The following is a 57,671-nucleotide window of genomic DNA, read 5'->3' on the forward strand; positions in this document are numbered from 1 at the left end:
GGACCGGCAACCCCTACGGTCGCGTCCTGCACTTCGGTATCCGTGAGCACGCGATGGCCGCGATCCTCAACGGCATCGTCCTGCACGGCAACACCCGCCCCTTCGGTGGCACCTTCCTGATCTTCAGCGACTACATGCGCCCGGCCGTTCGGCTTGCAGCGCTCATGAAGGCGCCGTCGATCTTCGTCTGGACCCACGACTCGGTCGCCCTCGGTGAGGACGGACCGACCCACCAGCCGATCGAGCAGCTTGCCTCCCTCCGTGCCATCCCCGGGCTCGATGTGGTGCGCCCCGGCGACGCCAACGAGGTGTCCTGGGCCTGGAAGACGATCCTCGAGCGTCGCAACGGCCCGGCCGGCATCGTGCTGACCCGTCAGAACATCCCCGTGTTCGAGCGTGGCGAAGGGGACGCCAGCGGCGAGACCTTCGCCTCGGCCAAGAACGTCGCCAAGGGCGCGTACGTGCTCGCCGAGGCCCCGAACGGCACGCCCGACGTGATCCTCATCGCCACCGGTTCCGAGGTGCAGCTGGCCGTCAACGCACGCGAGGCCCTCAAGGCGGATGGCGTCAACGCCCGCGTCGTGTCGGTGCCGAGCCTCGAGTGGTTCGAGGAGCAGTCCGCCGAATACCGGGAGGCAGTTCTGCCCAGGGCGATCACCGCCCGGGTATCGGTTGAGGCCGGAATTGCGTTGACCTGGAACAAGTACGTCGGCGACCGCGGCCGCAGCGTCTCGATCGAGCACTTCGGTGCGTCGGCCGACTACAAGACCCTGTTCCGCGAATTCGGCATCACCACGGAGGCTGTTGTCGCCGCCGCCAAAGAATCCCTCGCCGCGCTCTAAGCGCGACACCTATAAGCGCAGCATTCAAGGAGATTTGATTTTCATGACAGAAACTACCCCCACCGCCGCCCTGTCCGCCGCGGGCGTCAGCATCTGGCTCGACGACCTGTCGCGTCAGCGCATCCAGTCCGGCGGGCTGAAGACCCTCATCGCAGAGAAGAACGTCGTCGGCGTCACCACCAACCCGACGATCTTCGCCGGTGCGCTCAGCAAGGGCGAGGCCTATGCCTCCCAGGTGGCCACGCTGGCCGCCGCCGGAACCAATGTGACCGACGCGGTCTTCGAGATCACCACCGACGACGTCGCGGCAGCCTGCGACATCTTCCGCCCGATCTACGACACCACCAACGGTTTCGACGGCCGCGTCTCGATCGAGGTCGAGCCCGGTTTCGCCCACGACGCCGAGAAGACCCTCGCCCAGGCGCAGCAGCTGTGGAACAAGGTCAACCGCCCCAACGCGATGATCAAGATCCCGGCAACCATCGAGGGCCTGGACGCCATCACCGAGACCATCGCACTGGGCATCAGTGTCAACGTCACCCTGATCTTCAGCCTCGAGCGGTACCGCGCGGTCATCAACGCGTACCTCAGCGGCCTCGAGAAGGCCAAGGCGGCCGGCATCGACCTGTCGACGATCCACTCGGTGGCGTCCTTCTTCGTGTCGCGGGTCGACACCGAGATCGACAAGCGCCTCGCGGCCGTCGGCACCGACGAAGCCCTTGCCCTGCAGAGCAAGGCCGGCGTCGCCAACGCCCAGCTCGCGTACCAGGTCTTCGAGCAGGCCTTCACCTCCGAGCGTGCGGCGAGCCTGATCGCCGCCGGTGCCAACAAGCAGCGCCCGCTGTGGGCATCCACCGGTGTCAAGTCGGCCGACCTGCCCGACACCCTGTACGTGACCGAGCTGGTTGCGCCCGAGGTTGTCAACACCATGCCGGAGAAGACCCTCGAGGCCACCTTCGACCACGGCGTGATCGTCGAGGGCGCCGTCACGGGCGCGTACGACGAGGCAAACGCCGTGCTCGACGCGATCGCCGCCCAGGGTGTCTCCTACGACGACGTCACCCGGGTGCTCGAAGAGGAGGGCGTTTCGAAGTTCATCATCTCCTGGAACGAACTTCTGGACACCGTGACGGCTGCGCTCGAGTCGGCCAAGTGAGTTTCCAGATCTCGGTGAGCGGTGCGGCGGCGCAGGCCGTCCGCACCGTGGTTCCCACTCTGGTCGCCGACCTCGTTGCCTCCGGCATCACGTCGCTCGACCCCGCGCTGTGGGGCCCCGAGGCGGAGGTGGAGGCCGGCCAGCGTCTCGGTTGGACCGAGTCAGTGGCCACCTCCCGTCCCCTCGTCGCCGAGATCTTCGCCCTTCGTGAGGAACTGCTCACGAAGGGCGTCACCCGCATCGTTCTGGCCGGCATGGGTGGCTCGTCGCTCGCACCGGAGGTCATCACGCTCACCAGCGGCGTCGACCTGACGGTGCTCGACTCGACCGACCCCGACCAGGTGCGGGCGGCATTGGCCGACCGCCTCGAGTCGACCGCCCTGGTGGTGTCGTCGAAGTCGGGCGGCACCGTGGAGACCGACAGCCAGCGCCGCGCGTTCGAACGCGCCTTCAGGGACAGCGGCATCGACCCCGTCGAGCGCATCATCGTGGTCACCGACCCCGGCTCGTCGCTCGAGGCCTCCGCCATTCAGGCCGGCTACCGGGTCTTCAACGCCGACCCGACAGTGGGCGGCCGGTTCTCGGCGCTGACCGCGTTCGGTCTCGTGCCGTCCGGTCTGGCCGGGGTGGACATCGGGCAGCTTCTCGACGAGGCCGACGCCGTATCCCTCGCCCTGGCCGTCGACTCGGAGGACAACCCCGGTCTGATCCTGGGCGCGGCCATGGCATCCAGCACGCCACGCCGGGACAAGCTGGCCATCGTCGCCGACGGCACCCACATCGTGGGTTTCGCCGATTGGGCCGAACAGCTCATCGCTGAATCCACGGGCAAGATCGGCACCGGCATCCTGCCTGTCGTGCTCGAGAGTGACGCGCCCGAGCTCGCCACGGTGCTGCCCGACCTGCAGGTCCTGCGGGTTGTGGCGGATGCCGGCGGTGACGTCTTCGCCGACCATGACGGTGCCGACGAGATCCGCGTCAGCGGAACCCTCGGCGCACAGTTCCTGGTCTGGGAGTACGCGACCGTCGTCGCCGGCCGGCTGCTCGGGATCAACCCGTTCGACCAGCCCGACGTCGAATCGGCCAAGATCGCCACCCGCGGGCTGCTCGACTCCCGCCCGGAGCCCGAGCCTGCCGCCTTCATAGCCGACGGCATCGAGGTCCGTGGTACGCCCCACGTCATCGGAGCGGCCAGCGACCTGGCCGGCGCGGTGGACGCGTTGCTCGAGGAGCTCGGCCCGGATGGGTACGTGGCCGTCCAGGCCTACGCCGACCGGTTGGCCCTCCCCCAGCTCGCCGAGCTGCGCGGACTGCTCGCGACGTTGTCCAAGCGTCCGGTCACGTTCGGTTGGGGCCCCCGATTTCTGCATTCCACCGGACAGTTCCACAAGGGTGGCACCCCCACCGGAGTGTTCCTGCAGATTCTCAGCACCCCCGCTGAGGACCTTGAGATCCCGGACCGCCCGTTCACCTTCGGTGAGCTCATCCAGGCTCAGGCCGCCGGCGACGCCAGCGTCCTCGCCCAGCACGGTCGCCCCGTCCTCACCCTCACGTTGACCGACCCGGCTGCGAACCTCAGTACCCTGTTCAACGCAGTCCGCTAAGTCCCGCCGCCCTCGTCTTCACACTTTTATCCTCTAAGGAGCTGCATGTCCCCGGTGGAAATCACCCCGGAGTTCAATCCGTTGCGTTCACCCTCCGATTACCGCCTGAACCGGATCGCGGGGCCCTCCAGCCTCGTCATCTTCGGCGTAACCGGAGACCTGTCGCGGAAGAAACTCATGCCCGCGGTCTACGACCTCGCCAACCGCGGTCTGTTGCCGCCCGGTTTCGCACTCGTCGGGTTCGCCCGGCGGGATTGGGATAACCAGGACTTCATGCAGGTCGTCCACGACTCGGTGAAGGAGTACGCCCGCACCGAGTTCCACGAGGACGTCTGGGCCCAGCTGGCCGAGGGCATCCGGTTCGTGCCGGGAACCTTCGACGACGACGCCGCGTTCGAACTCCTCAAGGACACCATCGAGGAGCTCGACCGTGAACGCGGAACCATGGGCAACCATGCGTTCTACCTGTCGATCCCGCCCAAGGCCTTTCCCCAGGTCACCGAGCAGCTGCGACGCTCCGGTCTCGCGGAGCAGAAGGACGGTCAGTGGCGCCGTGTCGTGATCGAGAAGCCGTTCGGCAGCGACCTGAAGACGGCCCGCGAGCTCAACGACGTCGTCGAGTCGGTCTTCCCGGCTGACTCGGTGTTCCGCATCGACCACTACCTCGGCAAGGAAACGGTGCAGAACATCTTGGCGCTGCGCTTCGCCAACCAACTGTACGAACCGATCTGGAACGCCAACTACGTCGACCACGTGCAGATCACCATGGCTGAGGACATCGGCGTCGGCGGACGGGCCGGGTACTACGACGGTATCGGCGCCGCCCGCGATGTGATCCAGAACCACCTCCTGCAGCTCCTCGCGCTCACCGCCATGGAGGAGCCCATCTCCTTCGACGCGGCGGACCTCCGCACCGAGAAGGAGAAGGTGCTCGCCTCGGTGCGCCTCCCCGAGGACCTCGCCACGGGCACCGCCCGCGGTCAGTACGCCGGTGGCTGGCAGGGCGGCGAGAAGATCCTCGGCTTCCTCGAGGAAGACGGGATGAACCCGGAGTCACTCACCGAGACCTACGCGGCGCTCCGCCTGGAGATCGACACGCGGCGCTGGTCCGGGGTGCCGTTCTACCTCCGCGCCGGCAAGCGGCTGGGCCGCAGGGTCACCGAGATCGCGGTGGTCTTCAAGCGTGCTCCCCAGTACCTGTTCGAAAAGAGCCAGACGGCCGCGCTGGGCGAGAATGCCCTGGTCATCAGGGTTCAGCCCGACGAGGGTGTCACGATCCGGTTCGGTTCCAAGGTGCCAGGCGTCGGCATGCAGGTACGCGATGTGACCATGGACTTCGGTTATGGCCACGCGTTCACCGAGGCGAGCCCCGAGGCCTACGAGCGTTTGATCCTTGACGTCCTGCTGGGCGACCCGCCGCTCTTCCCCCGCCACGAGGAGGTCGAGCTATCCTGGAAGATTCTCGACCCGATCGAGGAATTCTGGACCACCCAAGGTCAGCCGGAACAGTACCGACCCGGAACCTGGGGGCCCGCATCAGCCGACGAACTGCTGTCACGAGACGGCCGGAACTGGAGACGCCCATGATCGTGGATCTGCCGGACACCACTACCGCGAAGATCTCCAAGGCGCTCGTGCGCATCCGGGAGGAGGGCGGCGCTGTCGCCCTTGGCCGGGTGCTCACGCTCATCATCGCCGCCGAACTCGGCCACGAAGAAGAGGCCATCGAGGCCGCGAATGACGCGTCTCGGGAGCACCCGATGCGGGTCATCGTGCTCTCCACCCAGGCCGAGGGCACCGCCGCGCGGGACCCGAGGGTGGATGCCGAGATCCGGGTCGGCGGCGACGCCGGCGCGAGTGAGGTCATTGTGCTGCGCGCCTACGGTGACGCCGCCAGCGACCCGGAGAGCCTGGTGACCGGCCTGTTGCTGCCGGATGCCCCCGTCGTGGCCTGGTGGCCCGGTGAGTCGCCCGAGGTGCCTGCCGAGTCCCCTCTGGGCCGCATTGCCTACCGGCGCATCACCGACGCGTCGGCGCAGCCCGACCCGCAAGCCGCCCTCAGCCGGATCTGCTCCACCTACCGGCCCGGCGACACCGACTTCGCCTGGACCAGGCTGACCCTGTGGCGCGCTCAGCTGGCCGCGGTGCTGGACCAGCCCCCCTACGAACCCATCACCGCGGTATCCGTCAGCGGCGCGCTCGATTCCCCCTCCACCACGCTCCTGGCCGCCTGGCTACAGCTGCAGCTGCAGGTCCCGGTGGACTACGAACTCACCTCGGGTCAGAATTCGAACGGCATCCGTGGTGTGCACCTGACGCGGGCCTCCGGGGTGATCTCCCTTGAACGGGAGGTTCCCGGCATCGCGACGCTCACCCAGTCGGGTCAGCCCGTGCAGGACCTGACGCTCAAGCGCCGCAGCCTGCGTGATTGCCTGAGCGACGAATTGCGCCGCCTCGACCCCGACGAACTGTACGGCGAGGTCATCACCCGTGGGCTCCCGCAACTGGCGGGTCCCACCGAAACGACCGGAGATCACTCATGACGCACGACAGGCGTGTCCTGGTCCACGACGACAAGGCGGCCCTCATCGCCTCGGTCGCGACACGGTTCATCACCAAGATGGCCGACATACTGCACGAGCAGGGCCACGCCCATGTGGTCCTGACCGGTGGAACCGTCGGCACCGGTGTTCTCGAAGCGATCAACGCCTCCCCCGACCGTGACACTGTCGACTGGGCCAAGATCGACTTCTGGTGGGGCGACGAGCGCTGGGTTCCCCGCGCGCACGCCGACCGCAACGAGGTGCAAGCGCGCGCGGCGCTGCTGGACCACATCGACATCCCCGGAGCGAACGTGCACTCGTTCCCGGCGTCCGATGAAGGCCTCGAGCTCGACGCTGCTGCTGACCGCTATGCAGCCGAGCTGAAGTCCAAGGCCGCACCGGACTCCCTGGTGCCGCAGTTCGACGTGACCTTCCTCGGCGTCGGTCCCGACGGCCACATCGCGTCGTTGTTCCCGCACATGCAGGGCATCAGGGAGAACGACCTGACCGTCATCGCCGTGCTGAACTCGCCTAAGCCGCCGCCGGAGCGCCTGAGCCTCACCCGCTGGGTGCTCAACTCGTCCGAGCGGATTTGGCTTGTCGTCTCCGGCCCGGACAAGGCCTCTGCCCTCGGCCTGGCCCTGGCCGGCGCGAGTCGCGATGAGGTACCCGTCGCGGGCATCCGCGGCCGTCACTACACGGACTTCTTCGTCGACGGCGAGGCCGCCGCCGAGGTTCCGGAGAACCTGATCGCGTCGCCGCAGTAGTGTTCAAGCACTGATCTGACGCCGTCCACAGGCACGAAGAAGCGCATCGGTTCCTCGGAACCGATGCGCTTCTTCTGTTGCTGCGAGTGTGTTGGTGCGAGTGAGCCCTAGTTGGTGGCGCTGAGCTTGCCGCGACGCACCCGGAGCTGCTGGAGCGCCTCCTCCAGGAGGGACTCCGCTTCCTCTTCGGTGCGGCGTTCCTTCACATACGCGAGGTGGGTCTTGTACGGTTCGAGCTTGACGACCGACGGCGGGTTTTCCTTGTCGCGACCGGCGGGCAGACCCGACGACGGGCAGTCGATGGTGTCGGGGATCTCTTCGTCCGGCAGGTTCGCGGCGAAGTACCGAACAGTCTCGTTACCGAGGGCGTCCCAGTAGGACACGCGGATGCGATCGGCGTGAAAACCGCGGTCCTGCTCGCCCATGGGGCCGGCTCCGACTCGCGAGCCGCGAATTGCGCTTCCACCAGATGCCATTGTGTTCCTCCGCTGTTAAAACTGTTCGGCGTGTTCGGGTTGTACTGCTGCGTCCCGGTCCCGCCGTGGGTGACCGGGTCGCGGTGTTCGTCGCGAGCGGGGTGCTGCGACCTATGCGTCAGCCGGACCGCCCTCCCGGGCGCGCCGGCTTGGCTACGGTTAAGCGCCGGTATCGAATTTGGTGATCAGGCCCAGCACGACGATGCAGGAAATCCACAGCACGGCCAAGATGATGGTAATACGGTTGAGGTTCCGTTCGGCAACGCCGGACGCGCCGAGATTCGAGGTGACGCCACCGCCGAACATGTCGGATAGACCCCCACCGCGCCCCTTGTGGAGCAAAATGAGCATGGTGAGCAGGAGGCTCGTGATACCGAGCAAAACCTGCAATACAACCTGGAGAATCTCCACGCGAAACCTTTCACAAAACGATGGGCGCTAGAGCTCCACCAAGACCACTGGCAATTATAGCCTGACGGCAAACGAAACCCGCCGCACCCCCCGCAAGGGGTACGACGGGTACTCGCTACAGTCCGACGTGCTTCTGGAAGCGGACGATGCTGGAGAACTCGGTGATGTCCAGGCTCGCGCCTCCCACCAATGCTCCGTCAACGTTCGGCTCCTTCATGAAACCGGCGATGTTGACGCCCTTGACCGAACCTCCGTAGAGGATCCGGGTCTTGTCGGCGACATCCTGGCCCAGAACCTCGGCCAGGGTCAGTCGCAGCTGGGCCGCGACCTGCTCGGCCTGGTCGGGCGTCGCCGCCTGGCCGGAGCCGATGGCCCAGACCGGCTCGTACGCCACGACGATGTCCGCTGCGTTCTCGACTCCGGCCAGCGCGGCCTTCAGCTGAGCGACCGGGACGGCGCTGGGGCCGTGCAGTTCCAGGTCCGCGGCGGTTTCGCCGACGCAGATGATCGGAACCAGGTTGTGCTTCAACGCGGCGGTCACCTTGGCGGCGACAACCTCGTCGGTCTCGTTGTGCAGGGTACGTCGCTCGGAGTGACCGATGAGGACGTACTGGCATTCGAGGGCGGCCAGGAACGCGGCCGAAATCTCACCGGTGTACGCGCCGGACTCCTGCGTGGAGACATCCTGCCCGCCGTAGGCCAGCGGCAGCTTGTCGGCCGTCACGAGCGTCTGGACGCTGCGCAGGTCGGTGAAGGGCGGGAACACGGCGACCTCGGTGGAGGTGAAGTCGTGGCCGGCGTCCTTGAGGCTCCAGGCCAGCTTCTGCACGAAGGCGATGGCCTGGAGGTGGTCCAGGTTCATCTTCCAGTTGCCTGCAATCAGGGGAACACGCGTGTTTACTGCCATCCGAGGACCTCCAGTCCTGGCAGTCGCTTACCCTCGAGGAACTCGAGGCTGGCGCCACCGCCGGTAGAAATATGACCGAACTGGTCATCATTGAAACCAAGGATGCGCACTGCGGCGGCGGAGTCTCCTCCGCCGACGACGCTGAGCCCATTGACCTCGGTGAGTGCGGCGGCAACCGTGCGGGTGCCGTCAGCGAACGGTGCCAGTTCGAACACGCCCATCGGGCCATTCCAGAACACGGTCTTGGACTCGCGGATGACGGCAGCGAATGCGGCTGCGGTGTCCGGTCCGATGTCCAGGCCCAGTCCGGCAGCGCCGAACGGGGTGTCCTCGATCTGATCGGCCGGCGTCGTGACGTACTCCGCGTCGGAACCGAACTTGGAGGCAACCACGATGTCGGTCGGCAGGACGATCTTCACGCCGAGCCGGTCGGCCTCGGCGAGGTAACCGCGTACGGTCTCGATCTGGTCGACCTCGAGCAAGCTGGCGCCGACCTTGTGGCCCTGGGCCGCGAGGAAGGTGAACAGCATGCCGCCGCCGATCAGGAGCGAGTTCACCCGCGGAAGCAGGTGTCCGATCACGCCGAGCTTGTCCGACACCTTCGAGCCGCCGAGGATCACCGTGTACGGCGCCTCGGGCTTCTCGGTGAGGCGGTCGAGCACGTCGAGCTCCGTGGCGATGAGCAGACCGGCCGCGCTCGGCAGGATCTGGGCCAGGTCGAAGACGCTGGCCTGCTTGCGGTGGACGACACCGAAGCCGTCGGAGACGAGGGCGTCGCCGAGGGTCGCGAGCTCGGTGGCGAAAGCCACCCGCTCGGCTTCGACCTTGCTGGTCTCCCCCGCGTTGAAGCGGAGGTTCTCCAGCACGACGATGTCGCCATCCGTCAGGGCCGCGACGGCGGCCTGGGCGGATTCGCCGACGGTGTCGGCGGCGAAGGCAACCGGGGAACCGATCAGTTCAGCCAGGCGTGCCGCAACCGGCGCGAGGCTGTACTTGAGGTTGACCTGGCCGTCGGGGCGCCCGAGGTGAGAAACGATCACCAGACGGGCGCCCTGTTCGACCAAGGCCTTGAGGGTGGGCAGGGACGCCCGCACGCGGCCATCGTCGGTGATCTGGCCGTCTTTCAACGGAACGTTCAGATCACACCGAACGATGACGCGCTTGCCGTGGAGCGATCCCAGCGATTCGATAGTGCGAAGCGTCACTGCGTGTCCCCTAGTTAGAGACGCTCGGCGACGAACTCGGTGAGGTCAACCATGCGGTTGGAGTAGCCCCACTCGTTGTCGTACCAGGAGGACAGCTTGACCTGGTCGCCCAGGACGCGCAGCAGGCCGGCGTCGAAGATCGAGGAGTGCGGGTCGGTGACGATGTCGCTGGAGACGATCTCATCCTCGGTGTACATCAGGATGCCCTTGAGGGGGCCCTCTGCTGCTGCCTTGTAGGCGGCCTTGATGGCCTCGACCGTGACCGGCTTCTCGGCGACGACGGTGAGGTCGGTGATGGAGCCGGTGGGCACGGGTACGCGCAGGGCGAAGCCGTCAAGCTTGCCGGCGAGCTCGGGGAGGACGATGCCCAGGGCCTTGGCGGCACCGGTCGAGGTCGGGATGATGTTGACGGCGGCGGCGCGGGCGCGACGCAGGTCGCTGTGCGGGCCATCCTGCAGGTTCTGGTCTGCGGTGTACGCGTGGATGGTGGTCATCAGGCCGCTCTTGATGCCGAAGTTGTCGTTGAAGACCTTGGCCAGCGGTGCGAGGCAGTTCGTGGTGCAGGAGGCGTTGGAGATGATGTCGAACTTCGCGGAGTCGTAGGTCTCCTCGTTGACGCCCATGACGATCGTCGCAACGTCGCCGGTGGCGGGAGCGGAGACGATGACCTTCTTGGCACCGGCGGTGATGTGCTTGCGCGCATCGTCGGCCTTGGTGAAGCGACCGGTCGACTCGATCACGATGTCGACGCCCAGGGCGCCCCAGGGGAGGTTGGCCGGGTCGCGCTCGGCGAGAACCTTGATCGGCTTGCCGTTGACGAGGATGGAGTCGCCCTCGACGGAGACGGTGGCGTCCAGACGGCCCGTGATGGAGTCGTATTTGAGGAGGTGGGCCAGCGTCTTGGTGTCGGTGAGGTCGTTGACGGCGACGATCTCGATGTCGCTGCCCTGGGCCAGTGCGGCGCGCAGGTAGTTGCGGCCAATGCGGCCAAATCCGTTAATGCCAATCTTTACAGACAAAATGACTCCTGTTATTGATGACGCGTGTGGCGCCGGGTGGTGGGAAGGAAAAAACTGAAAGTGTGTGTGGTGGCGCTAGGAGAGCAGCAGAAGACCGTTGGTCTTCTCCCTGGCGGCGACGAAGCGCGCCTGGACGTTCTCCCAGTCGACGATGTTCCAGAACGCCTTGACATAGTCGGCGCGCACGTTCTGATAGTCGAGGTAGTACGCGTGCTCCCAAACATCGAGCATCAGGACCGGGACGGTGCCGGCCGCGAAGTTGGCCTGCTGGTCGAAGAACTGCTGGATGATCAGGCGCTGTCCGATCGAATCCCAGGCGAGGACCGACCATCCGGACCCCTGTACGCCCATCGCTGTCGCAGCGAAGTGGGCCTGGAACTTGTCGAAGGACCCGAAGAAGTCGTCGATCGCGCTGGCGAGTTCACCTACGGGCTTGTCGCCGCCGTTCGGCGACATGTTGGTCCAGAAGATTGAGTGGTTGACGTGACCGCCGAGGTTGAACGCGAGGTCTTTTTCGAGCTTGTTGACGTAGCCGAGACTGCCTGAGTCGCGAGCCTCCGCCAGCTGGGCGATGGCGGTGTTGGCGCCGGTCACGTAGGCCTGGTGGTGCTTGCTGTGGTGGAGTTCCATGATGGTGCCGCTGATACTCGGCGCGAGCGCAGAGTAGTCGTAAGCCAGTTCAGGCAGGGTGTATTCGGCCATAGCTCGTATCTCCTCATTGTGTGGCAGCGGCGGGATTTCTCTCGTCATCTGCACTGTAAGTGACCTTTTTAGTCTACTCAGGTGAATAGGGGACGTTAGTCCCCTCTTCCCCCCTGTGGGGGCCGCCCGCGCAGGGCCGGACGAGCCGCCGGCGGGGTCTCAGACGTCGTCGAGATCAGCCGGCAGGTTCGCGTCGGTGCCGGGGATCCCCAGGTCGACGGCCTTCTTGTCGGCCATGGCCAGGAGGCGGCGAATCCGCCCGGCGACGGCGTCCTTGGTCATGGGCGGATCGGCGTGATGGCCGAGCTCGTCGAGGCTGGAGTCCCGGAAGGACAGGCGCAGCTCCCCCGCGTAGCGGAGGTGTTCGGGGATGTCGTCGCCGAGGATCTCCATCGCCCGGTCGACGCGCGCGCAGGCTGCGACGGCGGCCTGAGCGGAGCGGCGCAGGTTCGCGTCGTCGAAGTTGACCAGCCGGTTGGCGGTTGCCCTGACCTCGCGGCGTTGGCGCAGCGCCTCCCAGTTGAGCACGGTCTCCGCGGCACCCATCTGCACCAGCATCTGGCCGATGGCGTCGCCGTCACGGATGACAACCCGGTGGACGCCGCGTACCTCGCGGGCTTTCGCCACGATGCCCAGCCGGCCGGCGGCACCGACGATGGCCATGGCGGCTTCGTTCCCGGGGCAGACGACTTCGAGGGCCGCGGAGCGACCCGGGTCGGTCAGCGAGCCGGCGGCGAGGAACGCACCTCGCCAGACGGCGGCGATCTCTTCCTTGGACCCGGTGGTCAGGCGGTTGGGCAGGCCGCGGATGGGACGCCGCCTGGCGTCGAGCAGGCCCGTCTGCCTGGCCAGCGTTTCGCCGCCATCGAGAACCCGCACGAGGTAGTGGTTGGTGCGGCGGAGCCCGGAGGCCGTGATCACGGACACGTCGCTGCGGACGCCGTACAGTTCGGCGAGGTCCTTGCGCACCCGGCGGGCCAGCAGGGGGGTATCGAGTTCCGACTCGATGGCGATCCGTCCGGAGATCATGTGCAGACCGCCGGAGAACCGCAGGATCGTCGCCAGTTCGGCCGCGCGAACCGTGGTCTTCGAAACCTCGACGCGGGCTAGTTCATCTTTGACGTCGATGGTGAGTGCCAATCGTCATTCCATTCTGTTGTTCGAGGCCGGCCGTCACGGTGGACGGCAGGTCCTGTTGTTATTCTCGTCCGAGGTCGCGGTGCTTGAGGCTCACTGCGACGCCGGGAAATTCTTGGAGCAGGCCGGCCAGTTCCCTGGCCATCGCTACCGAACGGTGCTTGCCGCCGGTGCAGCCGATGGCAATGGTGGCATGACGCTTGTTCTCGCGCTGGTACCCGGCGAGCACCGGACCGACGGCGGCGGCGTAGGCGTTGATGAACTCCCGTGCCCCCTCCTGGCCCAGAACATACTCGCTGACCTCGGGGTCAAGACCGGTATGCGGCCGGAGCTCGGGAACCCAGAACGGGTTGGGCAGGAACCGGGCGTCGGCGACCATGTCGACGTCGGTGGGAAGTCCGTACTTGAACCCGAAGCTCATCACGGTCAGGTGCAGCCCGGCCGCGTTCTCCGCGGCGAACCGTTCGGTGATCGTGGTGGCGAGCTGGTGGATGTTGAGGTCTGACGTGTCGATGACGATGTCGCAGGATTCCCGCACCACCGCCAACCGGGTGCGTTCGGCGGAGATACCGTCGAGGATCGTGCCCTCGCCCTGCAGCGGGTGCGGGCGCCTGACGGCTTCGAAACGGCGCACGAGCACGTCGTCACGCGCTTCGAGGAAGATCACGCGAACCTGGGTGCCACTGCGCAAGGCCTGGACGAGTTCCTGGAAGTCGCCGAAGAAGTCCCGGCCGCGGATGTCGACGACGGCCGCGATCTTGGGCAGGCTGGTGCCGGCCCGTCCCACGAGTTCGACCAGAGGGCGGAGCATCTGCGGCGGCAGGTTGTCCACGACGTACCAGCCGAGGTCTTCCAGGGCATTCGCCACGGTGGACCGTCCGGCGCCGGACATGCCCGTAACGATGAGCATCTCCTGCTTCTCGGTCTCGGTACTCATGCTGGATTGCGCCTTCGGTCGAAGTTGGTGAATGTCCAGCCTACCGACCGGGGCGCGGGTTCAGGCGCGCAGGTGCCGGTGGATGCCCTCGGCGAGGGCAGGTCCGATGCCGCGGATCTCGGCGATCGAGTCGACGGAGGCCTCCCTGAGCCGGGCGACGGACCCGAAGTGGGTCAGCAGCACCTTGATGCGGGACGGGCCCAAACCCGGTATCTCACCCAGGACCGTGTTGATGTCCCGTTTGCGCCGGGCACGCTGGTGCGTGATGGCGAATCGGTGCGCTTCGTCGCGGATGCGCTGGATCAGGAACAGAGCGTCGCTGTTGCGGGGAAGGATCACCGGGTAGTCCGAATCGGGCAGCCAGATCTCCTCCAGGCGTTTGGCGATACCGCAGAGAGTGATCCCCTCGACGCCGGACTCACGCAGCGCCCTGGCGGCGGCGGCGACCTGGGGTTGGCCGCCGTCCACGATGAGCAGGTTCGGTTGGTAGCGGAACTTCTTCCGCTTCGCGCTGACTTCGGCAGAATCGGCGATATCGATGGTGCCGGCCGGGGCGTCGGGGACCGACTCCACGGTGACCATGAGGTCGGCTGGCTTCGGGTCAACCGGATCGGCTGGTTGGTCGACCGCGATCACGCCGCCTGTGGGCAGCGCCTCCGGAGTGGCGTCATCCGGTGCGAGGTACGCCAGCCGCCTGGTGAGCACCCGGTACAGGGAGTCGGTGTCGTCGGTGGACTCCGGCACACCGAAGCGGCGGTACTCGTCTTTCCGGGGCAGCCCGTCTTCGAAGACCACCATCGACGCGACGATGTTGGTTCCGCCGAGGTGGGACACGTCGTAACACTCCATCCGGAGCGGCGCGGAGTCCATGCCCAGCGCCTCCTGGAGGTCCTCCAGCGCTTTCGACCTGGCCACGAAGTCGGAGCTGCGCCGGGTCTTGTACAGCATCAGCGCCTGCTTGGCGTTCTGCGTGGCCGTGACCAGCAGCGCAGCCTTCTCCCCGCGCTGGGCGGCGACGAGCCGCACCTTGCGATGTGCGATCTCCCCAAGCCAGCCCTCGAGGGCATCGGCGTCGTCCGGGAGCTCGGGCAAAACGATCTCCCGGGGCGGCACGGCGTCGCCGGTGTACGCGGTCTGCATGATCGAGTCGATCAATTCGCTGATGCTCAGGTCGAGTTCCTTGTCGACGACCCAGCCGCGCACACCGCGGATACGGCCGCCGCGCACGATGAACAGCTGAACGGCCGCGGCGAGCTCGTCCTGTTCGATCGCGAACAGGTCGATGTCCACGTTGTCCCGCAGCACCACCGCGCTCTTCTCCAGCACGGCGTTGAGCGCCTTCACTTGGTCGCGGCGCCTGGCGGCGGTCTCGTAGTCTTGGGCGAGCGCAGCCTCCTTCATCTGGGCGGTGAGGCTGTTGATGAGCTTGCGGTCCTGACTGCCCATGAAGCTCACGAACTCGTTGACGGTCTTGCGGTGCTCCTCGATGCCGACCTTGCCCGAGCACGGTCCGAAGCACCGGCCGATCTGGCCGGCGAAGCAGGGTTTACCTGATTGCATGGCGCGCTTGTAGTTGGCGTTGTTGCACGTGCGGATCGGGAAGGCCTTGAGCATCAGGTCGATGGTCTCGTGCACCGCCCAGACCTTGGGGTACGGGCCGAAGTAGCGGGCGCCCTTGATGCCGGTGGTGCGGGTCACCAGGGCCCGGGGTGCCTCATCCGCCAGGGTCACGGCGAGGTACGGGTAGGACTTGTCGTCCTTGAACTGCACATTGAACGGCGGGTCGAACTCGTTGATCCAGGTCCACTCCAGCTGCAGCGCCTCGACCTCGGTGCCGACCGTCGTCCATTCGACGCTGGTCGCCGTCGTCACCATCCGCCGGGTGCGCTCGTGCAGGCTGCTCAGCGGGGCGAAGTAATTGCTCAGCCGGGCGCGGAGGTTCTTGGCCTTGCCCACGTAGAGCACCCGGCGGGAGGCGTCACGAAACCTGTACACACCCGGTTCGGTGGGGATCTCCCCCGGCTTGGGGCGATAGCTCAACGCATCAGACATGTTCTTCCTCGGCCTACCGCGCGGCGAGGACCTCCTTCAGGAACGTACCGGTGTGACTCTTCTTCACGGATGCGACGTGCTCCGGCGTGCCGGTGGCGAGTACCTTGCCGCCGCCTGAGCCGCCCTCGGGCCCCAGATCGATGACCCAGTCGGCGGACTTGATCACGTCGAGGTTGTGCTCGATCACGATGACAGTGTTGCCCTTGTCGACGAGGCTGTTGAGCACCAGCAGGAGCTTGCGCACGTCTTCGAAGTGCAGGCCGGTGGTCGGCTCGTCGAGCACGTAGACGCTCCGGCCGTTGGAGCGGCGCTGCAGTTCGGTGGCCAATTTCACCCGCTGGGCTTCTCCGCCGGAGAGCGTCGTGGCGCTCTGGCCCAGGCGCACGTAGCCGAGTCCCACCTCGACGAGGGTCTTCAGGAACCGGTGGATGGACGAGATGGGTTCGAAGAACTCGGCGGCCTCGCTGATCGGCATGTCGAGCACCTCGGCGATGTTCTTGCCCTTGTAGTGCACGGTGAGGGTGTCGCGGTTGTACCGCGCTCCCCCGCAGACCTCGCAGGCCACGTACACGTCGGGCAGGAAGTTCATCTCGATCTTGATGGTGCCGTCGCCGGAGCAGGCTTCGCAGCGGCCGCCCTTGACGTTGAAGCTGAACCGGCCGGGCAGGTAGCCACGTGCCTTCGCCTCCATGGTCTCGGCGAACAGGGTGCGGATCTTGTCGAACACCCCGGTGTAGGTGGCCGGGTTCGAGCGCGGCGTGCGGCCGATCGGCGCCTGGTCGACGTGGATGACCTTGTCGAGCTGGTCGAGGCCGGTGACCTTGGTGTGCCGGCCTGGCAGCTTCCGGGCGCCGTTGAGCCGGTTGGCCAGGACCCGGTAGAGCACGTCGTTGACCAGGGAGGACTTGCCGGATCCGCTCACACCCGTGACGGCGGTGAACACGCCGAGCGGGAACTTGACGGTGACCTTCTTGAGGTTGTTCGCCTCGGCGCCGACAACGGTGATCTCCCGTTCGGGGTCGAGCGCCCGCCGTGTCGTCGGCGTGGCGATCGACTTGCGGCCCGAGAGGTAGTCGCTGGTGAGCGAGTCGGTGTTGGTGAGCAGGTCGGCGTAGGAGCCCGAGTGCACGACGTGGCCGCCGTTGACGCCGGCGCCGGGTCCGATGTCGACCACCCAGTCCGCGGTCTTGATGGTGTCCTCGTCGTGTTCGACGACGATGAGGGTGTTGCCCAGGTCGCGGAGGGCAACGAGGGTCTGGATGAGGCGCCGGTTGTCGCGCTGGTGCAGGCCGATGCTGGGCTCGTCGAGCACGTAGAGCACCCCGGTGAGCCCCGAGCCGATCTGGGTGGCCAGGCGGATGCGCTGGGCCTCGCCGCCGGACAGGGTGCCGGCCGCGCGGGCCAGGCTGAGGTAGTTCAGGCCGACCTGGAGCAGGAAGTCCAGGCGCACCTTGATCTCGCGCAGCACCTGGGCGGCGATGGTCTTCTCACGCTCGGTCAGGTCGAGCTTGTCCATGAACTGGCGGGCATCCGTGAGGCTCAGCCGGCAGATGTCGGCGATGCTCTTCTCGTGCACCAGAACGGCGAGCACCTCGGGCTTGAGCCTGGTGCCGTCGCAGACGGGGCAGTCCACCTCGCGCAGGTATTCTCCCCAGCGCTGCCGCTGGGAATCCGTCTCGGCCTGCAGGAACTGGCGCTCGATGTAGGGCACCACTCCCTCGAAGCCGGAGGTGTAGCTCATCTCCCGGCCGTAGCGGTTCTTCCACTTGACCTTGACCTCGAAGTTGTCGCCCCGCATGACCGCGGTGCGCACCTCTTCGCTGAGTTTCTTCCACGGCGTGGTGAGCTTGAACTTGAGGTCGCGGGCGAGGCCGTCCAGCAGCTTCTCGTAGTACTGGAAGAGGCCCTTGCCCTGGGTGGTCCAGGGCAGCACGACGCCCTCGGCGATACTGAGGTCGGGATCGCCGAGCAGCAGGTCCTCGTCGACCGACATGCGCGTGCCGAGGCCGGAGCACTCGGGGCAGGCGCCGAACGGCGCGTTGAAGGAGAACGTGCGCGGTTCGATCTCGGTCAGCTGCACGGGGTGGTTGTTCGGGCAGGAGAGCTTCTCGGAGTAGCTCTGCCAGGCGTCGTCACCGGTGAGGTCGACGTAGTTGACCTGGACGAGGCCGTCGGTGAGCTTGAGCGCCGTCTCCAGGGAGTCGGTGAGGCGGCTGAGCAGATCCGGACCGGCGACCAGACGGTCGACGACGACGGAGATGTCGTGCTTGACCTGCTTCTTCAGGATCGGCGGTTCGTTCAGCTGGATCTGGGTGCCGTCGACCATGGCGCGGGAGTAGCCGGATGCGGCGAGTTCCTTGAACAGGTCGACGAACTCGCCCTTCTTCTGCGAGACGATCGGGCTGAGGATCTGGTACCGGACTCCGGTCTCCATTTCCATCAGCTGGTCGGCGATCTGCTGCACGGTCTGCGACTGGATGATCTCGCCGCAGATCGCGCAGTGCGGCACGCCGATGCGGGCCCAGAGCAGGCGCATGTAGTCGTAGATCTCGGTGATGGTGCCCACCGTCGACCGCGGGTTGCGGTTGGTGGACTTCTGGTCGATCGACACTGCGGGGCTCAAACCCTCGATGAAGTCGACGTCGGGACGGTCGACCTGGCCGAGGAACTGGCGGGCGTATGCCGACAGGGACTCGACGTAGCGCCGCTGGCCCTCGGCGAAGATGGTATCGAAGGCGAGCGATGACTTGCCCGACCCGGATAGACCAGTGAACACCACGAGCGAATCGCGCGGGATGTCCAGGTTGACGTTGTGCAGGTTATGCACGCGAGCACCACGGACGCTGAGTTGAGAGCCGTGCTCTACCTCTGAAATTGACACCATTCGAGTCTATGCAGTGCCACCGACACTCCAGTGCCACGGGTGGCCTCTGGCGGGCGCCGACAGCGAACGCGGGGCCGCAGCCAGGTCGGCGGCGGCCCCGTGGGTACGCCTAGGCCAGGTGGCCGGCTTTCTCCATCTGGCGTAACTCCCGTTTGAGTTCGGACACCTCGTCGCGCAGTCGGCCGGCCAGCTCGAATTTGAGTTCGCCGGCGGCTTCGAGCATCTGCGCGTTGAGGTCGGCGATGATCGATTCGAGGTCGTTTGCGCCGTTGGCGGCCAGGCCCTTCCGGATCGACGGGGTGGGGCTGCGCCGACGGGCGTCCCGGCCGGCGAGCAGCTCGGCGGTGTCGGCCTCCTCGCGGGCGAGGACATCGGTGATGTCGGCGATGCGTTTCCGCAGCGGGGTGGGATCGATGCCGTGCAGGGTGTTGTACTCCACCTGCTTCTCCCGCCGCCGGTCGGTCTCGTCGATGGCCCTGGCCATCGAGTCGGTGATCCGGTCGGCGTACATGTGCACCTCACCGGACACGTTGCGGGCGGCACGGCCGATGGTCTGGATCAGGGACGTCGACGACCGCAGGAAGCCCTCCTTGTCGGCGTCGAGGATGGCGACCAGGGACACCTCGGGCAGGTCAAGGCCCTCCCGGAGCAGGTTGATGCCCACCAGTACGTCGTACAGTCCCTGCCGGAGTTCGGTGAGCAGTTCGACGCGGCGCAGGGTGTCGACGTCCGAGTGCAGGTAGCGCACCCGGACACCCGCCTCGGTGAGGAAGTCGGTGAGTTCCTCGGCCATCTTCTTCGTCAGGGTGGTGACCAGCACCCGTTCGTTCAGTTCGACCCGCAGCCGGATCTGCTCGAGGAGGTCGTCGATCTGGCCCGCGGAGGGCTTCACGACGATCTGCGGGTCGACCAGGCCGGTGGGGCGGATGATCTGTTCGACGACGCCGTCGGCGATGCCCATTTCGTACTTGCCCGGCGTGGCCGACAGATACACCGTCTGGCCGACGCGGCCCTTGAACTCGTTCCACTTGAGCGGGCGGTTGTCCAACGCGCTGGGCAGCCGGAAACCGTGCTCGACGAGGGTGCGCTTCCGCGAGGAGTCCCCCTCGTACATGGCGCCGATCTGCGGAACCGTCACGTGGGACTCGTCGATGACCACGAGGAAGTCGTCGGGGAAGTAGTCCAGCAGACAGTGTCCGGGCTCGCCGGCGCTTCGTCCGTCGATGTGCCTGGAGTAGTTCTCGATGCCGGAGCAGAAGCCGATCTGCTCCATCATCTCCAGGTCGAAGGTGGTGCGCATCCGCAGGCGCTGTGCTTCGAGGAGCTTGCCCTCGCGTTCGAGCTGGCCGAGCCGCTCGGCCAATTCCTCCTGGATGGTCACCATGGCCCGCTGCATCACGTCGGTCGAGGCCACGTAGTGGGAGCCGGGGAAGACCGAGACGGCGTCGAGCTTGCGCACGACGTCGCCGGTGAGCGGATGCAGGCTGTAGAGCGCCTCGATCTCGTCGCCGAACATTTCGATGCGGATGGCGAGCTCTTCGTACATCGGGATGATCTCGATGGTGTCGCCGCGCACCCTGAAGTGGCCGCGGGAGAAGTCGACGTCGTTGCGCTGGTACTGCATGGCCACGAACCGGCGGATCAGCCAGTCTCTGTCCACCTTCTGCCCCACCTGCAGCGCGACCATGGCCTCCAGGTAGCCTTCCGGGGTGCCCAGACCGTAGATGCAGGAGACCGTGGAGACGACGATGACGTCGCGCCGGCTGAGCAGGGAGTTGGTGGTGGAGTGCCGCAGCCGTTCAACCTCCTCGTTGATCGACGAGTCCTTCTCGATGAAGGTGTCGGTCTGGGGTACGTACGCCTCCGGCTGGTAGTAGTCGTAGTAGGAGACGAAGTACTCGACGGCGTTGTTGGGCATCAGTTCGCGGAACTCGTTCACGAGTTGAGCGGCCAGGGTCTTGTTGTGTGCGAGCACCAGGGTGGGCCGTTGCACCTGTTCGATCAGCCACGCGGTCGTGGCGGACTTGCCGGTGCCGGTGGCTCCGAGCAGAACGATGTCGGTTTCACCGGCGTTGATGCGACCGGCCAGCTCGGCGATCGCACCGGGCTGGTCGCCGCTGGGCGTGTACTCGCTCACGACCTCGAAGGGGTGAACGGCGCGGGTGGGTTCCATTACTCCAGTCTAAGGAGCGCCACCGACACCGGCGTCGGAGTGCGCGAAGCTGTGGTGCGAGCTGACACTCTGATCCCACAGCAGGTCCACTTGGGCGATGGTCTCCTCCAGGGACCCCATCGCGTCGATGACGACGTCGGCGACGGCGAGACGATCCGCGTCCGCGGCCTGGGAGCTGATCCGCTTGCGCGCATCAGCCTCCACCATCCCGCGCAGCTCCACCATCCGGCGCACCCGGGTTTCGGCATCGGCGTGGACGACCACGATGAGGTCGAACGGGTGGCCCACGGATGCTTCGACGAGCAGGGGGACGTCGTAGACGATGACGACGTGCGGGTTGTCGAGTTGGGCCGCGGCGATGGCCTGGGCGGAGAGGGCCCGGACCGCGGGGTGCACCACGTTGTTGAGCACACTGAGCGCTGTCGCGTCTCCGAATACGATCGACCCCAGCTGCGCGCGGTTGAGGCTGCCGTCCGCTGCGATGACCTCAGGACCGAAGATCTCGGCGATGTGCGCCAGCGCCTCCGTGCCGGGGGCGACGGCGGCTCGCGCAAGTTGGTCGGCATCGATCACCACGGCTCCGTGCTCCGCGAAGCGCTTGGCCACGGTGCTTTTCCCCGATGCGATCCCGCCGGTCAACCCAATCAAGTACACGTCTCCATGCTAACGGGTGGGGCTTGGGGTGCGGTGAGAACACCGTTTCATCTGCGGATCTGCTGGTTGCGCAGGTTAACGACACCAGGCCGAACCCCGAAGGGTCCGGCCTGGTGTTGCCCGTGCCGAAGCGGGGCGGGTGTAGCTAGTTGTTGCTGCTGAGCTTCTCGCGCAGGGCGGCAAGCGCCTCGTCGTCAGCGAGGGTACCGGCTCCGGCAGCCTCACTGGTGAACGAGTTGCCAGCGGCGGACGCGACGTCGCCGGGGGCGATGATCTCGTCGTTCGCGGATGCGACCTGCTTCTTGTGAGCTTCCCAACGAGCCTGGGCTGCAGCGTAGTCCTGCTCCCACTTCTCGCGCTGGGTCTCGAAGCCTTCGCGCCACTCGTTGGTCTCCGGGTCGAAGCCCTCGGGGTACTTGTAGTTGCCCTGGTCGTCGTACTCGGTGAGCATTCCGTAGAGTGCCGGGTCGAACTCGGTGCCCTCGGGGTCGACACCGTCGTTGGCCTGCTTGAGGCTCAGCGAGATGCGGCGACGCTCGAGGTCGATGTCGATGACCTTGACGAACACCTCGTCGCCGACCGAGACAACCTGCTCGGCGAGCTCAACGTGCTTGCCGGACAGCTCGGAGATGTGCACCAGGCCCTCGATGCCCTCTGCCACGCGAACGAACGCGCCGAAGGGGACGAGCTTGGTGACCTTACCCGGTGCAACCTGGCCGATGGCGTGGGTGCGGGCGAATACCTGCCACGGGTCTTCCTGCGTTGCCTTGAGCGACAGGGAAACGCGCTCGCGGTCCAGGTCGACCTCGAGGATCTCGACGGTGACTTCCTGACCGACCTCGACGACCTCGCTGGCGTGCTCGATGTGCTTCCAGCTGAGCTCGGAGACGTGAACCAGACCGTCAACGCCACCCAGGTCGACGAACGCACCGAAGTTGACGATCGACGAGACGACGCCCTTGCGGACCTGTCCCTTCTGGAGGTTGTTGAGGAAGGTGGTGCGGCTCTCAGACTGGGTCTGCTCGAGCAGCGCACGACGCGACAGAACAACGTTGTTGCGGTTCTTGTCGAGTTCGAGGATCTTGGCCTCGATCTCCTGGCCCAGGTACGGGGTCAGGTCGCGAACGCGGCGGAGCTCGATGAGCGATGCCGGCAGGAAGCCGCGCAGGCCGATGTCGACGATGAGCCCGCCCTTGACGACCTCGATGACCGAACCGGTGACAACACCATCGGATTCCTTGATCTTCTCAACGTCGCCCCATGCACGCTCGTACTGAGCGCGCTTCTTGGACAGGATGAGACGGCCTTCTTTGTCTTCCTTCTGAAGAACGAGGGCCTCGACCAGGTCGCCGACCTTGACAACCTCGGAAGGGTCAACGTCGTGCTTGATGGAGAGTTCGCGGGAGGGGATGACACCCTCGGTCTTGTAGCCGACGTCGAGGAGAACCTCGTCGCGGTCGATCTTCACAACGGTGCCCTCGATGAGGTCTCCGTCGTTGAAGAATTTCAGAGTCTTTTCGACCGCGGCAAGGAAGTCTTCAGCAGATCCGATGTCGTTGATGGCGACCTGCTTGGGTGCCCGTTCGGTCGTTGCGATTGTCATGTAGTAGTTGCTCCAGGATGGACATATTCGGGCCAGAAGGGAGGGACGTGCGATTCTTGGTGATTTCCGCGACTGGCAGCGGCTAATTCGTCACAGGCGTGACAGTAAAGCTTAGCTGTTTCCGGGTGCCCCGGGCAACCCGTCTGACTGCGCGTATCGCGGCCGTTTGGGCAGACGGTCGGGTCAGCCCTGCAGCGCCGTTCGGAGGGTGTCGAGGCCGACCCCGCCGAGGTCGAGGGCCCGGCGGTGGAACTCCTTGATGTTGAACGCCGCACCCTCTGAGGCCTTGGCCTCGTCGCGCAGCTGCTCCCAGATGCGCTGGCCGACCTTGTAGGACGGCGCCTGGCCGGGCCAGCCGAGGTAGCGGTTGACCTCGAATTTGACGAAGCCCTCGTTCATGTTCACGTTCTTGGCCAGGAAGTCGAAGGCGTAGTCGGCAGTCCATGTCTGTGATCCGTCCGGCACCTTCTTGCCCAGGTGCACACCGATGTCCAGCACCACCCTGGCCGCGCGCATCCGCTGACCGTCGAGCATGCCGAGCCGGTCGGCCGGGTCGTCCAGGTAGCCGAGCTGCTCCATCAGCCGTTCGGCGTACAGCGCCCAGCCCTCGGCATGGCCGGAGGTGCCGGCCAGCTGCCGGCGCCAGGTGTTCAGCTTGGCCCGGTTGTACACCGCCTGGCCCACCTGCAGGTGGTGCCCGGGCACACCCTCGTGGTAGACGGTCGTGAGTTCTCGCCAGGTGTCGAACTCGGTCACGCCGACGGGAACCGACCACCACATCCGGCCCGGCCGGGAGAAGTCGTCGGTGGGGCCGGTGTAGTAGATACCGCCCTCCTGAGTGGGCGCGATCATGCACTCGAGGCGGCGGATCTCGTCGGGGATGTCGAACTGGGTCTCCCCCAGCTCGGCGACGGCCCGGTCGCTGGTCTCCTGCATCCACCGCTGCAGCGCGTCGGTGCCGTGCAGCTTGCGGGCGGGGTCGGTGTCGAGGAATTCGATGGCCTCGAGCACGGTGGCACCGGGTTTGATCTGCCTGGCCACGGCCTCCTGCTCGTCCACCATGCGCGCGAGTTCCTGGATGCCCCACTCGTAGGTCTCGTCGAGGTCGATGCTCGCACCGAGGAAGCGGCGGGAACTGAGCGCATAGAGTTCCCGGCCGATGGCGTCCTGCTCCGTGGCGCGCGGAGCGAGGTCGTCGGCGAGGAAACCCGCCAGTGTGGCGTATGCGGCGGTGGCCTTGCGGGCGCCGGCGGAGAGGTCGTTGGCCAGGGAGGCCGGCAGCGAACCGTTTTCCAGTGCCGCCTCGGCGACGAACTGGTTGAAGAAGCCGTCGTTCGCCGCATTGCGCCTGGCCTGGCCGAGCACCTCGATGACCTGGCGGCGGGCGGGCGTGACGCCCTGGTCGATGCCGAGCCGCAGGGTCTCGATGTAGCCGGTCACGGCGTCGGGCACGGCCTGCAGCCGGGCGGAGATGTTGGTCCAGTCGGCGACGGTGCCGGTGGGCATCAGGTCGAAGACCTCACGGATGGCCTGGGCCGGCGACGCGATCACGTTCAGGTCACGCAGCTGCAGCTGCGCCGCCGAGCTCTGGAGGTCGAGGGCGAGGGTGCTGCGGAGGTCCGTGACGGTGACCTCGTCGATCGCATCGACGGGGGCGGTGGCGTCCAGGGCGCCGATGGCGGCCGTGGTCGCCTGGATGTACCGGGCGTGGCCGTCCGGTGAGTAGTCGGCGAACCCGGAGCCGTCCCGTGAACGGCCGATGTAGGTGCCGACAGTCGGGTCAAGTTCAACGAGGGTGTCGACCCACTGTTCGGCGATCTGGTCGACGGGAGTGGGCGTCCGCTGTTCGTTCAGAGTCATGCACCGAGCCTAGGACATGCCCCCGATCAGTGGGCGGCGTCGTCCCAGTTGGCGCCGCGGCCGACCTGCACGTCCAGCGGCACGAGCAGCTCGGCGGCCGACTCCATGCGGGAGGTGACCACGGTCTTCAACGCGTCCCATTCGCCAGGTGCCACGTCGAAGATCAGTTCGTCGTGCACCTGCAGCAGCATCCGGCTGGCCAGGTCCTGCTCGCGCAGGTCGACGGCGATGTTGTTCATCGCGATCTTCATCAGGTCGGCGGCCGAGCCCTGGATGGGCGCGTTCAGCGCGGCTCGTTCGGCGTTGTCGCGCAGCACCCGGTTGGGGCTGTTCAGCTCGGGGAACGGCCGGCGGCGCCCGAAGATCGTGGTGGTGTAGCCGTCCATCTTGGCCTGCTCGACCACACGGCGCAGGTAGTCCCGCACGGCGCCGAACCTGGCGAAGTAGTCGGTGATCAGTTGCTTGGCCTCGCGGGACTCGATCCGGAGCTGGCGGGACAGGCCGAAGGCGCTCAGCCCGTAGGCAAGCCCGTACGACATGGCCTTGACCTTGTTGCGCATCTCGCCGGTGACGTCTTCGGGGGCGACACCGAACACCCGGGCGCCGACGAAGCGGTGCAGGTCCTCCCCCGCGTTGAACGCCTCGATCAGGCCGGCGTCCTCGGACAGGTGCGCCATGATGCGCATTTCGATCTGGGAGTAGTCCGCGGTCAGCAGGCATTCAGCGTCGGCGCCGGCGTGGAAGGCGGCCCGGATGCGGCGGCCTTCCCCGGTGCGCACCGGGATGTTCTGCAGGTTGGGATCGTTGGAGGAGATCCGGCCGGTCGCCGTGCCGATCTGCACGTAGGTGGTGTGGATGCGGCCGGTGTCGTCGATGGCCTTGTCCAGGGTCTCCACGATCTGGCGGAGTTTGGTGGCGTCCCGGTGCTTGAGCAGCAGGTCGAGGAACGGGTGCGGGTTGCTGGCCTGCAGGTCGGCCAGGGCGCCGGCATCCGTGGTGAACCCGGTCTTGTTCGCGCGGGTGCGCGGCATGCCGAGTTGGTCGAAGAGCACCTCCTGCAGTTGCTTGGGCGAACCGAGGTTCACCTCGCGGCCGATTTCGGCGTAGGCACTGGCCGCGAGCTCGGCGGCGGAGTCGCCGAGCTGGGTGGACAGGGCCGCGAGTTCGTCATGGGACACGGCGACGCCGGCGAGCTCCATGTCGGCCAGGGTCATCAGGGTGGGCATCTCGAGGTCGGACAGCACGTTCAGCGACCCGCTGTCGAGCAGGCCGACCAGGGTGGCGGCGAGGCGGACCGTGTACCAGGAATCGACGGCCACGCCGCCGGCCTGGGTCTCGTCCGGCACCAGCTGGTTCGGGTCGACGACCGGCAGGGTCTCGTCCAGGTAGCGCTTGACCAGGTCGGCGAGGGTCTTGTCGGGGCCGCCGGGCCGCAGCAGCCAGCCGGCGATGAGAGTGTCGACGGCCAGTCCGGCCAGTGACAGACCGGCCCGGGTGAGGGCCTTCACCTGCGGCTTGGCGTCGTGCATGATCTTGGGGCTGGGGCCGGCGAGCCAGTCCTCCACCGGCCGGTAGTCGGCCCGGTTCGGCTGCCAGGCGACCGTGGCGGTCTCGGTGCTGGTGGCCAGACCGAACCCGATGGGCAGGCCGCCCTGTACCTCGACGGTGACGGAGATCGGCGTGCCTGCGCGGGTCACCCGGTCCAGCCAGGTGGCCAGTTCCTCGTCGAGCAGTTCGCGTTCAACGGGTGCCTTGGCCGCGGCGGGAGCCTCGGGGGCGGGAACGGCGGCAGCCGGAATGGCGTCGACACCGTTGCCGTTCCCGGCCTCGATCTTGATCACCCGGTCGAGCAGGGTGCGGAATTCCAGTCGTCCGAACACGTCGCGCACGGCGTCCTCGTCGATGGGGCCGCGGGCCAGGTCCTCCAGTTCGACGGGGAGGTCGAGATCGGTCACGAGCCGGTTGAGCCGGCGGTTGCGGATGGCGTTCTCCTTCTGCTCGCGCAGGTTGGCGCCGACAACGCCGGTGATCTCGTCGGCGTGTTCGAGGATCGCGTCCAGGCTGCCGAACCGCTCCAGCCACTTGACCGCGGTCTTCTCGCCGACCTTGCTGATGCCGATCAGGTTGTCGCTGGTCTCCCCCACCAGCGCGGCGATGTCGGGGTACTGGGCCGGGGCGATGCCGTACTTCTCGCGCACCTTCGCGGGGTCGTACCTGGTCAATGCCGAGACGCCCTGGCTGGCCGGGTAGAGCAACGTCACCGTGTCGTTGACGAGCTGGATGGTGTCGCGGTCGCCGGACACGACGTACACGTCGTAGCCCGCCTCCGTGCCGCGCACGGACAGGGTCGCGAGGATGTCGTCGGCCTCGTAGTCGTCTTTGGTGAGGGTGGTGATGTTCATGGCTTTGAGGGCCTCCTGCAGGAGCGGCACCTGGCCCTTGAACTCGGAGGGCGTGATGGCGCGTGTGCCCTTGTACTCGGGGTAGTCCCTGGTACGGAACGAGTACCGGGAGATGTCGAAGGCCACCGCGATGTGGGTGGGCTTCTCGTTGCGCAGCAGGCTCAGCAGCATCGACAGGAAGCCGTGGATGGCATTCGTGTGCTGACCGTCCCTGGTCTGGAAGCTGTCGACGGGGAGGGCATGAAATGCCCGGTAGGCCAGCGAGTGGCCGTCGATGATCATCAGGGTAGGCTTTTTGGATTCCGACACGGACCCAGCCTACAAGCCGTATCCCGGCGTGGCTGAGCCAGGACTCAGAGGGTGGTTATGACCGCACGCGACATGCCCGAAAACGGCACAGACTATCTGGCCTGGACGAAGGCGCGCGGCGCCGGTGACCTCGCCGACAAGATGGGCATCGAGTTCACCGAGTTCTCGCTCGACAGGGCGGTCGCCCGGATGCCCGTCGAGGGCAACACCCAACCGGCCATGCTGCTGCACGGCGGGGCCTACGTGGTGATGGGTGAGTCGCTCGGGTCGATGTCCGCGAATCTGCACGCCGGGGCCGGCAAGATCGCGGTGGGCATCGAGATCAACGCCAGCCACACCGGCTCCGCGACCTCCGGGTGGGTCACGGCGGTGTGCACGCCCATCCACCTCGGCCGCACGCTCACGACCCACGAGATCGTGGTCACCGACGACCGCGGACGGCGTTGCTCCACCATCCGGATCACGAACCTGATCATGGACCGTCCCGCCGGGGCCTGACTCCGCGCCCGAACCTCGGCGGACACGAAAAAGCGGGCCCCTCCAGAAGGGGCCCGCTTCTTTCGTGACGGGGCGTTGCGTCGTGGTTCGGTTTACTTCTTGGCGCTGAGCTGTTCGATGATCGCCTGGGCGACATCGTGCATGGTCAGTCGGCGGTCCATGGACGCCTTCTGGATCCAGCGGAACGCCTCCGGCTCGGTCAGGCCCATCTTCTCGTTCAGCAGGCCCTTGGCCCGGTCGACGAGCTTGCGGGTCTCGAAGCGCTCGACCAGGTCGGCGACCTCGGCCTCGAGGGTGATGATCTGGCTGTAGCGGGAGAGGGCGATCTCGATCGCCGGCAGGAGGTCGTTCGGGGTGAACGGCTTGACGACGTAGGCCAGCGCGCCGGCCTCGCTCGCGCGCTCGACCAGTTCCTTCTGGCTGAACGCCGTGAGCAGCACGACCGGGGCGATGTGCGCCTTGGTGATGCGTTCCGCCGCGGAGATCCCGTCGAGGTGGGGCATCTTCACATCCATGATCACCAGGTCGGGGCGGAGCTCGGTGGCCAGGGCCACGGCGGTCTCGCCGTCGCCGGCTTCGCCGACCACTTCGAATCCGTTGTCACGGAGGATCTCGACGATGTCGAGCCTGATGAGGGATTCATCCTCCGCTACGACGACGCGGCGGGGGGGTGCTGGAGTTGTCTCTTGGTCGGTCACAGCCAAAAGCCTACGGTATTCTGGTGCAGGTGTTGTGAGCCGGTGTGGCGGAATGGCAGACGCGGAGCACTCAAAATGCTTTGTTCGAAAGGACGTGTGGGTTCGAGTCCCACCACCGGTACCACTTCACCGCATGCCCGTCCCCCGGTTCGACCCCGGCGGCGGGCATGCGGTGTTTCTGCCCATAGCGGCCACACGCCCGTCTCAGCGTGCATTCTTCCCGTTCCGCGTGGCCGGGACGCCAATGGACTGCACACGCGCCCATCGGCCGTGCACGGCCGCTCAGGAGGGCCTGTGCCCGGGGGAACGACAACAGCCCCGCGGATTCCTCCGCGGGGCTGGTGTTGTACTGCTGGTTACTGCTGGGCGTACGCCGGAGCGACACCGTTGTGGGCGTCACCGATGCGGTGAACCCGGATGTCGTTCGTGGAACCCGCGATTCCGGGAGGGGATCCGGAGATCACCACAACCTTGTCGCCGATCTCGGCCAGGCCCTGGCCGAGCAGGATGTCGTCGACCTGACCGAACATCGAGTCGGTGTGGGTCACCCGGTCGACCAGGTACGTCTGCACGCCCCAGGTCAGCGCGAGGCGACGACGGATGCTCGCCTCGGGGGTGAAGGCCAGCATCGGGATCGAGGAGCGCAGGCGCGACATACGACGCGCTGAGTCGCCGGACTCGGTGAAGATGCAGAGGTACTTGGCCTCGACGAACTCGGCGACCTCGATGGCGGCCAGCGTGATGGCACCGCCCTGGGTGCGCGGCTTGTTGGTGAGCGGAGCGATCCGCTCCAAACCGTGCTCCTCGGTGGAGGACACGATGCGGGCCATCGTCTGAACGGTGACCACCGGGTACTCGCCGACGCTGGTCTCGCCGCTGAGCATGACCGCGTCAGCACCGTCGAGCACGGCGTTGGCGACGTCAGACGTCTCCGCGCGCGTCGGAACGGGGCTGTGGATCATCGATTCGAGCATCTGCGTCGCCACGATGACGGGCTTCGCCATACGGCGGGCCAGCTCCACGGCGTGCTTCTGCACGATCGGCACGGCCTCGAGCGGAAGCTCGACACCGAGGTCGCCACGGGCGACCATGATCGCGTCGAAGGCATCGACGATGCCCTCGAGGGCCTCGACGGCCTGCGGCTTCTCGATCTTGGCGATGACGGGAACCTTGCGGCCCTCCTCTGCCATGATCTCGTGCACCCGGTCGATGTCGGCGGCGTTCCGCACGAAGGAGAGCGCGATGAGGTCGGTGCCGAGACGCAGGCCCCAACGCAGGTCTGCCTCGTCCTTTTCGCTCAGGGCGGGCACGTTGACGGCAACGCCGGGCAGGTTGATGCCCTTGTTGTTCGACACGGGACCGGCGACGATGACCTGGGTGGTCACCACGGTGCCGTCGGTTGACACGACCTCGACCTTGACCTTGCCGTCGTCGATGAGCAGGAAGTCGCCCGGCTTGACGTCGTTCGGCAGACCCTTGTAGGTCGTGCCGGACAGTTCCTTGGTGCCGAGGATGTCTTCGGTGGTGATCTTGAAGATGTCTCCGACGGCCAGGTCGTACGGGCCGCCCTCGAACTTGCCGAGGCGGATCTTCGGTCCCTGCAGGTCGACCATGACGGCGACGGCGCGTCCGGAGTCGTTTGCTGCCTTACGCACATTGGCGTAGACGCCCTCGTGCACGGTGTAGTCGCCGTGGCTCAGGTTCATCCGGCAGACGTCTACCCCGGCGTCGATAATGGCGCGGATCTGTTCGTAGCTTGATGCTGCCGGCCCGAGGGTGGCGACGATTTTCGCGCGTCTCATACTGGTGGATCTCCGGTTTCCGCGCCGGTGTGGCGCATTCGTGCGTTCGGTTGATTGGAGAGAATGGGCAGCGGAATTCAGTTCGTTCGCTCAGATGGCAAACGAATGATCCGTCGGCTTCACCGGGGCGGGCAGTTGAGTCTCGCCTTCGAGATACCGATCGACGGCTGCCGCAGCAGCGCGCCCTTCGGCGATCGCCCATACGATGAGCGACTGACCTCGGCCTGCATCTCCGGCAACGAAAACACCCTCGTGGCTGGTCTGGTAATCACTATCACGGACGACATTACTCCGGTCGTCGAGGGGTACGTGCAGCTCATGGGTCAGCTCGGCAGTGTCCGGACCGGTGAATCCCAGTGCCAGCAACACCAGATCGGCGGGAATTTCTCGTTCCGTTCCGGCCTTGGGGACCCGGCGGCCGTCGAGATACTCGGTTTCGGCGACACGGATGGCCCGCACCTCGCCGGCGTCGTTGGCGAGGAACTCGATGGTGGAGGCGAGGTACTCGCGGGTGCCGCCCTCTTCGTGTGCGCTGGATACCTCGAACAAGGTCGGCGACATGGGCCAGGGCTGGTGCTCCGGCCGGCTGTCGCCGGGCTGCTTGCCGATGGCCAGGTTGGTCACCGAGGCGGCAAGCTGGCGGTGCGCGGTGCCGATGCAGTCGGCACCGGTGTCGCCGCCGCCGAGGACGACGACGTGCTTGCCTTCCGCGATGATCTGGTTGTCGACGCTGTCGCCGGCGCCGACCTTGTTCTGCTGCACGAGGTATTCCATGGCGAAATGCACCCCGGGCAGGTCGCGGCCCGGGATCGGCAGGTCGCGGGGCACCATGGCGCCGGTGGCGATGACGACGGCGTCGTACCGGGCCCGCAGGTCGGTCCAGGTGATGTCCACGCCGATGGTGACGCCGGCACGGAACCGGGTCCCCTCCGCGGTCATCTGGGCGAGCCGGCCGTCGAGGTGCTTCTTCTCCATCTTGAAGTCCGGGATGCCATAGCGCAGCAGGCCGCCGATGCGGTCGTCGCGCTCGAACACGGCCACGGTGTGGCCGGCCCGGGTCAGCTGCTGGGCGGCCGCGAGGCCGGCCGGGCCGGAGCCGACGACCGCGATGGTCTTGCCGGTGAGCCGGCCGGGCGGCTGGGGGGTCACCCAGCCCTCCGCGAAGGCCTGGTCGATGATCGACACCTCGACCTGCTTGATCGTCACGGCCGGCTGGTTGATGCCCAGCACGCAGGAGGACTCGCACGGCGCGGGGCAGAGCCGGCCAGTGAACTCCGGGAAGTTGTTCGTGGCGTGCAGGCGCTCGATGGCCTGCCGGCCTTCGTCCCGCCAGGTGAGGTCGTTCCACTCCGGGATCAGGTTGCCCAGGGGGCAGCCCTGGTGGCAGAACGGCACACCGCAGTCCATGCAGCGGCCGGCCTGTTGCTTGAGCACGGCCGAATCGCCCGCTTCGTAGACCTCTTTCCAGTCCATCAAACGGATGGAGACCGGACGACGAGGGGGAAGTTCCCGCTCCGTGGTCTTCAGGAATCCCTTCGGGTCAGCCATTGGTTACCTCCAAGATGCGGTTCCAGACCACGTCGCCATCGGGGTCGAGCCCCTCGGCGACGGCACTCTGCCTGGTCGCCAGGACGGCTGCGTAGTCACGCGGCAGCACCTTGACGAAGTTCTTCATTGTCGTGTCGCGGTCGGCGAGGAGCCGCGCGGCCAGAACAGAATCGGTCTGTTCCAGATGTTGTTCGAGCAGGTCGCCGACGATTTCGATGTCGGCGCTGCCGAGCGGCAGCAGCGTGAGTTCGCCGGAGTCCAGCGAATCACGGTTGACCAGTTCAGAACGCAACCGGTAGATGTACGCGGTTCCGCCGGACATGCCAGCGCCGAGGTTGCGGCCGGTCTCGCCGAGGATCACGGCGAGGCCACCGGTCATGTACTCGAGGGCGTGGTCGCCCACCCCTTCGACGACGGCGGTGGCACCGGAGTTGCGCACCAGGAAGCGTTCACCGACGATGCCGCGGATGAACATGCTGCCCAGGGTGGCGCCGTAGCCGATGACGTTGCCGGCGATCACGTTGTCCTCGGCGGCGAAGACGCTGCCGCGGTCCGGACGAACGACGATCTGGCCGCCGGAGAGGCCCTTGCCGACGTAGTCGTTGGAGTCGCCCTCGAGGCGCAGGGTGATGCCGCTGGGCAGGAACGCGCCGAAGGACTGTCCAGCCGACCCGGTCAGGGTGACGTCGATGGAGCCGGCCGGCAGCCCGTTCTCGCCGTGCCGCAGGGTCACCTGGTGGCCGAGCATGGTGCCGACGGCCCGTTCGGTGTTGCGGATGGGCAGCGCGATGCTGATCTGACCGCCGTGCTCGAGCACGTTGGCGCTCTGCCGGATCAGTTCGACGTCGAAGTGCTTGTCGAGTTCGTGCTCCTGCTCCCTGGCGGACTGCCGGGGCTCTCCGGCCGAGAAGTCGGGGCCGACCAGGATCGGCGCCAGGTTGAGCCCGGACGCCTTCCAGTGGTTGAGGGCACCATCGACGTTCAACAGTTCCTTGCGGCCGGTTGCCTCTTCCAGGCTGCGGAAGCCGAGCTCTGCGAGGTACTCCCGAACCTCCTGCGCGATGAACTCGAAGAAGTTCACCACGTAGTCGGCCTTGCCGGAGAAACGCTTGCGCAGTTCGGGGTTCTGGGTGGCGACGCCCACCGGGCAGGTGTCGAGGTGGCAGACCCGCATCATGATGCAGCCCTCCACGATGAGCGGTGCGGTGGCGAAACCGAACTCCTCAGCCCCGAGCAGGGCGCCGATGACGACGTCCCGGCCGGTTTTGAGCTGGCCGTCGACCTGCAGCACGACCCGGTCGCGCATCCCGTTCAGCATCAGGGTCTGCTGGGTCTCGGCCAGGCCGAGCTCCCAGGGTGTGCCTGCGTGCTTGAGGGAGTTGAGCGGGCTCGCGCCGGTGCCGCCGTCGTGCCCGGACACCAGGATCACGTCGGAGAGCGCCTTGGCGACACCGGCCGCGACGGCACCGATACCGGACTGGCTGACCAGTTTGGTGTGGATGCGCGCGGTCGGGTTGGCCCGTTTGAGGTCGAAGATCAGCTGCTTGAGGTCTTCGATCGAGTAGATGTCGTGGTGCGGGGGCGGCGAGATGAGGCCGACGCCGGCGGTGGCGTGCCGGGTGCGGGCAACCCACGGGTAGACCTTCGTGGGCGGCAGCTGGCCGCCCTCCCCCGGCTTGGCACCCTGGGCGAGCTTGATCTGGATGTCGTCGGCGTGCGTGAGGTACATGCTGGTGACGCCGAACCGGCCGGAGGCGACCTGCTTGACGGCGCTGCGCCTCGTGGGGTCGAGCAGCCTGTCGAGGTCTTCGCCGCCCTCGCCGGTGTTGGACTTGCCGCCCAGCCGGTTCATGGCGATGGCGAGCGTCTCGTGGGCCTCCTGGGAGATGGAGCCGTAGCTCATCGCGCCGGTGGAGAACTTCTTGACGATCGACGCGACCGATTCGACCTCGTCGATCGGCACGGCCTTCCGCTGGCCGATGTTGAACGCGAACATGCCGCGCAGGGTCATCAGGCTCTCCGACTGGTCGTCGACGAGCTTGGTGTACTCCTTGAAGATGTCGTAACGGCGGGTGCGGGTGGAGTGCTGCAACCTGAAGATGGTCTCCGGGTTGAACAGGTGCGGCGAGCCGTCCCTGCGCCACTGGTATTCGCCGCCGGTCGCGAGGCGCTCGTGCACAGTGACGGCCGCATCCTGCGGGTAGGCGCCGACGTGCCGTTCGAGGTTCTCGGCCGCGATCACGTCGATGCCGACGCCGCCGAGCTTGCTGGTGGTACCGGTGAAGTACTGGTCGATGAAGTCCTGGCTGAGGCCGACGGCCTCGAAGGTCTGCGCACCGGCGTAGGAGGAGACCGTGGAGATGCCCATCTTGGACATGATCTTGAGCACACCCTTGCCGAGCGCCTTGATCACGTTCTTCACGGCCTTTTCGGGAGTGACGTTGGTGATGTAGCCGCTGCGGACCAGGTCCTCGCAGGTTTCCATGGCCAGGTACGGGTTGACGGCGCTGGCGCCGTAGCCGATCAGCAGGGCCACGTGGTGTACCTCGCGCACGTCGCCGGCTTCCACCACGATGCCCACCTTGAGGCGGTTCTCGGTGCGGATGAGGTGGTGGTGCACGGCCGCGATCATCAGCAGCGACGGGATCGGAGCCAGGTCCTTGGAGCTGTCCCGGTCGGAGAGCACGATGAACAGGGCGCCGGCCTCGATGGCGGCGTCGACCTCGTGGCACATCTCCTCGATGCGGTTGGAGAGCGCGCTGGGGCCGTCGTCGAACCGGTACAGGCCCCGGATCGTGGTGGTGGTGCGGCTGCCGGGCGACGTGTCGATGTGCTGGATCTTGGCCAGTTCGTCGTTGTCGATCACCGGGAAGTCGAGCACCACCTGGCGGGCGTGCTCCGGACCCGCGGCGAGCAGGTTCAGTTCGGGGCCGAGCCCGAGCTTGAGGCTGGTGACGACCTCTTCACGGATCGAGTCCAGCGGCGGGTTCGTCACCTGGGCGAACTGTTGGGTGAAGTAGTCGAAGAGCAGCCGCGGACGCTCACTGAGCACGGCGATGGGCGTGTCGCTGCCCATCGCGCCGAGCGGCTCTGCGCCGTTGCGTGCCATCGGGGCGAGCAGGATGCGCACCTCTTCTTCGGTGTAGCCGAAGGTGCGCTGGCGGCGCACGACGGATGCCGGCGGGTGCACGATGTGCTCGCGTTCCGGCAGGTCCTTGAGGTTGATGCGGCCGGCGTCGAGCCAGGAACCCCACGGCTCGCTGGCGGCGAGGGAGCCCTTGACCTCTTCGTCTTCGATGATGCGGCCGGCTTCGGTGTCGACGAGGAACATCTTGCCCGGCTGTAGGCGGCCCTTCCGCACGACCCTGGCGGGGTCGACGTCGATGACGCCGATCTCGCTGGCGAGCACGACGAGGCCTTCGTCGGTGATGACGTAGCGGCCGGGGCGCAGGCCGTTGCGGTCGAGGGTGGCGCCCACGAGGGTGCCGTCGGTGAAGACGATGGCGGCCGGTCCGTCCCACGGCTCCATCAGCATGGAGTGGTACTCGTAGAAGGCGCGACGGTCACGGTCCAGGTCTGGCTGGTTCTCCCAGGCCTCCGGCACCATCATCATGACGGCGTGCGGCAGCGACCGGCCGGACAGGCTCAGCAGCTCGACGACCTCGTCGAAGGACGCCGAGTCGCTGGCGCCGGGGGTGACGATGGGGAACAGCGGGTTCAGGTCGCCGAGCAGGCTCGATTCGAGCTGCGACTGGCGTGCGCGCATCCAGTTGCGGTTGCCCTGCACTGTGTTGATCTCGCCGTTGTGGGCGATCATGCGGAACGGCTGGGCCAGCGGCCAGGACGGGAACGTGTTGGTGGAGTACCGCGAGTGCACGAGGGCGAGCTTGGAGGTGAAGCGTTCGTCGGAGAGGTCCGGGTAGAACGGCTCGAGCTGCAGGGTCGTGACCATGCCCTTGTAGACGATGGTGCGGCAGGACAGTGACGCGAAGTAGGTCTCCACTTCACGTTCGGCGCGCTTGCGCAGCCGAACGGCCTGGCGGTCCAGGTCGATGCCGCCCAGCGGCAGGCCCTCCTCGGTGGTGCGGCTGCTGGAGACGTAGAGCTGCTGGATCGCGGGCATCGCTGCGCGGGCCAGGTTGCCGACCTCTTCGGGCCGCACGGGAACCTCGCGCCAGCCGAGGACGCTGAGGTTCTCTTCCTTGGCGATCTTTTCGATGGCGCCCTTGACGGCGCTGCGCGCGGTCGGTTCCGTGGGCAGGAACACGTTTCCGACGGCGTACCGGCCCGCTTCGGGGAGCGCGAACGTCGACACGGCGCGGAAGAAGTCATCCGGGATCTGGGTGACGATTCCGGCGCCGTCGCCCGTTCCGGCGTCAGATCCGACCGCACCTCGGTGTTCGAGGTTGCGGAGGGCATCGAGCGCTCGCGTGATGATGTCGTGTCCGGCCGTCCCCCGAAGGGTGGCGACCATGGCGAGACCACAGGCGTCGCGTTCGTCGTGCGGGTTGTAGAGCCCCTGGGCTGGGGGAACACTACTGAACCGCGAGAAGAGAGGTTGCTGCGTCATTAGACCGTCCTCACAAAATGACTGGCAGGTGGGGACGACGTTGGCCCGCTGGAAGAAGAGATGCCGGCCGCCCGATATGGAGGGCGGAAACCGTGGACCGGGTGGGATGACCTCGGTTAGGGGCGGGAGTCGGTGGTGCTTGTGGCGTCGACGTCGCGTGATTCAACGGGTTCAGCAGCTTCATCGCCGGGATCGCCTCGTTCGGAATCGGTTTCACCAGATTCTACCTCAGCGTCGGCCGGCTTCCACTCGCGTCCGGGCAGATACGGGCTCAGCTCGATCCCGGTGTGGCGTCGGCTCTGCACGAGGATGATGACCAGTCCGATCACGATTGCGAACAGGGCGGCCCAGACGTTGGTGCGCAGACCGAAGAAGATCTCGCTCGGGTCGACCCGGATCGATTCGAAGACGCTGCGGCCGGCGCCGTACCAGATCAGGTAGACGCCGAACGCGCTGCCCCAGCGCAGCCGGAACTTGCGCTCGAGGATGAGGATGACGGCGACACCGACCAGGTTCCAGACGATCTCGTAGAGGAACGTCGGGTGGAACAGGGTGCCGGCGGGCAGGCCGACCGGGTAGGCGGGGTTGTCGGGAGAGATCTCCAGACCCCACGGCAGCGTGGTCGGCAGGCCGAACAGTTCGTGGTTGAACCAGTTGCCGAGGCGACCCATGGCCTGGGCCAGGAGCATGCCAGGAGCGAGGGCGTCGGCGAAGGACCAGAATCGGATGCCGGCACGGCGGCAGCCGATGTAGGCGCCGACGGCGCCACCCAGCAGGGCACCGAAGATGGCGATGCCGCCCTTCCAGACCGCGAAGACGTCCAGCAGGTTCGCGCCGTCGTAGAAGTAGTCGTTGGGGTGGGTGAGCACGTGGAAGATCCGTGCGCCGACGATGCCGAGCGGCACGGCCCAGAGGATGATGTCCAGCACCACGCCCGGCTCACCGCCGCGTTTGGTCAGGCGTCGGCTGGTGAGGGCGGTGGCCAGGAAGATCCCGATCAGGATGCAGATCGCGTAGGCGTGGATACGGAACGGCCCCAGGTCGAAATAGCTCCACTCAGGGCTCGGAATGCTCAAGGGCAACGACACCACAACAACCTTTCATCGTGACTCTCTGGTCACTGTGAGCCGGTCGGTCGACCGCCTCGGACAATTTACCCTAACGGGGCTGGGTTAAACGAAGGGACCGGACGGCTGGGATCGCCTACCGGGAAGCTCGCGACTAGACGGCGGCGCGGATGTCTCTGGCACCGGCAGCGAGCTCGGCCGCGAGGGTGGCCACGGCGGCGACTCCCCCGTCGGCAAGGGCCTTGACCAGCGCGGAGCCGACGATGGCACCGTCGGCGTATTCAAGTACCTCGCGTACCTGGGCGGGCGTGGAGATGCCCAGGCCGACGCAGGCGCTCGTGGCGCCGGCTTCCCGCAGTCGGGTGACCAGCACCCGGGCGGCAGAGTCGACATCGCTCCTGGCCCCGGTGATGCCCATGGTGGAGACCGCGTAGACGAACCCGCGGCTGCGGGTCACCGCCTGCACCAGGCGTTCGTCGGAGGAGGACGGCGCGGCGAGGAAGACCCGGTCGAGGCCGGCCCGTTCGCTGGCCAGGAGCCAGCTTTCCGCATCGTCGGGAATGAGGTCCGGCGTGATCAGCCCGGCTCCCCCGGCGGCGGCGAGGTCGTCGGCGAACCGGTCGACGCCGTACTGCAGGACCGGGTTCCAGTAGGTCATCACGAGAACGGGCGTCTCGACCTGGGCGGTGATCGCGGCTACGGCCTCGAAGCCGTGCCGCAGGCGGAAACCATTGGCCAGGGCCCGCTGGGTGGCGGCCTGGATGACCGGGCCGTCCATCACGGGATCGGAGTACGGCAGACCGAGTTCGATGACATCGACCCCGTTCCTGGCGATCGCGACGGCCGCGTCGATGCTCTCGGTGAGGGTGGGGAAACCCACCGGCAGATAGCCGATCAGGGCGCCGCCGCCGGACGCACGGCGGGCCGCGATCGTGGCCTCGACCGTGCTTGTTCCGGTGTCGTTCGTGTTCGTCACAGCTGCTGCGCTCCAGCGTCGAGGAGGTCGAAGTAGCGGCCGGCGGTTTCCATGTCCTTGTCGCCGCGGCCGCTCAGGTTGACCAGGATGGTCGAGTCCGGGCCGAGTTTCTTGCCCAGTTCCAGCGTTCCGGCCAGGGCATGCGCCGATTCGATGGCGGGGATGATCCCTTCGGTGCGGCTGAGCAGGCGGAGCGCGTCCATGGCCTCAGCGTCAGTGACGGGCAGGTAGGTGGCCCGGCCGATGCTGGCCAGCCAGGCGTGCTCGGGGCCGACGCCCGGGTAGTCCAGGCCGGCCGAGATCGAGTGCGACTCGACGGTCTGGCCGTCTTCGTCCTGCAGCATCATGCTGCGCGCGCCGTGCAGAACGCCGGGGCGGCCCTTGGTGAGGGTCGCGGCGTGGCGCAGGCCCTCGATGCCTTCACCGCCGGCTTCGTAGCCGTACAGTGCCACCTCGGGATCGTCAAGGAAGGCGTGGAAGATGCCCATGGCGTTTGAGCCGCCGCCGACGCAGGCGGTGACGGCGTCGGGGAGCCGGCCGGTCAGGTCGAGGACCTGCTGGCGGGCTTCTTCGCCGATGATCTTCTGGAAGTCCCGCACCATGGCGGGGAACGGGTGCGGGCCGGCGACGGTGCCGAAGACGTAGTTGGTGGTCTCCACATTGGTGACCCAGTCGCGCATCGCATCGTTGATGGCGTCCTTGAGGGTACGTGAGCCGGTCTTCACCGAGACCACCTCTGCGCCGAGCAACCGCATCCTGGCGACGTTGAGCGCCTGGCGCTCGGTGTCGACCTCGCCCATGTAGACGACGCAGTCCAACCCGAACAGGGCCGCCGCCGTCGCGGTGGCGACACCGTGCTGGCCGGCGCCGGTTTCGGCGATGACGCGTTTCTTGCCGATGCGCTTGGTGAGCAGCACCTGGCCGAGCACGTTGTTGAGCTTGTGCGAGCCGGTGTGGTTGAGGTCTTCGCGCTTGAGGATAATGCGGGCGCCGCCTGCGTGCGCGGCGAACCGGGGCACCTCGGTGATGAGGGACGGCCGGCCCGTGTAGCTGCGGTGCAACTCGGTCAGCTCGGCGGCGAACGCCGGGTCGGCCTTGGCCAGGGCGTACTCCGCCGACAGCTCGTCGAGCGCGGCCACCAGGGATTCCGGCACGAACCGGCCGCCGAAGTCGCCGAAGTAGGGCCCGGACTGGGCACGCAGGGAATCGGTGGTGTTGGACATCTATACCGCCAGGAATTCGTTGAGGGTGAGAATGGGATCGCTGGTGACGAGAGCTTCACCGACCAGCACGACATCGGCGCCCGCGGCGCGATAGTGGGCCACGTCGGCGGCGGTCTTGACCGCGGATTCCGCCACCCGGACGACGCCGGAGGGGATCCGGTCGGCCAGGCTGGCGAAGAGGTTCTGGTCGAGTTCGAAGGTGCTGAGGTCCCTGGCGTTCACGCCGACCAGGTTGGCACCGACGTCAAGGGCGCGGTCGACCTCATCCGCGCTGTGGGTTTCGACCAGCGGGGTCATGCCCAGCTCGAGCACCAGGCGGTGCAGGCTACCGAGGGTGGCCTGGTCGAGGGCCGCGACGATGAGCAGTACCAGGTCGGCCCCCGCCGCCCGCGCTTCGAGCACCTGGTAGGCGGTGCCGATGAAGTCCTTGCGCAGGACCGGGATCGACACGGACGCCCTGACCTGCTCGAGGTCCTCGAGCGAGCCGAGGAACCGGCGGCCTTCGGTGAGCACGCTGATCGCGCTCGCACCGCCGAATTCGTACGACACGGCCAGTGCGGCCGGGTCGGTGATCTCGGCGAGCGGCCCGCGAGACGGGCTGGCGCGCTTCACCTCGGCGATGATCTTCACCCGGTCGGAGGGCGCGAGTGCGTGCAACGCGTCGAGGGCGGGCGCCTGGGCGAGCGCGTCGGCCTCGAGCGCGGCGAACGGGCGCTCACCGCGACGGGTGTCGGCGTCGGCGAGCGAGCCGGCGAGAAGTTCAGCGAGGAGGTTGGCTGGCACTGATTCAGTGGCTTCCGTCGACCGATGCCGCGCCGTAGCCGGCCTTGGCCATGATCCAGCCGACGACGAGGCCGGCGAGCAGGAGCGCGGCGGAGGCCCAGACGAGCCAGGCGACATCGAAGAAGAACGCGACGGTGCCGATGGTGAATGCGATCAGCATGATGGTGACTGCGGTCCAGGCCGCCGTCGAGTGGCCGTGGCCGGGGTCTGCCGACTCGAAGCTCATGGTTCTCCTAAGGTCAAGGGGCGTGCGGGACAATTCTAGCTTGCCGGCTAAGTCGGCTCAGACTGTTCGGGTCAGGCCGTGGGGTCGTCGCCCCTGGTGAGGCCGTCCCAGTCGTCGACGGCGTCGCGGGGGCGGGTCTGGCCCGTTGCGGCATCCGTGACCGGCGTGAAGCGGGTGGTCTCGTACCGTGTGGTCGGGCCGGGCCAGCGACGGGCGCTCACGCAGACCGCGAGGCCGAGAAGGAGCATCAGGACCCCGGCGACGAGGGCCAGGAACGGCCAGAAGGTCACGGCTGCGCTGTGCACGGCCGCGCGGGTGGAGTCGGTGCCGGCGATGCCGGTGGCCGCTGTGACCGCCGACGCGCTGGCTCCGATCGGGTCGGCCAGGGCTAGGGCGGCCGAGAGGATGACGCTGACGCCGAGGAGTATTTCGAGGAGGCCGAGGACGATGCGAATCACCACACCGGCTATGGTGAGTGCGCCGGCCAGGGCCAGCCCGGCCAGGGCCAGGGCGGTCAGGCCCGGCGCGGCGATCGAGCCGGTGACGTCCAGGACCTGCTGGCTGGTGCCGTCGGCGGCCAGCCGCACGGTGGCCCAGACCTGGGTCCAGGCCAGCAGCGCGAGGCCGCTGGCCGCGATGACGGCCAGGATCAGGATCGGCTTGATGCGACGCGGGGCGGCCATTCAGTAGACCCGGGTCATTGCATTGGCCACGGCGACGGCGCGCAGCGGAGCGGCCGCCTTGTTCTGCGACTCCTGGAACTCCGAGGCGGGATCAGAGTCAGCGACCAGGCCGCCGCCTGCCTGCACGTAGGCGACGCCGTTCATGATCGTCGCGGTGCGGATGGCGATGGCGAGGTCGGCGTCGCCGGCGAAGCCGAAGTAGCCCACCACTCCGCCGTACACGCCGCGCTGGGCCGGTTCCAGGGCGTCGATGATCTCCAGCGCGCGCGGTTTGGGAGCCCCGGACAGGGTGCCGGCCGGGAAAGTGGCCCTGAAGACGTCGATCGCGGTCATCTCCGGCAGCAGGTCGCCCTCGACGGAGGAGACCAGGTGCATGATGTGGCTGAACCGTTCGATGCGCATGAACTCGGTCACTTCCACCGACCCGGCGCGGCAGACCTTGAGCAGGTCGTTGCGGGCGAGGTCCACCAGCATGAGGTGCTCGGCGCGTTCCTTGGGATCCTTGGCGAGTTCGGTTTCGAAGTCGGCGTCGGCCTCCGGGGTCGCCCCGCGGGGCTTCGACCCGGCGATCGGGTGGGTGAAGACCCGGGTGTTCGCCACCTTCACCAGGGCCTCCGGGGAGGACCCCACGATCGAATAGGGCTGCCCGGCGGTGGATTCGAGGCTGAGCAGGTACATGTACGGGCTCGGGTTGAGGCTGCGCAGCACCCTGTAGACATCGATCGGGTCCGCGGTGCAGTCCTGGTCGAACCGCTGGGAGATGACGACCTGGAACACGTCGCCGTCGACAATGTGCTGCTTGGACGTGCCCACCGCGGCCAGGAAGTCGTCTCGCTCGGTTCGGTGCCGTGGCACTGCGGGGGTGGAGAGGTCGACCTCGGACACGAAGGCTTCCGCCGGCTGGGTGAGCCTGCTCTGCAGGGCGTCCAGGCGTGCCTGCGCGGCCGGCCAGAGGGCGTCGGTGGCTTCGACGCCGTCGTTGAGCACGTTTGCGATCAGCTGCACGGTTCCGAACTTGTGGTCGATCACAACGAGGTCCGCGACGAAACTGAACGCCTGGCCCGGCACCTCGTAGTCGGCGGGCGGCCGGTTGGGCAGCCGTTCGATCTGCCGGATGGCCTCCCAGCCGATGAACCCGACGAGTCCGCCGGTCAGGGGCGGGTGCTCGGCCAGGCGTGGCGTCTGCCAGCGCTCATACAGGTAGGCCAGCGCGTTCAGCGGGGCCAGGTCGGTTGCACCGCCGAAGGCGCGTTCGGCCGAAATTCCGTAGTCGAGCCAGGCGCTGTCGTCGCCGGTCTGGGTGAGCACCCCGAAGGAGGAGACTCCCACGAAGGAGAAGCGGGACCAGATGCCGCCTTGTTCGGCGGATTCGAGCAGGAAACTGCCCGCGGCTCCCCCGGTGAGCTTGCGGTAGATGCCCACGGGTGTTTCGCCGTCGGCGAAGAGTTCGCGGATGACCGGGATCACCCGGTGGTCGGCGAGCAGACCGGTGAAATCCGCCAGAGTCGTCGATCCGGCGCTCATCGCTGGGCCTCGTCGGAGATCAGGCCGGTCACGTCGATGTCCCGACCGTCGAAGCAGGTGTGCGTGCCGGTGTGGCAGGCCGCGCCGATCTGCTCGACCTGCACCACGAGGGTGTCCGCGTCGCAGTCCAGGGCGGCCGAGCGCACGAACTGGGCGTGCCCGGAGGTGTCGCCCTTCCGCCAGTACTCCTGGCGGCTTCGGGACCAGAACGTGACCCGGCCCTCGGTGAGGGTGCGGCGCAGTGCCTCGCGGTCCATCCAGCCGAGCATGAGCACCTCGCGGGTGTCCCACTGCTGGATGACGGCGGGCAGCAGTCCGTCTGGTGAGAAAAGCGCGGATTCCAGAGCGGCGTCGACGTTCATCGGCGCACCACCATTCCGGCGTCGGCAAGCTCACGCTTGACGTCGCCAATCGTCAGGTCTCCACTGTGGAAGACGGAGGCGGCCAGGACGGCATCGGCGCCCGCCGCGATGGCCGGCGGGAAGTGTTCGACGCGGCCGGCTCCCCCTGAGGCGATCACGGGAACGGAACTGAGCTCGCGCATGATGGTGATGAGTTCGAGGTCGAAGCCGGCCTTGGTGCCGTCGGCGTCGATGCTGTTCACCAGGAGTTCGCCCGCGCCCAGCTCGATCGCCTGTCGTGCCCAGGAGAGGGCGTCCAGGTCGGTCTCGGTACGGCCGCCGTGGGTGGTGACGACGAACCCGGACGACGTGCGTCCGCTGCGTTTGACGTCGAGGGAAAGCACCAGCACCTGGGCGCCGTACCGGTCGGCTATCTCGGAGATCAACGCCGGGCGGGCGATGGCGGCGCTGTTCACGCCGACCTTGTCCGCGCCGCTGGCCTGCAGCCTGGACACGTCGTCGACGCTGCGGATGCCGCCGCCGACGGTGAGCGGGATGAAGACCTGCTCGGCGGTGGCGCGCACCACGTCGTAGGTGGTGGAGCGGTCGTCGACAGTTGCCGTCACGTCGAGGAAGGTGAGTTCGTCTGCACCCTGCTCGTAGTAACGCTTGGCGAGTTCGACGGGGTCGCCGGCGTCCCGCAGGTTCTGGAAGTTGACGCCCTTGACGACCCGGCCGTTGGCCACGTCGAGGCACGGGATCACTCTGACGGCGAGGCTCATGGTTTACAACCTGGCGTTGTGAATCGAGGTGACCAGAATGGCGCGGGCGCCGAGTTCGTAGAGCTGGTCCATCACGCTGTTGGTGTCCAGGCGCGGGATCATCACTCGGACGGCCACCCAGTTCGGGTCGCGGAGGGACGATATGGTGGGCGATTCGATCCCTGACGCGGCCTGGCAGGCTGCATCGAGGTTGTCGACGTGCACGTCGTAGTCGATGAGCACGTACTGGCGGGCCACGAGAACGCCCTGGAGGCGGCGCAGCAGCGTGTTGATGCCCGGGTGGGTGTTCTCGGACGTGATCAGCACGGCGGTGGATTCGAGGATCACCGGGCCGAAGATCTGCAGGCCGGCCTTGCGCAGCGTGGAGCCGGTGGAGACGACGTCGGCGACGGCATCCGCCACACCGAGCTGCACGGCGGACTCGACGGCACCGTCGAGGGTGACCAGGTCGACGGTGATGCCGTGGCCGGCGAGGAAGCTACCGACCAGGCCCGGGTAGCTGGTGGCCACACGCAAGCCCTCGAGGTCGGCCAGCTCGGTGAACCGGCCGGCGGGACCGGCGAAGCGGAAGGTGGAGTCGCCGAAGTCCAAGCTGGCGATCTCGCCGGCGGTCGAGCGGGAGTCCAGCAGCAGGTCGCGGCCGGTGATGCCGACGTCGAGGGCGCCGCTGCCGACGTAGGTGGCGATGTCCCGTGGGCGCAGGTAGAAGAACTCCACGTCGTTACGCGGGTCGGCGACGACGAGGTCGCGCGGGTCCCGGCGGCCGTTGTAGCCGGCCTCTGACAGCATCTGGGCGGCGGTCTCGGCGAGCGAGCCCTTATTGGGCACAGCGATTCTCAACATGTCAATCTTTCCAAGGCTGGTGGGTGGTTTTCCGTACGGGTGCCGACATCACAGATGTCGGTAGACGTCCTCGGGGGAAAGCCCCTTCGCCACCATCAGGACCTGCAGGTGGTAGATCAGCTGCGAAATCTCTTCGGCCGTTTCGGTGTCGCTCTGGTACTCGGCGGCCATCCAGACCTCTGCGGCCTCTTCGACGATCTTCTTGCCGATGGCGTGCACGCCGGCGTCGAGTTCGCGGACGGTTCCGGAGCCCTCCGGCCGGTCAATGGCCTTCTGGCTCAGCTCAGCGAACAGGTCGTCGAAAGTTTTCACCTGTACAGGCTACCGGTCCCGCCGGCTCCCCGGGAGCGGAGGGACGCTAGTGCGCGTGGGAGTGCAGCGTGGCGGCAGCGCGCAGCCGGGCGATCTGCCCGGCCGGATCGCCGTTGAAGACACTCGAACCGGCGACGAAGGTGTTGGCGCCGGCTTGGGCCGCCTGGGCGATGGTGTCCTCGGTGATTCCGCCGTCGACCTGCAGCCAGACGTCCAGGCCGCTGGCCCGCACGGCATCGGCGAGCAGGCTGAGCTTGGGCATGGTGCTCGCCATGAAGCTCTGGCCGCCGAAGCCGGGTTCGACGGTCATCACCAGCACCTGGTCGAATTCGGCGAGCAGGTCGAGGTAGGGCTCAACGGGGGTGCCGGGCTTCAGGGCGATGCCGGCCCGAGCGCCGATGTCGCGCAGGCGCCTGGCGAGGCCGATGGCATCCGCTGCCGCCTCGGCGTGGAAGGTGACCGAGTACGCGCCGGCCTCGGCGTAGTCCGGTGCCCACCGGTCGGGGTCGTCGATCATCAGGTGCAGGTCGAGCGGAATCGGCGACACCTGCAGCAGGCGCTCGACCACGGGCAGGCCCAGGGTGAGGTTCGGCACGAAGTGGTTGTCCATGACGTCGACATGCGCCAGGTCCGCAGTGCTGATGCGCCCCAGCTCCCGCTCCAGGTTGGCGAAGTCTGCGGCCAGAATGCTCGGGTTGATCCGGGTAACCATTCAGTCAGCCTACCGAACGGCCGCCACGGCCCCGAGGCAGGTTCAGTCGGCCTGCCGCTGCAGCAGGGTGATGAACATGGCGTCGGTGCCGTGCCGGTGCGGCCACAGCTGCACGCTGCCGGGGTCGCCGGCCAGGTCGAGCGGATGCACGGCCAGGTCTTGCAGCACCGCCGCGGTGTCCAGCGGCGCCACCTTGTCGCCCCAGGCCTTGCGGGCCGTGGCCACGATCCCCCGGGTTTCAGCGATGTGCGGGGAACAGGTGACGTAGGCGAGGATACCGCCGGGCTTCAGGGCGCCGAGCGCGGCATGGATCAGCGCGGACTGCAGGTCGGAGAGCTCGGCGACGTCCTTGGGCTGCTTCCGCCAGCGTGCCTCGGGGCGGCGGCGCAGCGCACCGAGTCCCGTGCACGGGGCGTCGAGCAGGATCCGGTCGAAGGCCTCCGGCTGGTCCTCGCCGACCCAGGTGCCGTCCATCTCCCAGACCGGCACGTCGGCCGGGACGGCGGCCAGTGCGGCGCGCACCAATTGGGCCCTGGCGGGCACGACCTCGTTGGCGACCAGGGTCGCGCCGCCGTTCAGGGCTTCAGCGGCGAGCAGGGCCGCCTTGCCGCCGGGGCCGGCGCAGAGGTCGAGCCAGCGCTCCCCCTCGGCGATCGGTCTGGCGCGGCTGAGGGCGAGGGCGGCGAGCTGCGAACCCTCGTCCTGCACGCGCAGGCGGCCGTCGCTCTGCTTCATCAGGTGGTGCGGGTCTCCCCCGGCCAGCACGAAGCCTGTCGGAGAGAAGTCGTTGGGATCGCCGAGCTCCGCGGTGGCGTCGGCCAGCCCGGGCAGGGCCACCATGTTCACCCGTGGTGCGGCGTTGTCGGCGGCGAGGAGCTCCTCGAGTTCGCTTTCCCGGCCTTCCTGGCGCAGGGACTGCCGGAACGCCCGCACCACCCAGACCGGGTGGGAGTACAGCGCGGCGAGGGCGTCGTCGGGCGTGCTGGTGTCGGCGAGGATGCGTTCACGCCACTCGTCGGCGCTGACCCGGGCGATGGCACGGAGCAGGCCGTTGGTGAAGCCTGTCGCGGACCGGGAGCCCACCTGACGGGCCAATTCGACGGATTCGTTGACGGCGGCGTGGGTGGCCACACGCGTGGCCAGCAGCTGGTGCGCGCCGAGCCTGAGCACGTCGAGGATGGCCGGGTCGATGGCCGTGACCGGCCGGCCGGCCGCTTCGGCGATGACCCTGTCGTAGAAGCCCTGCATGCGCAGGGTGCCGTAGGTGAGCTCGGTGGCCAGGGCGGCATCCGCGGTGTTCAGCGCGGCGCGCTGGATGCGGGTGGGCAGCAGCAGGTTGGCGTAGGCGTCGGATTCGCGGACCGCCGCGATGACCTCGTAGGCGACCCGGCGGGCGGGCTGCACCATGTAGCTCGGCCGGCTGTCCGTGCGGGGGCCCTGACGGGGCGCCCTGGACCTGCCTGCTGCGTTCTGCTCTGGTCCGCTCATGATGCGATCACCTCGGTTGCTGCTACTCCGCGCCACCAGTCGATTGCCTTCATGGGGGTTTTTCCTGCCGGTTGTACGTTGATGAGTTCCAGGGGCTCCGTGCCGGTGCCGACCAGAACCCTCTTGTCGATTTCGGTGATGTGTCCGGCCGCTAGGGCAGGGTGGCCGTGAGCGGGCGCCACATCGTGGAGTTTGAGCCTGGCGCCGTCGATCTCGGTGAACGCTCCGGGTTCGGGCGTGACGCCGCGCACCACCGCGTGCACGCTCTCCGCGGGCAGGCTCCAGTCGATGCGCGCGTCGTCGAGGGTGAGCTTGGGAGCCAAGGTGACGTCGCCGGTCTGCGGCACGGCGTGGGCGGTGCCTGCGGCCAGCCCGTTCACCACGTCGAGCAGCAGGGCCGCTCCGCTCCGGCTCAGGCTCTCCAGCAGGGTTCCGGCGGTGGCGTGCCGGCCGATGGGCGTGCTGAGTTGGGCGAACACGGAGCCCGCGTCCAGTTCCGCGACGAGTTGGAACACGGCGGCTCCGGTCTCGGTGTCGCCGGCCATGATCGCACGCTGCACGGGAGCGGCGCCGCGCCAGCGTGGCAGCAGCGAGAAGTGCAGGTTGATCCAGCCCAGGCGTGGTGCGGAGAGCAGCGGCTCGCGCACGAGGCCGCCGTAGGCCACGATGACGCCGAGATCTGCGTCCAGCGCGGTGATGCTCTCGGTCGTCACCTCATCGAGCCGGTTGGCCTTGATCACGGGCAGGCCGAGCTTCTCGGCGGCGGCGGCGACCGGCGACGGGGTCAGTACCCGTTTCCGGCCGAGGGCGGCATCGGTGCGGGTGACCACCGCGGCGATCTCGTGCCCCGAGGCGGCCAGGAGGGTCAGGCTGGGCACGGCGACCGGCGGGGTCCCGGCGAAGACGAGTTTCATTTACAGCAGCTCCGGGTCGTCGAATCGTACTCTGAGTGTAGGTGCAGGACGGAACGCGGCGCCCTTGGGCTTGCGTCTGGTGGCGGCGTTCCGCACGATGGCGGCCTTGAGGGTGCGGGCGACCTCGTCGCCGAGCGGGTAGCCGAACCTCACGATGGCGCGCACCAGCGCGGGGCCGCCGGCCTTCTGGCCGGGGGCGGCCGGGTCGTGGCTGACCGGTCCGAGCACGTCGAGACCGGCCAGGTCGGTCAGCGATGCGATGGCTGTTTCGACCTCGGCGCTGGTGCCGGTCACCGAGGCGACCCGCACCGCAGGCGGGAAGCGCAGCGCGCGGCGGTCGGCGAGTTCGGCGGCGGCGTACGGGCCAGGCTGCCAGGTGTTCAGGGCGTGGGCGAGGGCCCCGCCGACTCCGACGAGCATGACGGGGGCGCCGGGTGCGGCCAGCGCGGCGGCGTTCGCCCACCAGCGCAGGCAGTCCTCGCCGACCCGCAGCGACTCGCGGGCCAGCATCCGCTCGCCGTCGAGCAGCAGGATGGCGCTGTAGCCGTTGCGGGGTATCGGCTCGGCGCCGCGCGTGGCGATCACGAGGGCCGGCTCGGGGCCGAGCGTCTGCACGGTGTGCTCGCCGTCGGCGACGATCACCCTGGAGCCGGGGAAGGCCCGGCCGAGTTCCTCCGCGGTACGGCCGGTCCCGACGGTCACGACGCGGAACACGGCTGCCTCGCAGTGTGAGCAGCGCCAGCCGGCGGCGAGGTGACCGCACCAGCGGCAGGCCGGGGTGGCGGTGGCGGAGGCGAGGGCGAGCGGTCCCTGACACTGGGTACACCGGGCGGATTGGCCGCAGGAGCGGCAGGCGAGCATGGGCGCGTAGCCGGGGCTGGCGACCTGCACGAGGACCGGTCCGGTGCGCACGGCCTCCTTCGCGGCCAGCCAGGCGGCCGAGGGGATGCGGGCGGCCCTGGCCTGCGCATCCGGCTCGGCCTGGAAGGTGGTGGGGATGATCCTGGGATGAGCATCGCGGATGGGGTGCACGGCATGCAGCCAGCCGATCTCGACCAGGCGTTCGGTCTCGACGCTGCGGGAGTGCCCGATGAAGACCAGGGCGCAGTCGGCGGCTTCACGACGGATCAGGGCGGCGTCCCTGGCGTGCACGTAGGGGCTGAGCTGTTCACCGTAGAGCGGGTCGCCGTCGTCCCAGAGCACGATCAGGCCGAGCTCGTGGGCCGGCGCGTAGACGGCGGAGCGGTTGCCCAGGATGATGCGCGGGGTGTCCTCCAGAAGGGTCAGGAACCCGCGGTACCGGTCGGGGTTGCTTTGCCGGGCGTCGACCCGCACCACGTCGTCCGCGGGCACCAGTACGGCCAGGGCCGCCTGCAGCTGGTCCTGGTCGCGATAGTCGGGCACCAGCAGGATGCTGCTCTTGCCCTGACGGAGCGCGGACACGGCGAGTTCGGCCACGGTGAGCGCCCAGCTTCCGACGGTGGGACCGCCGGCTGCCGCCGCGGTCGTCGCGCTGGCGTCGGCGGGCCCGCCGAGCCCGGGCAGGCGCACGACGCCGGGCACCGCGGCGACGCAGACCCGTAGCCGGTCGGCGACGATCGTCCCGAGGGTCTGCGCCGGGTATTCGGCGAAGCCGGGTTCGGCGAGCCGGTCGGCGGCACCCGGGGCCGTCGGATTCACCGCGGCGGCATCGGCGGCGGTGCGGGCCGCTAGCCAGGCCTTCTCGACTCGCACGGCCCGCGGCGGCACCGCGAGGCGGATGATGTCGCTCGCGTTGCCGGCTGCCCGGTCGGCCAGTCGTCTGGCCAGCTGCCAGACCGGCTCGGTGAGCACCGGAACCGCCGACACGATCGAGTCGACCGGGCTCAGCTTGCCGCTGTACCCGGTGTCCGGGCCGGTCCCATCCAGGGTCGCCGCAGCGTCGGGGCCGGCCGCGGCATCGGACGCCTGCTGCGGGTCGATCAGTTCGATCAGGTATCCGTCGGCCACCCGGTTCGCCGAGCGCAACGGCACCCGAACCCGCACACCCGGCTGGGCGAGGTGCGCGAGGTCGTCGGGAATGGCGTAGTCGAACAGGTGGTCCAGCTGGGGCAGGGGTGAGTCGATCAGCACCCGCGCGATGAGGCCGGTGCGAGTCATCGGCGGCCTCCCTGGCTCAGAGTCTGTGCGGTCGGGTCGGTACGGTTCAGAATCCCGCTGCGCTTCTCAGGTCGTCGACCCGGTCGAGTCGCTCCCAGGTGAAGTCGGGCAGCTCGCGACCGAAGTGGCCGTAGGCGGCCGTCTGGGCGTAGATCGGGCGCAGCAGGTCGAGGTCTTTGATGATGGCCGCGGGGCGCAGGTCGAACACCTCGCGGATCGCGGCGGTGATGTCCTTCTCCGGGATGGCGCCGGTGCCGAAGGTCTCCACGTACAGGCCGACCGGTGAGGCGGTCCCGATGGCGTAGGCCACCTGGATTTCGAGTCTTTCGGCCAGTCCGGCCGCGACGGCGTTCTTGGCAACCCAGCGCATCGCGTAGGCGGCGGAGCGATCCACCTTGGACGGGTCCTTGCCGCTGAACGCACCGCCTCCGTGCCGGCTGGATCCGCCGTAGGTGTCGATGATGATCTTGCGGCCGGTGAGCCCGGCGTCGCCCTGGGGGCCGCCGATCTCGAACCGGCCGGTCGGGTTCACCAGGGTGCGCAGTGAGGACGCGTCGAGGTCGACCCGCTCGAGTACCGGACGGATGACGAGTTCGGCGATGTCGGCGCGCAGCTTCGCCGTCGTGACGGAGGGGGCGTGCTGGGTGGAGAGCACCACGGTCTCGACAGTGCGCGGCACGATGCCGTCGTACCCGATGGTGACCTGGGTCTTGCCGTCCGGGCGCAGGTAGTCCAGCTCGCCGGACTTTCGTACCTCGGCCAGGCGTTCGGCCATGCGGTGCGCGATCCAGATCGGGATCGGCATGAGTTCGGGGGTTTCGCGGGTGGCGTAGCCGAACATGATGCCCTGGTCGCCGGCGCCCTGGCGGTCGTAGTCGTCCAGGCTGTCCTGCTCGCGACTTTCGAAGGCGTCGTCGACCCCCTGGGCGATATCGGGTGACTGGCCGCCGATGGAGATCTCGACACCGCAGGAGCGGCCGTCGAACCACACGTCGGACGAGTCGTAGCCGATGTCGGTGATGCACTTTCGCACGATCGAGGGGATCTCGACGTAGCCCGCGGTGGTGACCTCGCCTGCCACGTGCACGAGACCGGTGGTGACCAGGGTCTCCACGGCCACGCGGCTGTGCGGGTCCTCGGTGAGGAGCGCGTCGAGGATGCTGTCGGAGATCTGGTCGCAGATCTTGTCCGGGTGGCCTTCGGTGACCGACTCCGAGGTGAAGAGGCGAAGATCGCTCATCGGGGCACGTCTCAATTCTGTGTTCAAGGTGCTGCGGTTGACGGGGTACTCCCGGTCTGCACGTTCAGGCGGGGGAAACGACCTGGAGGATGCTGTCGAGGATACGGTGGGCCACCGACAACTTCGTTCCGGAGGCCTCCATCACTATATCTCCGGCGCGGTCGAGCACTTCGATCTCGTTACGTTCGGTGGCAAAGCCCTGGGTCCAGCCGACCCGGTTGAGCACCAGGAGGTCTGAGCCTTTGCGTTGCACCTTGGTGCGGCCGAGCTCCCGGCGCAGGGTCTCGTCCGGTTCGGTCTCGGCGGCGAAGCCCACGATGACCTGACCCTGGCGTCGTTCCTCGACCAGGCCAGCGAGCACGTCGGGGTTGCGCACCAGCTCGAGCGACAGACGGTCCCCCGCGACATCCTTCTTGATCTTGCCGGCCTGCACCGCCGCCGGGCGGTAGTCCGCGACCGCGGCGGCCATGATCACGATGTCGGCCGTTGCGGCGGCTTCGCGCATGGTCTGCTGCAACTCCACGGTGCTGCTCACGTTCAGCACGGTGACACCGTCGGGTACGGCGACCTCGAGGTGCGCGGCGACCAGAGTCACCGTGGCTCCGCGGGAGCGGGCGGCCTCGGCGAGGGCGACGCCCTGACGCCCGCTTGAGCGGTTGCCGAGGAAGCGCACAGGGTCGAGCGGTTCGCGGGTGCCGCCGGCGCTGATCAGCACCTGCCGCCCGGCCAGGTCCTGCCCTGGGGACCGCTCCGCGTCGCGGGCGGCCAGTGCGGCGAGGCCGGCCTCGACGATCGTGTCGGGTTCCTCCATACGTCCAGGACCGGAATCGGAACCGGTCAGACGGCCGATTCCCGGTCCGACGATGGTCACGCCACGGCCCCGGAGGGTGGCGATGTTGGCCACGGTCGCGGGGTTCTGCCACATCTCGGTGTGCATGGCGGGTGCGATCACAAGCGGAGCGGTGCTGGCCAGGATGGTGTTGCCGAGCAGGTCGTCGGCCAGGCCGAGCGCGATCCTGGCGATGCTGTTCGCCGTGGCTGGCGCGATCACGATGAGGTCGGCGGACTGGCCGATGGCCACGTGCCGCACCTCGGCAACACCCTCGTAGAGGTCGGTGTTCACCGGGTTGCGGGAGATCGCCTCCAGCGTCGGCTTGCCGACGAACCGGAGTGCTGCTGCCGTGGCAACCACGTGGACGTCCCAGCCGAGCAATACAAAAGCGCGCACAACATTGACGGCCTTATAGGCAGCGATGCCGCCGGTTATCCCGACGACGATCGTGCGACCAGTCGACATCGTGCGCGCTTATGAAGGGCTGCGTCGAGTTATTCGACGATGGGCTTCGAGGTCAGCTTGTCCTCGTTGATTTCGCGAAGTGCCACGGAAAGCGGCTTGTCGTCGACGGTCGAGTCGACGAGCGGTCCGACGTTGTCGAACAGGCTGCCTTCGTGCAGGTCTGCGTAGTAGTCGTTGATCTGGCGGGCGCGCTTGGACGCGAAGATCACCAGGGCGTACTTGGAATCGACCTTGGTCAGCAGGTCGTCGATGGGCGGGTCAATGATGCCAGTGGGCTTGTTGGGCACGCTGTCACACTCCTTCATGCAGTTCAAGCAAAATGTACGGGCTGCGCGGTGTCATGCCGGTGGTTCCCATGGCCGGAAACTTCAGGCTTTACCGCGATGATGCGTCTATTCGACGCGGAAATTCAAGTACGGCGGGCGCTACGACGGCGTCGCTGTCTTGCGAATCTGCATCAAGTCTACGACTTCTTCGGCTGCTTCGGCCACGTCGGTGTTCACGACACGGTAATCGAACTCGCCCTGAGCGGCCAATTCGAGCTTCGCGGTCTCGAGTCTGCGGCTCTGTTCGGCGGAATCCTCTGTGCCCCGGCCGATCAGCCGGCGTACGAGTTCGTCCCAGCTGGGCGGCAGCAGGAATACCAGCCGGGCCTCCGGCATAGCGCGCCGCACGGCGCGCGCACCCTGGATATCGATCTCCAGGAGCACGCTGTTGCCGTCAGCGATGGCCGCCTCGACCGGGCCCCGGGGGGTTCCGTAGCGGTAGGCATTGTGCACGGTGGCGTACTCGAGCAGGTCGCCGGCTTCGATCATCCGATCGAACTCTGTGTCGTCGACGAAGTAGTAGCTGACGCCCTCAACCTCGCCGGCGCGGGGCGCACGGGTGGTGGCGGAGACCGACAGGTGCACCTCGGGGTGGTGCTCGCGGATGTACGCCGCGACGGTGCCCTTGCCCACGGCGGTCGGCCCGGCGAGGACGACGAGCCCGGAGTCGGGGGCACCGCGGCGGGCAGGCGGGCGGGCGGCGAGGAAGTCCCGCAGCCGGTCGCGCTGGTGCTTGCCGAGGCCGCCCAGACGCTTGGACGGTGAGATCTCCAGCCGGGTCATGATGCGCTGCATCTTGGTCACCCCGATGGCCGGAATGCTCACAAGGAGCTCGGTCACGCGCAGGCGTCCCTCGACTCCGTTCGGGTCCTTCACGGCGGCGGCGAGCACGTCGAGCGACGTGCGCTCACCGGCCGCGACCTGTGCCTTCACTGCGGCGCGGGCTCGTCGGGCCGCTACGGCGGCGCGGGAGGCCGCGACGCGGTCGACGTCGGGTGGGGTAGGGCGATTGTCAGCCACGGGTCGCTCCAGCTTCGGTTACTCGGCGGTTTATCTCATCGGCCACCCGGTCGGGACCGGCGGATAAAACGCTGCGCGATTCACTCACGATAACGCCTTGCGCGTATCCGCCAAACAAACTCGCCAGATCGGTGGGATTCGCGCCCTGATGGCCGAAGCCGGGGGCGAGGACTGGAGTGACGATAGCGGCGGCCGGGGCGTGGATGTCGATGCCGAAGTCGGCCAGGGAAACCGTCGCGCCCAGCACCACGCCGACGGAGCCGAACGTGCCGGCGGAGCGTGCGGCCGCGTGGTCGGCGTTGATGGCGTCGACCTGTGCAAGCACCGATCCGGCGACGGTCCGGCCGGCGTGAGTCCCCCGCGCGACAACGGCCTGCTGCAGCGCGGCGGCTTCCGGATTGGACGTCGCGGCGAGCAGGAACAGTCCCTTGTTCTCGGCATCGGCCAGCGCAATGGTGCTCGCGAGGGAACCGACTCCCATGTACGCGTTCACGGTGATGGCGTCGACCTCCAACGGCGAGCCTGGGCTCAGCCAGGCCTGACCGTACGCCTCGACACTCGTCCCCAGGTCTCCGCGCTTGACGTCGGCGATGACCAGCAGCCCGGCGGCGCGTGCGTCGCTGAGCACCCGTTCGAGTGCCAGGTAGCCGGCCGAGCCGAACCGCTCGTAGAACGCCACCTGCGGCTTCACGATGCCCGCCAGGCCAGCGGACGCCTCGACGACGCGGCGGCCGAAGTTCTCGGCGCCGGCGGCGCTGTCCGGCAGGTTCCAGTCGGTCAGCAGCCAGGCGTGCGGGTCGATGCCGACGCAGAGCCTGCCGAATCGGTCGAAGGCGCCGTGCAGGCGTTCGCCGAAGGTCGCGGTCGTGCCGACCGATTCGGCTGGAGTCACTGCGCCGGCCGACGTCACAGTGCGGCCGCCCGTTTCGTCGCATACTCCTGCAGGCTGGTGACCTCGAAGCCGGTGCGGATCGAGTCGATCGATGCCACGGCGGCGGAGAGTTCGGCGATGGTGGTGAACAGGGGCAGGTCGCCGGCGACGGCCGCGGCGCGGATCTCGTAGCCATCCGCCCTGGCGGAGCGACCGTTGGGTGTGTTGATCACGATCTGCACCTCCTCGCGGCGGATCAGGTCGACGACGGTGTCCACGGACTCATCGGCCTTTTCGCTGAACTTTGCCACCACTGTGGCCCCGATTCCGTTTCGCTGCAAAACTTCGGCGGTTCCCTCGGTGGCCATGATCGTGTAGCCCAGCTGTGAGAGGCGCAGCATCGGCAGGATCACGGCGCGCTTGTCCCGGTCGGAGACCGACACGAAGACGGTGCCGGTGAGCGGGATTCCGCCGTATGCGGCGAGCTGGCTCTTCGCGAACGCCCGCGGGAAGTCCCGGTCGATGCCCATGACCTCGCCGGTGGAGCGCATCTCCGGGCCGAGCACCGAGTCGACGATGAGGCCTTCCTGGGTGCGGAACCTGTTGAAGGGCAGCACGGCTTCCTTGACGGCGACCGGCGAGTCCATCGGAACCCTGGAGCCGTCGATGAGCGGCAGCTTGCCGTCGGCCTTGAGTTCGGCGATGGTGGTGCCGACCATGATCAGCGATGCGGCCTTGGCGAGGGTGATGCCGAGGGCCTTGGCCACGAACGGCACGGTGCGGGACGCGCGCGGGTTGGCCTCGAGCACGTAGAGCACACCGGCGCCGATGGCGAACTGCACGTTGAGCAGGCCGCGCACGCCGATGCCCTGGGCGATGGCGAGGGTGGCGTCGCGCACGCGGTCGATCTCGGCCCGGCCCAGGGTCACGGGCGGCAGGGTGCAGCTCGAGTCGCCGGAGTGCACACCGGCCTCCTCGATGTGCTCCATGACGCCGCCGATGTAGAGCTCGTGGCCGTCGTAGATGGCGTCCACGTCGATTTCGATGGCGTCGTCGAGGAACCGGTCCACCAGCAGCGGGTGCGACGGCCCGATGATGCCCTGGCCCTGCATGCGGGTGAAGTAGTCGGCCAGGCTGGCGCTGTCGTAGATGATCTCCATGCCGCGGCCGCCGAGCACGTAGCTGGGTCGCACGAGTACCGGGTAGCCGATCTCCTCGGCGACGACGACGGCGCCGCTGTAGTCGATGGCCACGCCGTTCCGCGGAGCGAGCAGGCCGGCGTCTGCGAGGATGCCGCTGAACAGCCCGCGTTCCTCGGCCAGGTCGATCGCGGTGGGCGAGGTGCCCAGGATCGGGATGCCCTCGGCCTCGAGGCCCTTGGCCAGGCCCAGCGCGGTCTGGCCGCCGAGCTGCACGACCACGCCGACGAGCTCGCCGCTCTGGCTTTCGGCGTGGATGATCTCCAGCACGTCTTCCAGGGTCAGCGGTTCGAAGTAGAGCCGGTCGCTGGTGTCGTAGTCGGTGGAGACCGTCTCGGGGTTGCAGTTGATCATGATGGTCTCGTAGCCGGCCTCTGACAGGGCGAACGAGGCGTGTACGCAGGAGTAGTCGAACTCGACGCCCTGGCCGATGCGGTTGGGCCCGGAGCCGAGGATGACGACCTTCTTGCGGTCCGACGGCACGACCTCGGTCTCCTGGTCGTAGCTCGAGTAGTGGTACGGGGTGAGGGCGGGGAACTCGCCGGCGCAGGTGTCGACGGTCTTGAAGACCGGTCGCACTCCGAGGATGTGCCGGACCTTCCGCACATCCGCTTCGCCGAAGCCACGGAGCTCGCCGATCTGGGCGTCGGAGAAGCCGTGGTCCTTCGCGGTGCGCAGGATCTCGGTGTCCAGGGTATCCGAGGCGGCGACGGCGTCGGCGATCTCGTTGATGAGCACGATCTGGTCGAGGAACCAGGGGTCGATCTTCGTGGCTTCGAAGAGCTGCTCGATGGTGGCGCCCTTGCGGAGCGCCTGCTGCACGGTGACGATGCGCCCGTCGGTGGGGATCTCGGCGACTCTCAGCAGTTCCTCGACGGAGCGGGTCTCGGCGCCCCAGTGGAAGGAGGAGCCGCGCTTCTCGAGCGAGCGGAGCGCCTTCTGCAGG

General features: G+C 67.6%; 47 protein-coding genes and 1 tRNA gene (2 of these 48 running past the window's edge). 8 read left to right on the top strand and 40 right to left on the bottom strand.

All coding sequences use genetic code 11. The features are described 5' to 3' along the window. The 6 genes in view from tkt to pgl are tightly spaced (at most 45 nt apart) and all read left to right on the top strand, a layout consistent with a single transcriptional unit that may run on beyond the window. A protein-coding gene (tkt, locus tag E3T61_RS02525; protein WP_134639343.1) for a transketolase crosses the window boundary here: on the top strand, window positions 1–842 show its 3' end. The gene continues 1,252 nt to the left of window position 1, outside the view; 842 of the gene's 2,094 nt are visible here — the last part of the coding sequence; its start codon lies off the left edge, out of view; it ends in the stop codon at window positions 840–842. Between the two features lie 43 nt (window positions 843–885). After that, window positions 886–1,998, top strand: a complete 1,113-nt coding sequence (gene tal / locus E3T61_RS02530) for a transaldolase (protein ID WP_134639344.1) — start codon at window positions 886–888, stop codon at window positions 1,996–1,998. Next, entirely contained in the window at window positions 1,995–3,602 is a 1,608-nt protein-coding gene (locus E3T61_RS02535) for a glucose-6-phosphate isomerase (RefSeq protein WP_134639345.1), read from the top strand. The genes tal and E3T61_RS02535 overlap by 4 nt, the downstream gene beginning before the upstream one ends. Window positions 3,603–3,647: 45 nt before the next feature. Beyond that, entirely contained in the window at window positions 3,648–5,189 is a 1,542-nt protein-coding gene (gene zwf / locus E3T61_RS02540; RefSeq protein ID WP_130177455.1) for a glucose-6-phosphate dehydrogenase, read from the top strand. Then, on the top strand, window positions 5,186–6,145 hold the full coding sequence (locus tag E3T61_RS02545) for a glucose-6-phosphate dehydrogenase assembly protein OpcA (protein ID WP_134639346.1): 960 nt from the start codon (window positions 5,186–5,188) through the stop codon (window positions 6,143–6,145). Before zwf ends, E3T61_RS02545 begins: the two co-directional genes overlap by 4 nt. Further along, window positions 6,142–6,912 (top strand): 6-phosphogluconolactonase, encoded by a 771-nt coding sequence (gene pgl / locus E3T61_RS02550; RefSeq protein ID WP_134639347.1) that lies wholly within the window; start codon window positions 6,142–6,144, stop codon window positions 6,910–6,912. Before E3T61_RS02545 ends, pgl begins: the two co-directional genes overlap by 4 nt. 107 nt (window positions 6,913–7,019) lie before the next feature. Here pgl and E3T61_RS02555 read toward each other — a convergent pair whose 3' ends face one another. From E3T61_RS02555 to polA, 15 genes are all read right to left on the bottom strand, one after another. Next, window positions 7,020–7,388: an RNA polymerase-binding protein RbpA gene (locus E3T61_RS02555; RefSeq protein ID WP_066595496.1), complete on the bottom strand. Its 369-nt coding sequence runs from the start codon at window positions 7,386–7,388 to the stop codon at window positions 7,020–7,022. Between the two features lie 159 nt (window positions 7,389–7,547). Next, window positions 7,548–7,799 (bottom strand): preprotein translocase subunit SecG, encoded by a 252-nt coding sequence (gene secG, locus E3T61_RS02560; protein ID WP_066595498.1) that lies wholly within the window; start codon window positions 7,797–7,799, stop codon window positions 7,548–7,550. Between the two features lie 115 nt (window positions 7,800–7,914). Further along, a complete protein-coding gene (gene tpiA, locus E3T61_RS02565; protein ID WP_134639348.1) occupies window positions 7,915–8,706 on the bottom strand; it encodes a triose-phosphate isomerase in 792 nt (263 codons plus the stop codon). Then, on the bottom strand, window positions 8,697–9,911 hold the full coding sequence (locus E3T61_RS02570; protein WP_134639349.1) for a phosphoglycerate kinase: 1,215 nt from the start codon (window positions 9,909–9,911) through the stop codon (window positions 8,697–8,699). The genes tpiA and E3T61_RS02570 overlap by 10 nt, the downstream gene beginning before the upstream one ends. A gap of 14 nt (window positions 9,912–9,925) precedes the next feature. Beyond that, complete coding sequence (gene gap / locus E3T61_RS02575; protein ID WP_066595509.1) at window positions 9,926–10,930, bottom strand: type I glyceraldehyde-3-phosphate dehydrogenase; 1,005 nt, start codon at window positions 10,928–10,930, stop codon at window positions 9,926–9,928. A gap of 75 nt (window positions 10,931–11,005) precedes the next feature. Beyond that, entirely contained in the window at window positions 11,006–11,632 is a 627-nt protein-coding gene (locus E3T61_RS02580; protein WP_134639350.1) for a superoxide dismutase, read from the bottom strand. Window positions 11,633–11,791: 159 nt separating this feature from the next. Further along, window positions 11,792–12,772, bottom strand: a complete 981-nt coding sequence (gene whiA / locus E3T61_RS02585) for a DNA-binding protein WhiA (protein ID WP_134639351.1) — start codon at window positions 12,770–12,772, stop codon at window positions 11,792–11,794. Between the two features lie 58 nt (window positions 12,773–12,830). Continuing rightward, window positions 12,831–13,706 carry an RNase adapter RapZ gene (gene rapZ, locus E3T61_RS02590; protein WP_134639352.1) on the bottom strand — a complete coding sequence of 292 codons (876 nt, stop codon included), beginning with the start codon at window positions 13,704–13,706 and terminating at the stop codon, window positions 12,831–12,833. 60 nt (window positions 13,707–13,766) lie between these two features. Further along, window positions 13,767–15,758, bottom strand: a complete 1,992-nt coding sequence (gene uvrC, locus E3T61_RS02595) for an excinuclease ABC subunit UvrC (RefSeq protein WP_134639353.1) — start codon at window positions 15,756–15,758, stop codon at window positions 13,767–13,769. A 13-nt stretch (window positions 15,759–15,771) separates the two neighbouring features. After that, complete coding sequence (uvrA, locus tag E3T61_RS02600) at window positions 15,772–18,642, bottom strand: excinuclease ABC subunit UvrA (protein WP_134639354.1); 2,871 nt, start codon at window positions 18,640–18,642, stop codon at window positions 15,772–15,774. Between the two features lie 109 nt (window positions 18,643–18,751). Continuing rightward, window positions 18,752–20,815, bottom strand: coding sequence for an excinuclease ABC subunit UvrB (gene uvrB / locus E3T61_RS02605; protein WP_134639355.1), 2,064 nt, complete (start codon window positions 20,813–20,815; stop codon window positions 18,752–18,754). 9 nt (window positions 20,816–20,824) lie between these two features. Then, the gene (gene coaE / locus E3T61_RS02610; RefSeq protein WP_134639356.1) at window positions 20,825–21,469 is read right to left on the bottom strand and encodes a dephospho-CoA kinase; all 645 of its coding nucleotides are present in this window, start codon (window positions 21,467–21,469) and stop codon (window positions 20,825–20,827) included. Between the two features lie 145 nt (window positions 21,470–21,614). Beyond that, a complete protein-coding gene (rpsA, locus tag E3T61_RS02615) occupies window positions 21,615–23,072 on the bottom strand; it encodes a 30S ribosomal protein S1 (RefSeq protein ID WP_134454573.1) in 1,458 nt (485 codons plus the stop codon). A 183-nt stretch (window positions 23,073–23,255) separates the two neighbouring features. Next, complete coding sequence (locus tag E3T61_RS02620; protein ID WP_134639357.1) at window positions 23,256–24,932, bottom strand: DUF885 domain-containing protein; 1,677 nt, start codon at window positions 24,930–24,932, stop codon at window positions 23,256–23,258. A 26-nt stretch (window positions 24,933–24,958) separates the two neighbouring features. Next, window positions 24,959–27,643, bottom strand: coding sequence for a DNA polymerase I (gene polA / locus E3T61_RS02625; RefSeq protein ID WP_134639358.1), 2,685 nt, complete (start codon window positions 27,641–27,643; stop codon window positions 24,959–24,961). Between the two features lie 57 nt (window positions 27,644–27,700). Here polA and E3T61_RS02630 point away from each other — a divergent pair, with 57 nt between their 5' ends. Further along, the gene (locus tag E3T61_RS02630) at window positions 27,701–28,141 is read left to right on the top strand and encodes a hotdog fold thioesterase (RefSeq protein WP_420898460.1); all 441 of its coding nucleotides are present in this window, start codon (window positions 27,701–27,703) and stop codon (window positions 28,139–28,141) included. Between the two features lie 92 nt (window positions 28,142–28,233). Here E3T61_RS02630 and E3T61_RS02635 read toward each other — a convergent pair whose 3' ends face one another. Further along, a complete protein-coding gene (locus E3T61_RS02635; RefSeq protein ID WP_110127353.1) occupies window positions 28,234–28,839 on the bottom strand; it encodes an ANTAR domain-containing response regulator in 606 nt (201 codons plus the stop codon). Between the two features lie 38 nt (window positions 28,840–28,877). On the opposite strand from E3T61_RS02635, the gene E3T61_RS02640 reads away from it, so the two are divergent. Beyond that, window positions 28,878–28,963: transfer RNA gene (locus E3T61_RS02640), tRNA-Leu, on the top strand. Window positions 28,964–29,195: 232 nt separating this feature from the next. On the opposite strand, the gene pyk is transcribed toward E3T61_RS02640, so the two are convergent. From pyk to carB, 24 genes are all read right to left on the bottom strand, one after another. Continuing rightward, window positions 29,196–30,641: a pyruvate kinase gene (gene pyk, locus E3T61_RS02645; RefSeq protein ID WP_134639359.1), complete on the bottom strand. Its 1,446-nt coding sequence runs from the start codon at window positions 30,639–30,641 to the stop codon at window positions 29,196–29,198. A 90-nt stretch (window positions 30,642–30,731) separates the two neighbouring features. Next, window positions 30,732–32,189, bottom strand: a complete 1,458-nt coding sequence (locus tag E3T61_RS02650) for a glutamate synthase subunit beta (protein WP_134639360.1) — start codon at window positions 32,187–32,189, stop codon at window positions 30,732–30,734. Then, window positions 32,182–36,759, bottom strand: a complete 4,578-nt coding sequence (gene gltB / locus E3T61_RS02655) for a glutamate synthase large subunit (protein ID WP_134639361.1) — start codon at window positions 36,757–36,759, stop codon at window positions 32,182–32,184. The genes E3T61_RS02650 and gltB overlap by 8 nt, the downstream gene beginning before the upstream one ends. Before the next feature lie 116 nt (window positions 36,760–36,875). Then, window positions 36,876–37,850, bottom strand: a complete 975-nt coding sequence (lgt, locus tag E3T61_RS02660) for a prolipoprotein diacylglyceryl transferase (protein ID WP_420898461.1) — start codon at window positions 37,848–37,850, stop codon at window positions 36,876–36,878. Window positions 37,851–37,980: 130 nt separating this feature from the next. Next, window positions 37,981–38,802, bottom strand: coding sequence for a tryptophan synthase subunit alpha (gene trpA, locus E3T61_RS02665; RefSeq protein ID WP_134639363.1), 822 nt, complete (start codon window positions 38,800–38,802; stop codon window positions 37,981–37,983). Then, on the bottom strand, window positions 38,799–40,025 hold the full coding sequence (gene trpB, locus E3T61_RS02670; RefSeq protein ID WP_134639364.1) for a tryptophan synthase subunit beta: 1,227 nt from the start codon (window positions 40,023–40,025) through the stop codon (window positions 38,799–38,801). The genes trpA and trpB overlap by 4 nt, the downstream gene beginning before the upstream one ends. Beyond that, complete coding sequence (gene trpC, locus E3T61_RS02675) at window positions 40,026–40,808, bottom strand: indole-3-glycerol phosphate synthase TrpC (protein ID WP_166793121.1); 783 nt, start codon at window positions 40,806–40,808, stop codon at window positions 40,026–40,028. It abuts the gene before it with no gap. 4 nt (window positions 40,809–40,812) lie between these two features. After that, window positions 40,813–41,034, bottom strand: coding sequence for a DUF6704 family protein (locus tag E3T61_RS02680; RefSeq protein WP_134639366.1), 222 nt, complete (start codon window positions 41,032–41,034; stop codon window positions 40,813–40,815). A 71-nt stretch (window positions 41,035–41,105) separates the two neighbouring features. Continuing rightward, complete coding sequence (locus tag E3T61_RS02685) at window positions 41,106–41,717, bottom strand: Trp biosynthesis-associated membrane protein (protein WP_134639367.1); 612 nt, start codon at window positions 41,715–41,717, stop codon at window positions 41,106–41,108. After that, a complete protein-coding gene (locus E3T61_RS02690; protein ID WP_134639368.1) occupies window positions 41,718–43,241 on the bottom strand; it encodes an anthranilate synthase component I in 1,524 nt (507 codons plus the stop codon). It lies immediately after the preceding gene. After that, a complete protein-coding gene (gene hisI / locus E3T61_RS02695; protein ID WP_134639369.1) occupies window positions 43,238–43,603 on the bottom strand; it encodes a phosphoribosyl-AMP cyclohydrolase in 366 nt (121 codons plus the stop codon). The genes E3T61_RS02690 and hisI overlap by 4 nt, the downstream gene beginning before the upstream one ends. After that, entirely contained in the window at window positions 43,600–44,364 is a 765-nt protein-coding gene (gene hisF, locus E3T61_RS02700; protein WP_134639370.1) for an imidazole glycerol phosphate synthase subunit HisF, read from the bottom strand. Before hisF ends, hisI begins: the two co-directional genes overlap by 4 nt. Window positions 44,365–44,367: 3 nt before the next feature. Further along, the gene (gene hisG, locus E3T61_RS02705; RefSeq protein WP_134639371.1) at window positions 44,368–45,207 is read right to left on the bottom strand and encodes an ATP phosphoribosyltransferase; all 840 of its coding nucleotides are present in this window, start codon (window positions 45,205–45,207) and stop codon (window positions 44,368–44,370) included. A 48-nt stretch (window positions 45,208–45,255) separates the two neighbouring features. Next, complete coding sequence (locus E3T61_RS02710) at window positions 45,256–45,519, bottom strand: phosphoribosyl-ATP diphosphatase (RefSeq protein ID WP_130177425.1); 264 nt, start codon at window positions 45,517–45,519, stop codon at window positions 45,256–45,258. A gap of 46 nt (window positions 45,520–45,565) precedes the next feature. Continuing rightward, on the bottom strand, window positions 45,566–46,231 hold the full coding sequence (gene rpe, locus E3T61_RS02715; RefSeq protein WP_134639372.1) for a ribulose-phosphate 3-epimerase: 666 nt from the start codon (window positions 46,229–46,231) through the stop codon (window positions 45,566–45,568). A gap of 42 nt (window positions 46,232–46,273) precedes the next feature. Then, window positions 46,274–47,719, bottom strand: coding sequence for an RsmB/NOP family class I SAM-dependent RNA methyltransferase (locus E3T61_RS02720; RefSeq protein ID WP_134639373.1), 1,446 nt, complete (start codon window positions 47,717–47,719; stop codon window positions 46,274–46,276). Then, complete coding sequence (gene fmt, locus E3T61_RS02725; protein WP_134639374.1) at window positions 47,716–48,633, bottom strand: methionyl-tRNA formyltransferase; 918 nt, start codon at window positions 48,631–48,633, stop codon at window positions 47,716–47,718. Before fmt ends, E3T61_RS02720 begins: the two co-directional genes overlap by 4 nt. Further along, window positions 48,634–50,772, bottom strand: coding sequence for a primosomal protein N' family DNA-binding protein (locus E3T61_RS02730; RefSeq protein ID WP_134639375.1), 2,139 nt, complete (start codon window positions 50,770–50,772; stop codon window positions 48,634–48,636). It abuts the gene before it with no gap. Between the two features lie 46 nt (window positions 50,773–50,818). Next, window positions 50,819–52,012, bottom strand: coding sequence for a methionine adenosyltransferase (gene metK / locus E3T61_RS02735; protein WP_134639376.1), 1,194 nt, complete (start codon window positions 52,010–52,012; stop codon window positions 50,819–50,821). A gap of 64 nt (window positions 52,013–52,076) precedes the next feature. Continuing rightward, a complete protein-coding gene (gene coaBC / locus E3T61_RS02740) occupies window positions 52,077–53,309 on the bottom strand; it encodes a bifunctional phosphopantothenoylcysteine decarboxylase/phosphopantothenate--cysteine ligase CoaBC (protein ID WP_134639377.1) in 1,233 nt (410 codons plus the stop codon). Between the two features lie 29 nt (window positions 53,310–53,338). Continuing rightward, a complete protein-coding gene (gene rpoZ, locus E3T61_RS02745; protein ID WP_066595628.1) occupies window positions 53,339–53,596 on the bottom strand; it encodes a DNA-directed RNA polymerase subunit omega in 258 nt (85 codons plus the stop codon). 138 nt (window positions 53,597–53,734) lie between these two features. Then, the gene (gmk, locus tag E3T61_RS02750) at window positions 53,735–54,655 is read right to left on the bottom strand and encodes a guanylate kinase (RefSeq protein WP_134639378.1); all 921 of its coding nucleotides are present in this window, start codon (window positions 54,653–54,655) and stop codon (window positions 53,735–53,737) included. Then, complete coding sequence (gene pyrF, locus E3T61_RS02755; protein WP_174776974.1) at window positions 54,648–55,547, bottom strand: orotidine-5'-phosphate decarboxylase; 900 nt, start codon at window positions 55,545–55,547, stop codon at window positions 54,648–54,650. The genes gmk and pyrF overlap by 8 nt, the downstream gene beginning before the upstream one ends. Window positions 55,548–55,561: 14 nt before the next feature. Continuing rightward, window positions 55,562–57,671, bottom strand: partial view of a carbamoyl-phosphate synthase large subunit gene (gene carB / locus E3T61_RS02760; RefSeq protein ID WP_134639379.1) — the 3' portion only. Its footprint extends 1,178 nt past the window's final position; only the last 2,110 of its 3,288 coding nucleotides appear in the window; the start codon falls outside the window, past its right edge; its stop codon occupies window positions 55,562–55,564.

Source organism: Cryobacterium lactosi (assembly GCF_004403945.1).
GTDB lineage: Bacteria > Actinomycetota > Actinomycetes > Actinomycetales > Microbacteriaceae > Cryobacterium > Cryobacterium lactosi.

Bases quoted from the DNA above. Each gene is read 5' to 3' on its own strand.
- tal (WP_134639344.1), top strand. From the start codon at position 886: ATGACAGAAACTACCCCCACCGCCGCCCTGTCCGCCGCGGGCGTCAGC.
- zwf (WP_130177455.1), top strand. From the start codon at position 3,648: ATGTCCCCGGTGGAAATCACCCCGGAGTTCAATCCGTTGCGTTCACCC.
- E3T61_RS02545 (WP_134639346.1), top strand. From the start codon at position 5,186: ATGATCGTGGATCTGCCGGACACCACTACCGCGAAGATCTCCAAGGCG.
- pgl (WP_134639347.1), top strand. From the start codon at position 6,142: ATGACGCACGACAGGCGTGTCCTGGTCCACGACGACAAGGCGGCCCTC.
- E3T61_RS02555 (WP_066595496.1), bottom strand. From the start codon at position 7,388: ATGGCATCTGGTGGAAGCGCAATTCGCGGCTCGCGAGTCGGAGCCGGC.
- tpiA (WP_134639348.1), bottom strand. From the start codon at position 8,706: ATGGCAGTAAACACGCGTGTTCCCCTGATTGCAGGCAACTGGAAGATG.
- E3T61_RS02580 (WP_134639350.1), bottom strand. From the start codon at position 11,632: ATGGCCGAATACACCCTGCCTGAACTGGCTTACGACTACTCTGCGCTC.
- rapZ (WP_134639352.1), bottom strand. From the start codon at position 13,706: ATGAGTACCGAGACCGAGAAGCAGGAGATGCTCATCGTTACGGGCATG.
- uvrC (WP_134639353.1), bottom strand. From the start codon at position 15,758: ATGTCTGATGCGTTGAGCTATCGCCCCAAGCCGGGGGAGATCCCCACC.
- uvrA (WP_134639354.1), bottom strand. From the start codon at position 18,642: ATGGTGTCAATTTCAGAGGTAGAGCACGGCTCTCAACTCAGCGTCCGT.
- uvrB (WP_134639355.1), bottom strand. From the start codon at position 20,815: ATGGAACCCACCCGCGCCGTTCACCCCTTCGAGGTCGTGAGCGAGTAC.
- rpsA (WP_134454573.1), bottom strand. From the start codon at position 23,072: ATGACAATCGCAACGACCGAACGGGCACCCAAGCAGGTCGCCATCAAC.
- E3T61_RS02620 (WP_134639357.1), bottom strand. From the start codon at position 24,932: ATGACTCTGAACGAACAGCGGACGCCCACTCCCGTCGACCAGATCGCC.
- E3T61_RS02630 (WP_420898460.1), top strand. From the start codon at position 27,701: ATGACCGCACGCGACATGCCCGAAAACGGCACAGACTATCTGGCCTGG.
- pyk (WP_134639359.1), bottom strand. From the start codon at position 30,641: ATGAGACGCGCGAAAATCGTCGCCACCCTCGGGCCGGCAGCATCAAGC.
- E3T61_RS02650 (WP_134639360.1), bottom strand. From the start codon at position 32,189: ATGGCTGACCCGAAGGGATTCCTGAAGACCACGGAGCGGGAACTTCCC.
- gltB (WP_134639361.1), bottom strand. From the start codon at position 36,759: ATGACGCAGCAACCTCTCTTCTCGCGGTTCAGTAGTGTTCCCCCAGCC.
- trpB (WP_134639364.1), bottom strand. From the start codon at position 40,025: ATGTCCAACACCACCGATTCCCTGCGTGCCCAGTCCGGGCCCTACTTC.
- E3T61_RS02680 (WP_134639366.1), bottom strand. From the start codon at position 41,034: ATGAGCTTCGAGTCGGCAGACCCCGGCCACGGCCACTCGACGGCGGCC.
- E3T61_RS02685 (WP_134639367.1), bottom strand. From the start codon at position 41,717: ATGGCCGCCCCGCGTCGCATCAAGCCGATCCTGATCCTGGCCGTCATC.
- E3T61_RS02690 (WP_134639368.1), bottom strand. From the start codon at position 43,241: ATGAGCGCCGGATCGACGACTCTGGCGGATTTCACCGGTCTGCTCGCC.
- hisI (WP_134639369.1), bottom strand. From the start codon at position 43,603: ATGAACGTCGACGCCGCTCTGGAATCCGCGCTTTTCTCACCAGACGGA.
- hisF (WP_134639370.1), bottom strand. From the start codon at position 44,364: ATGAGCCTCGCCGTCAGAGTGATCCCGTGCCTCGACGTGGCCAACGGC.
- hisG (WP_134639371.1), bottom strand. From the start codon at position 45,207: ATGTTGAGAATCGCTGTGCCCAATAAGGGCTCGCTCGCCGAGACCGCC.
- rpe (WP_134639372.1), bottom strand. From the start codon at position 46,231: ATGGTTACCCGGATCAACCCGAGCATTCTGGCCGCAGACTTCGCCAAC.
- E3T61_RS02720 (WP_134639373.1), bottom strand. From the start codon at position 47,719: ATGAGCGGACCAGAGCAGAACGCAGCAGGCAGGTCCAGGGCGCCCCGT.
- fmt (WP_134639374.1), bottom strand. From the start codon at position 48,633: ATGAAACTCGTCTTCGCCGGGACCCCGCCGGTCGCCGTGCCCAGCCTG.
- E3T61_RS02730 (WP_134639375.1), bottom strand. From the start codon at position 50,772: ATGACTCGCACCGGCCTCATCGCGCGGGTGCTGATCGACTCACCCCTG.
- metK (WP_134639376.1), bottom strand. From the start codon at position 52,012: ATGAGCGATCTTCGCCTCTTCACCTCGGAGTCGGTCACCGAAGGCCAC.
- coaBC (WP_134639377.1), bottom strand. From the start codon at position 53,309: ATGTCGACTGGTCGCACGATCGTCGTCGGGATAACCGGCGGCATCGCT.